The organism is Proteus sp. G2618 (assembly GCF_009915995.1).
Classification (GTDB): Bacteria; Pseudomonadota; Gammaproteobacteria; order Enterobacterales; family Enterobacteriaceae; genus Proteus; species Proteus terrae.
In genome coordinates, this window is sequence record NZ_JAABNI010000023.1 from 57,672 (window position 1) to 115,342 (window position 57,671).

The window sequence follows — 57,671 nt, forward strand, 5'->3', positions numbered from 1 at the left end:
CCATAACAGCGCCACCGCTTTTTGGCGGGGAGTAAACGTATACATAAATTGTACCTTTTTAGTGATTGGGGTGAGGGAACCCAATAAAACAGTGATTTCTCTCTTAAATGAGAGGATGCGCATAATACGCCTGTTGCGCAACAAAAGCAAAGGTTAGGGGGAATACCTTTGTGCTTAATGTGCCGTGATGTGAACACGAAAGCGAGATATAATGACAAAATCTGTCGGTGTAAGAAGAATGGTTAATAGAATGAATGCTCAATTTGATGATGCAACCAAGACATTAGATACGCTAGGACTACGTTGCCCTGAACCTGTGATGTTAGTACGTAAAACCATAAGAAATATGGCATTAGGCGAGACGTTATTAGTGATTGCTGATGATCCTGCCACTGTGCGTGATATTCCTGGCTTTTGCCGATTTATGGAACATGACTTATTAAATCAAGAGACGCAATCTACACCTTATCGCTATCTTATCCGTAAAAAAGAGAGCAATCTGTAATTTATACTGTAAATATTGCTTATAATCGCGCTAAAAAAATAACCCAAACCCCATATACTGAGGTTTGGGTTTTGTTATTTTAGCGTACTTACTCTTTGTTTGAAGCGCTAATTTTTACTCTTAACAGTCTTACGGCATTGGCTGTTACCAGCGCTGTTGCCCCAGAGTCAGCAAGAACAGCAACCCAAAGCCCAGTAATTCCTAATAAGCTTGTTACTAAAAATATCGCTTTTAAACCAAGTGCTATCGTGATGTTTTCACGTATGATTTTACGTGTCGCACGAGATAACTTAATAATTTCAGGTAAGCCAGTTAAACGGTTATGCGTTAATGCTGCATCAGCTGTTTCAAGTGCAACGTCTGTACCGCTTCCCATTGCGACACCAATGGTTGCTGCCTTCATTGCTGGCGCATCATTGATACCATCGCCCACCATCATTGTGTTATGCGTTTTACTGATCTCCATGACTGAAGTCACTTTATCTTCAGGCAGTAATCCTGCTCGGAAATCCATACCTAGTTTTTTCGCAATAGCCGCGGCTGCTCTTGGATTATCACCTGTTAACATAACGGCATTGATGTTCATCTCTTTCAATAATTTCATTGATTCGACAGCGTCACTGCGTAAGGTATCTTGCATAGCAATAACACCGATAAACTGACTTTCTTTTAATACGACAACCACGGTTTTGCCTTCATCTTCAAGGCGTGCAACTTCTTGTTGCCACTGAGAAGAAAGTGAGGTGTCTTCTGATAATTGAGAAGGTGCACTCACCAGAATATGTTGGCTATTTAAATAACCTTCAATTCCTTTACCTGCTAGCGCTTTACGATCTTCTGCTTCAACAACAAGTACGCCTTCATCTTGTGCTTTATTGATAATGGCTCTGGCTAATGGGTGATGAGAGCCAATTTCTACGGATGAAGCAAAAGTCAGTACTTCTTTTTCATTAAATCCGGTTTCAGCCACCACATCAGTAACTTGAGGTTTGCCTTCGGTTAATGTGCCTGTTTTATCTAATGCGATAGTGTTAACAGTACCTAATTGCTCTAATGCTGCGCCACCTTTGATAAGCGCTCCACGTTTAGTTGCAGCCGCTAATGCTGAAGTGATGGCTGCTGGTGTTGAGATAACTAAAGCACAAGGACAACCAATGAGTAATAGAGTTAAACCGCGATAAATCCATGTTTCCCAAGGTTGTGAGAACAACAGTGGTGGAACTATGATAACCAGTGCAGAGAACAGCATAATCGCAGGTGTATAGTAACGACTAAAGCGATCAATAAAGCGTTCAATTGGGGCTCTACGCTCTTCTGCTTCTTCAATCAATTGCAAAATACGGTCGATAGCATTTTGCCCTTGTTCAGATACTACTTTCATCTGTACAGATCTATCGACAGATAAACAACCAGCAGCGACTTTTTCGCCTTGTAAACGCTCTACGGGTACGGATTCGCCCGTTAATGCACTTTCATCAAAGCTTGCAAACGTACTGACTAATTCCGCGTCTGTTGGCAAACGTGAACCCGGTGCAATCTCAATAATGTCGCCCGGACGTAATTGCGCAACTGGAACAGTTTGTTTTTTACCGTCTTTGACTAATGTTGCTTCTTCTGGCACTAATGCCATTAATGCACTCACACCACGACGAGCACGTCCTGCGGCATAAGACTCCAGCATTTCACCAATCATAAACAGCAAAATAACCATTGCTGCTTCTTCGGTTGCATTAATAAATAGTGCACCAATTGCAGCGACACTCATCAATGTTTCAATAGCAAACGGCGTACCACTGCGAATAAGTTGTAAGGACTTTTTCACAATGGGGAATAGACCAATTAAGGTTGTTGCAATAAAGGCGGCTCGACCTGCTTGGGGATCAATAACCTCGGCACCCCAGCTAATTGCCATCAAAAGCGCCAAAATAATCACATATGAGCTCTCTTTCAAGAAACTCTGCTTCACCACTTTTTGGGATTGAGGCGATGAGAGATCAAAAAGCTCGAAACCGGCACTGTTAATAGCCGCAATGACATCGGCGCGTAGATCACTATCAGCATCAACGACTAATTTTTCGGTGGCAAAAAGGACTTTTGCTTGTTTTACACCCGCAACTTTAAGTGCTGCTGTTTCAATTTTTTGAGCGCAACTTGGGCAATCCATACCTTGCACTTTCCAGCTAAAGCGCTGTTGTGCAATCTTTTCTGGCTCAATGTTAGAGACAGGGGCATTGATATCACAGCTTCCATGAGTGTGGTTGTGCCCATCATGGTTATGGTCGTGATCATGTTCGTGGGAGTGTCCGTGGTGGTGCTCATCCTCACATTCAGGATCACTTTTATCTATTTTGGTATGAGAATGTCCACTTTCAGTATGTGAGTGCGTACTATCATCTGAGTGACCTGAACAGCATTGAGAGCTTGAGCAGCAAGCATCGGTATGTTTATGGTTATCGTGTTGATGAGCATGTTTAGTCATAACTGGCTCTCCTTGTTCAACAAAGTAAAGTCTAAATTTATCTATCTGATAAGTACTTTACAGCTTGGAGTAGAGTCCAGAGTCAAGATACCGAAGGCATATTCATTGGCAAAAAGTGCGAATTAGGTTAAAAAATTAACCCCTTGATTTAAATATTTAAAACAAGGGGCTGGATTTAAACTAAAGGAACAGTGCTCTGACAATAAAGAAATGACCAATAAAATAACAGGCGCTGACAAGTCCTTTAGACGCTGAAAATGAGAAGCGGAAGCGATTGATTAGCCATATTGAGTAAGCAATTACTAACAATAATGAGCCAATCATTACTGATAAGTTATAATCATTACTTAAATAGAAGAATTTTTCACCTGCAATCCAAAACATAGCAAATGCAGCTAGTAAAGTTAGAGAGGCTGGAATAGCTAATTTATCGAGCTTTGTCCAAACAATGGCTAGAACGATAATGAAAGCAACAATAACGAATCCAAGTAAAGGAAGATAGAACGTGAGTTGTAATGGTAGTAAAAAACTCACCATATAAAGTATGTAACTTAGAAAAACTAAGGCAAGAGAAGGTAGTAAATACTTACCATCAAATATTCTTAAGATATCAGAAAGCAGTGTCGCTAATAACGCACCGACAATAAGGTAGCTATTAATATTGTGTTCGGGAACTTGCCATGCCCAGAGTAATAAAAGCAGTAGCGTGATAGGACGGAATAACCATCGTTGCCAATTAGGGCCTCGATATGCGGCATCGATATAAAGCCATCCGGAGAATAATACGGCGAGAAAAGGCCAACTCATAATATCTTCCTTATATTCAGAACTGTTTTATTATTCATAACAGAAAGATTAATTTAAGAATAGCGGTTAATGACGAAACTGATGGACTTATTAAAATAATATAAAGCACAATGTTTTTTAATCCATATAACGATAGGAATTAATGTAATGAATAAAGCGGCTATTTTAGGAATTGCGGTACTGGTGATTATTATAGCGTCAGCAACTTATCGTTTTTTCGAGCAAAGAAAACAGCGGATAAGTGACGATAATTCACCTGTTACACTCTATATGGTTGAAGTAATTGATAAAAAAGAAGTTGCAGCAAATGAACGACGTTCAAGAGAAAATGATGTAAATGGCCCAGAAACAACATATTATTATCAAGTGACCTTTCGTTTAACCACTGATGATCGTAAAGATTTAGTGTTAAAAATGGATAAATCATCTTATCAAAATATCGAACCTGAAATGAAAGGACGTTTGTTTATGCAAGGCAGTCGTTTTGTACAGTTTGAAACAGATATACCAATCGATGAACAAAATAATAAATAAGCGAAAGTGATTATAAGATTGGCAACCTCTGGGGTAGATGGGCAACCCCAGATAATTGCGAGGATATAACAATATTTACGGCTGTGGTTTAGTTTTATTCTTTTGTTTTTCTTCGTATTCTTTACGTAATTCTTTTTGTATTTTTAAGAGTTCAAAGATCCCAAAAAAGAAAATGCGAAACTGTAATGCCGTTGAGGGTTTTTGATCTTTAGGTTGTCCTGCTTTATACATAACGATTTGTAATCCATGCATAATCACCATAAAAATCAATGCAATATCCATAAAGTACTTTAGAGGCTTAGGAAATGGGGAAATAATATTTAAAAACAGAAAGCCCCAAACACCGACCATTAAAAATCGGCCAAAAAAGATTAACATAGCAGCTCCATAAAAAATTAAGCAGATAAACTGCGAATATAAAGACGATACGCGACTTGCCCTGCGATCTTCTCTCTATGTAATGTCCAATGAGTCGGAATTGTATAAGTCTGTGCTTTAACTTCTTCCTCAATATAAATATAGCAATCTTGCGCTAACCAACCGTTATTTTCTAATAATTGGATAGTGTCTGACAACATGCCTTTATGAAAAGGAGGATCTAAAAAAACGATATTATAAGGAGAACCTTGTTTAGCAAGATATGACAATGCACTGTCTTGAATGACATGCCCATTCTTGGCATTAAGTAAGATTAAATTTGCGGTAATTTGTTGGGCAACTGCACGTTCATATTCGATAAACGTGGTTTCACGAGCATAGCGAGAAAGAGCTTCAATACCTAAACCACCGCTTCCTGCAAAACAGTCGAGGCAACGAGCATCTTGGATAACGGGCATTAGCCAATTAAAGAGCGTTTCTTTTACTCTATCCGTCGTTGGTCGTAATCCTTGGCTATCGAGAACAGGAAGTTTACGACCACGCCATTTTCCCCCAATTATTCTGATTTGTCCCATTGGGGCTTTTTGTGGTTTTTTAGCCATATTATTTTGATTTATATCGTTTAAACGTGAGTTTTGGAGTGTCTTTTGGAATAAGGAATTCGTGTCTGTTGTTATCTCGATGACTTCCCTTGATTTAATCCGGAATAATTTACCATAAAATTCGTATAAAAGATGCGTTTATCCATGATCAAATGATAGACTTCATTATTATTTTCAATATCGTCAATGTAATCGCGCCATGATTTAGTGCGAGGAGTTTAGTAGCTAATGGCAAAAGAAAAAAAAGGTTTTTTCTCGTGGCTCGGTTTTGGGCGTAACAAAGAAGAAAATATTGAGCAAGAGAAAGAACAGCAACGCTTAGAAGAAGAGCGTTTAGAACAAGAACGTTTGGCAAAAGAAGCTCAAGAAGATGCGGCTCGCCAAGCGCAATTAGAAGCAGAGCAAGAACGTTTAGAAGCAGAACGCCAAGAAGCGCAACGTGTTATACAAGATAGATTGGCACAAGAAGCTGAAAAACAACGTTTAGAACAAGAGAAAGCCCAGCGCCAAGCAGAAATAGAAGCAGAGCAAGCGCGTTTAGAGGCAGAGCATGCAGAACAAGCTCGTTTAGCTCAAGAAGCACAAGCTCAACGCCTTGCGCAAGAAGAGGCACAGCGCCAAGCTGAACTTAAGGCGGAGCAAGAACGCTTAGAAGTACAACGCCAAGAAGCGGAGCGTGCAGAACAAGCTCGTCTAGCTCAAGAAGCACAAGCTCAACGCCTTGCGCAAGAAGAGGCACAGCGCCAAGCCGAACTTAAGGCGGAGCAAGAACGCTTAGAAGTACAACGCCAAGAAGCGGAGCGTGCAGAACAAGCTCGTCTAGCTCAAGAAGCTGAAGCTCAACGTCTAGCGCAAGAAGAGGCACAGCGCCAAGCCGAACTTAAGGCGGAGCAAGAACGCTTAGAAGCACAACGCCAAGAAGCGGAGCGTGCAGAACAAGCTCGTCTAGCTCAAGAAGCTGAAGCTCAACGTCTAGCGCAAGAAGAGGCACAGCGCCAAGCCGAACTTAAGGCGGAGCAAGAACGCTTAGAAGCACAACGCCAAGAAGCGGAGCGTGCAGAACAAGCTCGTCTAGCTCAAGAAGCTGAAGCTCAACGTCTAGCGCAAGAAGAAGCGCAGCGCCTAGAGCAAGAACGTCTAGCGCAAGAAGAAAACGAACGTCTCGCTATTGCGCAAGCAGAAGCTGAAGATATTGAATCTTTACGCGAAGAAGTGCTGGCAGATAAAGTTGTTGAACAAGAGAAACCTAAAAAAGAAGGTTTCTTTAGCCGACTGAAAAAAGGCTTGCTGAAAACTCGCCAAAACTTAGGTTCAGGATTTCTTGGTCTATTTCGGGGTAAGAAAATTGATGATGAGCTATTTGAAGAGTTAGAAGAGCAACTCTTAATTGCAGATGTGGGTATGGAAACCACAACTAAAATCATCACTAGTCTGACTAAACATGCCACTCATAAAGATCTTAAAGATGCTGAAGCCCTTTACGGTAAATTACGTGAAGAGATGGGCGATATTTTAAGTAAAGTCGATAAACCATTAAATATTGAAGGTAAAAAACCTTTTGTTATTTTAATGGTTGGCGTTAACGGCGTTGGTAAAACAACCACAATCGGAAAATTAGCGCGACAATACCAAGCTGAAGGTAAATCTGTCATGTTAGCTGCAGGTGATACATTCCGTGCAGCAGCGGTTGAACAGTTACAAGTTTGGGGGGAGCGTAATAATATCCCTGTTGTGGCACAACATACTGGTGCTGATCCTGCGTCTGTTATTTTTGATGCAATTCAGTCAGCCCAAGCAAAAGGTGTCGATGTTCTTATTGCTGATACCGCAGGACGATTGCAGAATAAATCCCATTTAATGGAAGAGCTGAAAAAAATCGTTCGTGTTATGAAAAAATTAGACGAAGAAGCACCACATGAGGTGATGCTGACGTTAGATGCAAGTACCGGACAAAATGCAGTTAGTCAGGCAAAACTCTTTAATGAAACAGTTGGGCTAACTGGATTAACATTGACTAAACTCGATGGTACAGCAAAAGGGGGCGTTATCTTCTCCATTGCTGATCAGTTTAGTATTCCTATCCGTTATATTGGGGTAGGTGAAGGTATTGAAGATCTACGTCCGTTTAAGGCCGACGATTTTATTGAGGCTCTGTTTGCCCGCGAGGAGTAGTTTTAATGATCCGCTTCGAACACGTCAGCAAGGCTTATTTAGGTGGAAGACAAGCATTACAGGGGGTTGATTTTCATCTTCGCCCTGGTGAAATGGCTTTTTTAACGGGTCACTCTGGTGCCGGTAAAAGTACATTGCTTAAGTTAATTTGTGGAATAGAACGCCCAAGTGATGGCGCTATTTGGTTTGCTGGTCACGATATCAGTAGACTCAAAAATAGTGAGATCCCTTTTCTTCGCCGTCAAATTGGGATGATCTTCCAAGATCACCACTTATTGATGGACAGAACGGTTTATGACAACGTTTCTCTTCCCCTGATTATTGCTGGTGCGAGTGAAGAGGATATTCGACGAAGAGTTTCAGCCGCTTTAGATAAAGTGGGACTATTGGATAAAGCCAAAAACTATCCTATACAACTCTCTGGTGGTGAACAACAGCGTGTCGGTATTGCGCGCGCTGTTGTGAATAAACCGACTGTTTTACTCGCAGATGAACCAACAGGTAACCTCGATGGTGAGCTTTCAGAAGGGATCATGCGCCTTTTTGAAGAGTTCAACCGTGTTGGTGTAACAGTGTTAATGGCGACGCACGATATGTCGCTGATAGAACGTAGAAATTATCGCATTCTTACATTAGGGCAAGGCAGAATGGTGGGAGGGCAAAATGGCTAAAGCAAAAAGTTCCCGTAAATCAATGCCAACGCCGGGTGCAAAAACCAAGGCGCTAAAAGGGGGAAGACGCGAACAGTGGCGCTATGCATGGCGTAATACGATGGCTGATTTTTTACGCCAACCGCTCTCCTCTTTTTTAACGGTAATGGTTGTTGCGATATCTCTTACCTTGCCTAGCATCTTTTATATTGTGTGGAAGAATGTCTCAACAGCGGCAGAACAATGGTATCCAACACCACAATTAACTGTTTATCTTGATAAATCTCTTGATGATTCATTAGCTGAAGCCACAATCAAAAAAATTGAAGCCTTAGAAAAAGTCGAAGATGTTAACTACCTTTCGCGACAAGATTCTCTGGTGGAATTTCGTTCTTGGGCTGGTTTTAGCAGTGCGTTAGATATGTTAGAAGAAAACCCATTACCTGCGGTGGCGATTGTGACACCCGTTATGGAGCCTAGCGATCAACAACTCATGGTGAATTTGCGTGATACAGTAGCGAAAATCCCCGGAGTTGATGAAGTAAGAATGGATGATAGCTGGTTTTCTCGGCTTTCAACGTTGACATCATTAGTTGGGCAAATCGCCTTGGTGATTGGTACATTGATGGTTGTTGCCTTGTTACTGGTGATTGGTAACAGTGTACGTCTCAATATTTTCAGTCGCCGTGACACCATTAATGTGATGAAACTTATTGGTGCAACTGACGGCTTTATTATGCGTCCATTCCTTAATTGGGGATTAATTCTAGGCTTTATTGGTGCCGTATTTGCCCTGATCTTTTCAGCTTTATTGGTGTGGAAGCTCTCTGATGTGGTTACTCAAGCCGCGACCGTGTTTGGGACTTCATTTTCTATTTCAGGATTAGGTTTTGATGAATCTATCATTCTTATTCTTGTTGCTATGACAATTGGTTGGCTTGCTGCATGGTTGACGACAATGCAACATTTACGTCAATTCACTCCAGAATAAATCAATTAGAGCGTTTTTATACTTATTCTCTAAATACTGAGAAGATATTTTTTATCAAGCTGGGTTACGTTAATATCGTCACCCAGCCATTTTATCGACGCCCCGTCTCTGGCATAATAATGCGTGCACTCTTTTCTATGATAAGGCAACTGTCATATTGGCTTCGGTGATAGAAAAGTACAAAGATATGTAAACATAGATGCGAGATGAACCTTTAGTCTTTATGCTGGTCAAATAGTCGTTATGATAAAAACACATCGTAAAAAACCTTAACTGACTTCCTATTTAAGCTATATTTAGAAGGCTCATCTACTTTCCCTTACAGCATTAATTTTAATTATTTATTTGATTTTTATGAGGATTTGAATGACAAAAGAAATGCAATCCTTAGCATTGGTTCCGCAAGGCAGCATCGAAGCGTATATACGTGCAGCCAATTCCTATCCGATGTTAACCGCAGAGGAAGAAAAGGAACTCGCTGAACGGCTGCATTACGATGGTGACTTGGATGCGGCAAGAACGCTTATCCTTTCACATCTGCGCTTCGTTATTCATGTTGCTCGCAGCTATTCAGGTTATGGCTTACCACAAGCTGATCTTATCCAAGAAGGTAATATTGGTCTGATGAAAGCTGTTCGTCGTTTTAACCCAGAAGTGGGTGTTCGACTGGTCTCTTTTGCTGTGCATTGGATCAAAGCTGAAATTCACGAATATGTGTTACGTAACTGGCGTATCGTGAAAGTCGCGACTACAAAATCACAACGTAAACTGTTTTTTAATCTGCGAAAAAATAAAAAGCGTTTAGGTTGGTTTAATCAAGATGAAGTGGAACTTGTTGCAAGGGAGTTAGGCGTATCAGAAAGTGATGTCCGAGAAATGGAATCACGAATGTCAGCACAAGATATGGCATTTGATATGACTGCTGATGATAGTGATGATTCACATTCTATCGCCCCTGTACTCTTCTTAGAAGATAAGTCTTCTGATTTTGCCGACAGCATTGAAGAAGATAATTGGGATAACCATGCAACGGATAAACTCACGTTAGCAATTGAAACTCTTGATGAACGTAGCCAAGATATTATTCGTGCTCGTTGGTTAGATGATGATAACAAATCGACATTGCAAGACTTGGCGACAAAATATGGTGTTTCTGCTGAACGTGTTCGCCAATTAGAAAAAAATGCGATGAAGAAATTGCGTTTAGCGATTGAAGATTAATCACATTTCAGACCAAGCACACTCTCTCATAAAGTAGAGTATGTTATAAAAGCGATATGAAAATATCGCTTTTTTATTGCTTGGAGAAAAAAACGTGAAAATAGTTATCGCCCCTGATTCTTTTAAAGAAAGTTTAAGTGCGAAAGATGTTGCGCTGGCAATAAAACAGGGATTTTCACGTTATTTACCCAATGCGCAATATTGTTGTATTCCTATGGCGGATGGCGGCGAAGGAACAGTGACATCGCTGGTGGATGCAACGCAAGGCCGTTTTATATCGACACCAGTGTGTTCACCCTTAGGTAAACAAGTAACTGCAAATTGGGGGCTTTTAGGGGATAACACCACTGCTGTGATTGAAATGGCACAAGCTTCAGGTCTTCATCTTATTCCTTCATCTCAACGTGATCCTAATTTAACGACCAGTTATGGTACGGGTGAATTAATTAATGCTGCACTTGAAATGGGCGTTAAAAAAATCATATTGGGATTAGGTGGAAGTGCCACAAATGACGCGGGTGCAGGAATGATGCAAGCGCTCGGTCTAGGTCTTAAAGATAAGTTTGGTACATCTTTGCCTTTTGGTGGACTCGCATTAGCACAACTTCACTCTATTGATATCACGACTCTTAATCCTAAACTAAAAAATATTGAAATTGAGATTGCCTGCGATGTAACAAATCCGTTGTGTGGAGAGAAAGGGGCATCCGCTATTTTTGGTCCTCAAAAAGGAGCGACCAAAGACGATATTGCGCAACTTGATAATGCATTACACCATTTTGGTACTTATCTTGAGAAAATGACGCAACGTAGTCTTATCAATATTGCAGGAAGTGGTGCGGCAGGAGGATTAGCTTTACCTTTGCTTGCATTTACGCAAGCAACACTTTCGCAAGGCGTTGAATTGGTAGCTAACGCTGTTGAATTAGAAAAACAGTTAATTGATGCGGATTTGGTAATAACAGGTGAAGGTCGAATGGATAGCCAATCGGCACAAGGTAAAACGCCAACAGGCGTTGCTTTGCTTGCAAAAAAATACCACCTTCCAGTTATTGCTTTGGTTGGTGGCTATTTACCTGATTATGATGTAGTTCATCAGCAGGGTATTGATGCTGTTTTCTCTATTGTACCGGGTGTTTCTACACTAGCTGATGCACTTCATGATGCGCAAAAGAATTTGAGTGAGACGGCTTATAATGTAGCTAGACTTTATACTACTCGTCATACTTCAAGTTGTAGCGTTGTTGACTACACTCACTCGCACTAGTCACATACTTGTGTATGCTCCTAGCGACTCGTTCATTTGTCGCCTAGCTACATCTTGAATTATTTAGAGTATCCTTTGAATTATTTAGAACATAAAGATCAGATTGTGGTGGTGCACTAAATTGATGATGTGCTAAAAAAGCATGAGCAATATCATACCCGCTTTCTTCCGCTGATAAGCTTATTGCCTGCCAATGGTGAATATCAGGATAGGCAGATAAGCATTGTGTCAGTAAATAATGCCCAACACCGCGACGGCGTGTCACTTCTCTGACCATAAAGTCAGTAATAACCGCTTTTTTATCCGATAATTTAACCCAGCAAGCCGCTAATAATCGCTCATTAAATCTAGCGGCAAAGAGTACATTTTCGTTGTTGATCTCGTTTTTTAGGGCTGATTGATAACGTACATTTTGCCAAATTTTGCCTAAATCAATACGGTCTTGTTCTGAGAGTTGTGTCAGTTTTTCAATGGTCAGTTTCATTAAATATCCTGTTAGTTTGCAGTTTGTTTTTTTTCTTTTAATGAAGACATTAAGGTCTTAATGGTGAAACACAATGCCAAACTCGTTAAGATCACACAAGAATAAAAGACATACTCATAATTATTGTCAGTCACAAAATAGACCGAAATCATAGGTCCTGCCGCCATTCCACAATAACGAATAAAGTTATAAATCCCCATTGCAGTTGCTCTCATCGAGCCAAAATAACTTGCTAATAATGTCGTGTGCGTTGGCATGGTTAAGCCTAAAGAAAGCCCATATAACACGGTTAAACCAAGCATTATTGGTAGTGAGATTTGCCAAAATAGTGCAAATAACGCCAACATAATCAAATTGATACAAGAGGTGAATATCACTCCATATTCAACACTAAATAGATGGCAAACTTTACGATAGAGATAGCTACCTAAAATAAGCGCAATCGACATTGGTACATATAATCCACCAATTTCAGTACTGTTTAACTGATAGAGATGAAAGGCAATCAAAGGTAAAAATACCAAGAGGCAAAAATAGTTATAAAACACCATAAAACTCATGACAAACACGGATTTACCCGCAGGCGCGGTGAGCACTTGTTGCATTGCCGATAAGCTTTTAAAGGTTTCTTTCTGTTCAGGACGTGTTTCAGGTAAATAAAAGAGATGAGTAATAAGCAATATGATACCTACAACCGCTAAGAAAATAAAAATGCCTTGATATTGATAATGTTGCGCTAAATATCCCCCTAATAATGGGCCACAGGCAGGCGCTAATGCTAATAGCATTTGATACGATCCCATTGCTTTTGCGCGATCGTTTCCTCGATAAAGATCGCCAAGAATAGTAGCAGCAACCACGGGAATGGCTGCAATACCGATAGCTTGGATCACACGCCAAAAAATTAATAAGTTTATAGAGTCAGACCAAATACAACCCAATGCACCCACAATAGAAACGGCTAATCCACTGAGTAAAATTGGTTTTCTTCCCCATTTATCAATCAATGAACCATAAAATAGTTGCATAACAGCCATCGCAAAAGTAAATGCAGATACTGTCAGATTAACCAGTGATAACGTGGTATTAAATTGCTGTTGGATCAAGGGAAGTACAGGGGTATAAATATTTTGTGCTAAAGAGCTTAATAGTGCGCTAAAGCAAATGAGATAAAACAAACTGCGGATTGATAATTTCATTACATTGCCTCTTGTTATCTATTTTGTTTCCATGGAAACAAAATAGATAATAGCGATATTTTGATTGTTGTAAATACTTTTGATACTATTTTATAAAATATTTTTTCCAAGGAAACAAAATGGCAAAAGAGAATGTCACAACACAAGATTTACTAAAAGGATTAAGTGATTTTTTGCATCTTAAAGATGAGCGAGCTGATAGTAACCATAAAAAAGTATTAGAAGAGAATGGGTTAGATAATTATTCACTTACAGAGTTGCATGTGATCCATTGTATTGGTGAAGAGAGTATGAGAAATCTCACAACCATCAGTGAATATATGTCTATGACACGAGGGGCTGTCTCAAAAATTTGTAGTCGCCTACAAAAGAAGGGAGCTATTGAAAAAATAAAGTTGGCAGATAATCAAAAAGAAATATTTTTTATCTTAACAGCTGAGGGAGAGTGTCTTTTTCATGCTCATGAGGTGTTACATCAACAATCTCAAGAAAAATGGTCTGCGTTATTTGAGCAATATGACCAACAAGAGAGAATGGCAATTAAACGCTTTCTTAGCGATGTTGTGGGGCGTTTTCGTCATTCGTAACAGATAAACTTGAAAAGAGAAACCCCCCATACCATGAGATATAGGGGCAAGATAATTATTTCTTATCTTCAGCGATACGATTACGGATATTATCCGCACGCTCTTTTGACGGTGGGTGAGAATCAAACATACTTGAATCACCACCACCTAATTTAGCGAGTTTCTCAAAGCCTGTAACTAAGCCAGCAGTATTTACACCACGTTTTTTTAGTAGATCATAAGAGAAGTTGTCAGCTTCTGATTCTTGGTGCTGAGAGAACTGGGCGTTAATTAATTTTTGACCCATTTCAGCTAATTGTGAGCTACTTAATTGTGCTGCAACGCCACCTGCTGATGCTGCTGCTGTACGTGCAGCAACTGTTGCGTGAGCAACTTGAATTGCTTTACGGGTATGACCTAAAGCAACGTGACCCATTTCATGACCTAAAACGCCTTCAACTTCGTTATCAGTCATCATGTCCATTAAACCACTGTAAACACGCACGCAGCCGTTAGCCATAGCCCATGCATTTACATCTTTAGTCATGTAAACTTTGTAATTTACTGGTGTGCCATTAACTTCATTACCTAATGCTTTAGCGATGTTATTTAAGCGTTTGGTGTAAGTGCTATTGGCTGGAGCAACTTTATTTTGTGCATCCATCTCTTTACAAGCATCATTCGTTAACGCTTTGATATCGTCATCGCTTAATGTCGCTGCTTGGAAAAGTTGAGTCCCTGATTTGGTCAGCATATCTGTATTCATGTTTTGGCAACCAGAAAGTAGCGCTGCTGATACCATCACCGTAGCAAGTAATTTAATTTTCATTTTTAATTAAGTCCTTTTCTGCTTTGCAGTTTATATAATTGCAGATTAAATTCGAGCAGAAGAATAACAGCGCTTATCTATCGGTGCAATATAAGCATTTTATGTGAGAAATATTATCTCAATATATATTCTTCTCTTTTTCAGCATAATTGTATTATTTCTTATCTTCTTAATAGAAAGAAAAAAACGGATTAATAATTTTAACTTCTTTAAATTTAAGAGAATTAATTGATAAATTAAACTTGAGAAGGTAAGTTTTCTTGATGTAAATATTATATAAATCATTTAATTGTACTCACTTTAAGAGTGAGTAAATTTGTTTTTCACTTATTTGGAATAATATGAAACTAACAGTGTGCTTAGAGATGATTTTTATTTGTTTAATTCTGACAAATTTTATATTTTTAATATTTATTGCTTGGTGGTAAATAAATAGCGACGTTTAAAACATCGCTATTCAGATTAAACCGAAAATGAATAAAGTGATATCAGCGCTTTATGACACCATTAATTCATTAATAAGCATAAAAGGGCGATCAATGCGCTTCCCTGATTGTTGATTAAAGAAATGAAGATTTTCCGGGTGAATGGTAAGACCAATTTTATTGCCAATTTTCACACCATGATCGTTTGGCGCACGAATAACGAGAGGTTGTTTCTGTTTATCGCAAGTGGTTGCATAAATTAAAACATCTGCACCAAGTGCTTCAATAAACTCCACATCAACATGAAAAAGAGGATGTTGATGGCTAATAATCAAATGTTCAGGACGTAAACCCAATTTAATGGCTTGATAAGGAAAGTGCTGAGATGAAACGGAAATATGCCCATCAGCGACTTCAATCACACCATGATTAATCGGAGTATCTAAGATATTCATTGCTGGTGAGCCCATAAACGTAGCCACAAATACGGAGGCCGGGCTTTCATAAATATCTAACGGTGTGCCTACTTGCTCTATATTTCCTTGATTTAAAACCACCAGTTTATCAGCTAATGTCATCGCTTCTACTTGATCGTGTGTCACATAAATAGAGGTTGTGGAGAGTTTTCGCTGTAATTTTTTGATCTCCAAACGCATCTGCACCCGTAATTTGGCATCAAGGTTAGAAAGAGGTTCATCAAATAAAAAGACTTTAGGATCACGAACGATGGCTCTTCCCATAGCGACACGTTGTCGCTGCCCACCTGATAGTTCTTTGGGTTTTCTATCAAGTAAATGGTTGATCTCCAGCATTTGGGCGGCATTGGTAACGAGTTCTTCAATCTTTGCTTTGGGTGTTTTTCGATTACGTAAGCCATATGCCATATTGTTATAGACCGACATATGAGGATAAAGAGCATAGTTTTGAAACACCATAGCAATATCACGTTCACTAGGTTCATGCTCATTAACTCGTAAATTATCAATAAATAAATCACCTTGTGTAATGGTTTCTAACCCTGCAATCATTCGCAGTAAAGTCGATTTACCACAACCGCTTGGGCCGACTAATACCACCATTTCACCTTGCTCAATAGAAAGATTTAATTTTGAAATAGCTTGATGACCATTTGGATAACACTTTTCTAAATTTGTGAGAGTGACGGTTGTCATGTTATTTCTCCGTATCAATAAAGCCTTTTACAAAGGCTCTTTGCATCAAAATGACAATAAGGACGGGAGGCAACATTGCAATTAATGTGGTTGCCATGATCTTATTCCACTCAACAACACCATCAGAAACCGCAACCATCTGTTTAATGCCCATGACAATGGTGTAGTAGTGAGTATCTGTTGTGATCAACATTGGCCAAAGATATTGGTTCCAGCCATAAATAAAGGTGATGACAAATAGGGCGGCGATATTGGTGCGAGAAAGAGGAAGTAAGATGGTGAAAAAGAATTTAATAGGGCCTGCACCATCAATTTTAGCGGCTTCAATTAATTCAGGAGTAATGGTAAGAAAGAATTGGCGAAATAAAAAGGTGGCTGTGGCACTGGCAATTAATGGAATGGTTAAACCTGCATAAGAGTTCAACATATTGAGATTAGTGACAACCTCAAATGTGGGCATAATGCGAACTTCAACAGGTAGCATTAACGTAAAAAAGATAGTCCAAAAGGCCAACATTCTTCCCGGAAAACGAAAGAAAACGACGGCGTATGCCGATAAAATTGAGATCGTTAATTTCCCGATGGTGATCACTAACGCCATAATTAATGAATTCAATAACATGCTATTAATTGAGATAGCGCTATTTTGCGTAGTGCCTGCTTGTGAAAATATTGATTTAATAATATTGAAGCCTTCAGTACCAAACCAAAGAGGAGAACCAGTAGCAAATTCGGTGTTTTGATGTGTTGTTGCCACAAGTGCAATCCAGACAGGGAATGCAACAGAAAGAATGCCAACAATAAGAATAAAGTGGCAAAAAGCATGAAATAAAGGTCTACGTTCAACCATCAGTAAGCCACCTTTTTCTCAACATAGCGAAATTGAATAATGGTTAAGATCGCGACAATAAACATCAAAATAACAGATTGTGCGGCGGAAGAGCCTAAATCTAATCCCACAAATCCATCGTTATAGACCTTATAAACCAGTGTTGATGTGCTACTTCCGGGACCACCTTGTGTCATCGCGTGAATAATGGCGAAAGTATCAAAGAAGGCATAAGCAAAATTAACCACAAGTAAGAAAAAGGTGGTAGGAGAAATTAAAGGAAAACTGATCGTTATAAAACGCTTAATCGGGCCACTACCATCGATAGCGGCTGCTTCTAAAAGTGATTTAGGTACAGATTGTAATGCGGCGAGAAAAAACAGAAAGTTATAACTCACTTGTTTCCATGTCGCTGTTAAAATCACCATCCACATAGCATGATGTGTATTCAGTACAGGGTCCCAATTAATGCCTATTTTCTTTAATTGTTGGCTTAATACGCCAATCGTGGGATCAAGCATAAATAACCAAAGAAAGCCTGCAATAACAGGGGCAATGGCATAGGGTGAAATTAAAATGGTGCGATAAAACAGCTTACCTCGCAAAATTTGTTCGGCAATACCCGCTAAAACCAGCGCTGATAGCATAGATAAAAATACAACACTAGTACTGAAAATAAGCGTCGTGATCAAACTATCAAAATAATAACGATTGCTAAAAAGTCGATGAAAATTTTCAAAACCGACAAATTCTCGACTCAGTCCAAATGCATCTTCTAATTGGAATGACTGAAAGAAAGCTTGCCCAGCAGGCCAAATAAAAAAGATAAGCGTGATAGCTAATTGAGGAAAAATCAGCGCTAGAGGTAACCATTTTTGTTTGAAATAAATGGATTGAGAAGCCATACAATATCCAGTAAATCGATAAAAATAGAAGGCGAGCTATTTTGCCCGCCTAATACAAGTGACTATTGTTGAGTACGTTCAAAACGGCGTAACTGCTCATTTCCTCGTGTAACTGCATTATCTAATGCAACTTGAGCACTCTGTTTTCCTGACCACACTTTCTCTAACTCTTCATCAACGATTTCTCGAGTTTGTAGGAAATTACCAAAGCGTAATCCTTTTGAGTTTGAGGTAGGCTCTGAGGTTGTCATTTGTAATATTGCGGTGTCAGCTCCTGGATTTTGCTGATAAAAACCCTGTTGCTGTGTTAATGCATAAGCCGCTTTAGTGACGGGTAAATAACCTGTTGCTTGGTGCCAATCAGCTTGAACTTCAGGACTTGAAAGATAGGTGAAAAATTTGGCAACACCGTTATATTCGGCATCTGGACGCCCAGACATAACCCATAATGATGCTCCGCCAATAATGGTATTTGCTGGTTTTTGTACAAGAGTATCGTCGTAAGGCAATTGGCTAACACCAATATCAAGACCTTTCATGTTCTCTTTAATGCCAGCAAAGCCCGCGGATGATTCCATTACCATTGCACACTCTTGGGTATAAAATAGAGGCATTGCATCAGATTGGCGTCCGCCATATTTGAAAATACCAGATTTCGACCAATCTGCCATTTGTTGAATATGCGCAACGAAAGGTGCTTTATTAAATAGGAAAGTAGTATCAAAGCCATCAAAACCATTATTTTTGGTAGCAATAGGTAAATTATTGCGAGCACCAAAGTTTTCGATTTGTGTCCACGATTGCCAAGTGGTGGTAAATCCGCATTTAACACCAGAATCGAGCAGTTTTTGAGACACAGCTTCCATCTCTTTCCATGTCTTAGGTGGCTGTTCTATGCCTGCTTTTTTAAAGAGTGTCTTGTTGTAATAAAGCACCGGCGTTGAACTATTAAATGGCAACGACATCATTTTGCCGTCGCTGGTGGTGTAGTAACCCGTGACAGTTGATAAATAAGTATTAGGATCAAAAGGCTCGTTGGTTTTTTCCATTAATTGATAAACAGGAAAAACGGCTTTTTTAGCCCCCATCATACTGGCTGTACCCACTTCAAATACTTGTACAATAGCAGGTTGGTTTTTTGCACGAAATGAAGCCACTGCGCTGGTCATTGTTTCAGCGTAAGTACCTTTATAAACAGGCTTTATCTCATATTCAGATTGGCTGGCATTAAAATCAGAGGCGATTTGGTTAACTTTCTGACCAAGCGCGCCTCCCATAGCATGCCACCATTCAATTTGTGTTTTTGCGTGTGCAGGAGAGGTAAATAACGTCATCGCAACAGCAAGACCTGTTATTGATTTTATCGACATGCAGAATTTCCTTTTTAATCGAAAGTTAAAGGTTCAATCTAATCTGCGAATTACCCTAAATGTTATTTATGACAAAGGGGTGACAATTAAATGAAGATATATTGATGGTATGACTGTCAAATTGCTGTCATAAATGGTTGTCATGATGTCGGCACAAATGAAAAGGAGAGAGAAATGAAGATAGCTGCTCACCGAGGTTTTTCTGGAAAAGCCCCTGAAAATACACTGGCTGCATTTAAAATGGCGATTGATTTCGGGTGCGAATGGATTGAAACGGATGTGCAATTAACCGCGGATCATGTTCCTGTGCTTATTCATGATAAAACAGTTAATCGTTGCACGAATGGGCAAGGTGCTGTGCGTTTTCATACCTTAGATGATTTACATCGCCTTGATGCAGGAAGTTGGTTTAGTTCACTCTATCAAGGTGAGAAAATTCCTTCTTTAAGACAAGGATTACAGCTCATTAAGCGTTCAGGAACAAAGCTTAATATTGAGCTGAAAACGTGGCCCGATGATGATGTTGATCGTTTATGTTTAGCGGTTTCTGACATGATAAAAAGTGCAGATATTCCGAATGAGCAAATTCTATTTTCTTCTTTTGATACACATGCACTTATTATTATGAAACGATATCTGCCTTTTATTCGTAGAGGGCAATTATGGGATGAGATCCCTGATAATGCGCTAGAAACGTTAAAAACGATTGATGGTTTTAGTGTGCATTGTAATTACAAATACCTTACGCAAGAACAAGCGCAATTGTTAAAACAAGCAGGCTATGAAATTTATTGTTATACCCCGAATGATCCTGAAGAAGTGAAAGATTTTGAGCAATGGGGTGTTGATATGCTAATTACTGATATGCCTGATGTTTATCAACCGGATGTTTATCAAATAGCAAAATAAAAAAGTACTAACTATCCCGCCCACTTGTATTGAATAAGGCGTTATTGATGTGTTTGATAACGCCTTTCATTCCCTTCTTTGTGCATTGCATTTATAGAAATTAAATAAGAGAAACGTTGAGTAATAGATGTTTTCTTTACATTCTCTGCTATTATCCTGCGCAATTAATGAATAGATATTGTTCAATACAATAATGTTTATCTCATTAAAAATAAAAATGGGGAAAATGGTTAGCGAATATGGCGACCTTATCAACCCAACCTCTAAGAGTAGAGGTGTGTTATTTCTACTTTAATTGCCAATAATATAATTGAGAGTGAAATATGAAAGAACTCGTTGTTGTTGCCATTGGAGGCAACAGTATTATTAAAGACAATGCTAGCCAGTCTATCGCTCATCAAGAACAAGCAGTACAAGAGGTTGCAGCCCATATTAGTGATATGGTGGCTGAAGGGTATAATATTGTTTTAACACATGGTAATGGGCCACAAGTCGGGCTTGATTTACGTCGCGCAGAAGTGGCACATGTGCAAGAAGGTTTACCGTTAACGCCATTAGCCAACTGTGTTGCAGATACACAAGGTGGTATTGGTTATTTAATACAACAAGCGTTAACGAATAAGCTTCGTGTTCAACAAAATAAACAAGCGATCACTCTTATCACACAAGTTGAAGTTGATAAAAACGATCCGAATTTTGTTTCTCCAACAAAACCTATTGGTGCATTTTTCTCAGAACAAGAGATGATGCAATTAAAGCAAGAAAATCCTCAATGGCATTTCGTTGAAGATTCTGGTCGTGGTTATCGCCGTGTTGTTGCCTCTCCAATTCCACAACATGTTATTGAATCTAAAGCAATTAAATCACTGTCAGAATGTGGCTATGTCGTGATTGCAGTAGGCGGTGGCGGTATTCCAGTTATCAAAAATGAGCGTGGCAATTACCAAAGTGTTGATGCAGTTATTGATAAAGATCTGTCATCAACATTGCTCGCAAAAGAATTACAAGCAGATATTCTTATCATCACAACGGGTGTTGAAAAAGTCTGTATTCATTTCGGCAAACCAGAACAGAAAGCATTAGGCGAAACGTCGGTTGAAGAAATGACACAATATATGCATGAAGGGCATTTCCCTCCGGGCAGTATGCTTCCTAAAATTGAAGCCAGTCTCTCATTTTTGGCTGCTGGTGGAAAAAGAGTGATTATCACAACACCTGAAAAATTGGTTTCAGCCTTAAAAGGTGAAACCGGAACACATATCGTTGCTTAATTATCTCCATAAGTAGTATTAAATTATTATCTTTGATAAGCGCCTTATTTGTAGTAGGGCGCTTATTTTATATGAGTCTTAAATATAAGGCGTTATTGAGTAGGATGATTAGCGGGATAAGCTTTCGCATAATGACGAGGATTTAATCGTGCAAATAATCCTATAGTCACAATCACTAAAATGGCATGAAATGCCCATGCATAAGTAAAGCTTCCATCAGGCTGGCGTAATAGCACTGCAACTAATGGGCCGAAAGCAGCAATAATAAAGCCACCACCTTGCATTAATGCTGATAGAGCACCTGCTTGTGCCGGATCAGGAATATGATCGAGAGCGACAATCATCATCATGGAAAAACATCCCCCCAAACCACAGCCTAAGAATATACTCCAAAGATAAGGGGCACTCATTGGAATAGTCATGATTGCGCCGAAACCGATAAATTGGCTTATTAATGTTATCGTGAGCCAAAAACGTCTGTCGTGATTTTTAGCCGCCAAGAAAGGAATAATTAAAGCAGCCGAGGCTTGGAACAGAGAAAGAATAGCAACAAGTGAGCCACTTTGGGCGCTTGGCATTCCTAATGATTGGTAGAATGGTGCCAACCATGTCACAACAGAGGCATAACCTGCATTAACGCAACCAAATCCTAAGATAAGCAACCCTGTTCTAGGGCGCCAAATTAAGGTGTTTAGTGATATTTTCTTGGCAGAAGAGGTACTATTTTTAATAGAAAAAAGGATCGCGATAAATGCAAATCCTGCGGGAAGCGCAAACCATGCTAAAGCACTTTGCCAATGCCCATAATTCTCAGTAAGAAGGGGAGATAATTGCGCCCCAAGTGCGCCTCCCCCCATTAGCATTGCGGAATATAATCCCATCATGATAGGCGTTCGATTTCCAAACCACCCTTTAATAATGCCGGGAAATACCGCTTGAATATAGGCGACGCTTAAACCACAAAAGAGTGCTGTCAGTAATAGTTGATTGCCATCAGAAACATAGGCTCTAGAAAATGAGCCCATCAGAAGCATTAGCATTGCGACTAAAAGCCCTTTACGTACCTGAATATAAGGTTGTAAGAAGGGAACGATTAATGCGCCTATTCCCATTAAAAGCATGGGTAATAGTGTGAGTAATGAGACTTGACTATAACTCATTCCTGTTGAGGCAATAATATTGTCAATAACAGGGCCGGGGCCGGTTAAGAATGGGCGTAAGTTTATCCCAACTAAAATAATAGTGAGGACTATCTGCCATGTTTTTTTTCTTGGTAAGGCAGTCATTGTAATTCCCTGATAAACATAAATATTGCCTATTGTATAGACAATATTTGTATAAACAAATGGTAACAGTAAAGATTTTATTGCCTGATAATTAAAAGAACATTAATACTATTGATAAAATGAGATTGCTTTAAGTTGAAACGGGCATTATCGATAGGATATTGAGTTAGGTTCTGAGTAATATATTTTCGAACATCAACTTTATCAGTTATTTCTTAAGTCATTTTATCTAGAGGATATTTAGTTTCGCTTATATTAATGTTAGCAGGAATCTGTAAATTGGTTTATTATTCTATACAAAAGAATATAAATAACCAAGGTAAGTTAATGTTGAGTACGGACGAAATTAAACAACCCTATTGGCCTACATTAAAATTGATATTAAGTTCTCTTATTGTTTTTAGTTTTTATTTGAAACAAAGTCAGATACATGACTTTTCATTATTGATTAATGTATTCGATTTAACATTAATTCCTATGTTTGTTTTTATTGTTGCTTTTATCAGTAAAAAAGGAACATGGGAAAGTTGGCGTAATAATTTATTAGCTGCTTTAGTAATTTATGGTACTTTTCAAACTATTGATATGATACCCCTCTATTACTCAGGGCAATTCGATCTTAACACTTACCTTATTTTTCCTCAAAATGGTGTCTGGTTCTTTCTAGCGACACCAATTTGGCAAGCTTTTTTCCTACTGTTACCTTCCTATATCAAAAATAATAAACTAATATTATTATCTCTTTTATTTGTGAGTGTACTGTTATCTTATATAACTAAAGGTTATGAAACCAAATTATCTACTTTTTTTGCTATAGTACAATATTTCCCATTTTTTATTATTGCTTATTTAGTAGACCAACGAGCCATAGCTAAATTTAAAGGTAAATCTCCACTTGTTATTATTTTATTAAGCTTATTATCACTATATATACTTTATTATTATTCTTATGTTAATTCTTTTTTTATAAAAAAATTAGAGTTAAATATATTAATCGTAAATTTAATAACATATATTATCTCTTTATTGGTTGGTGTTATTTTAAGTGCCGGGATTATCTCCGTTGCACCGACAACTCCAAAATATGCCTCTATTGCCAATAATGCGTTAGGCATTTATTTAATTCATCCCATCATTTGCTTTATCCTCTTACAAGGAATAGTTTTTTTCCATTTATCACTTACATTTCCAATGGTATTAGCTCTCACTGTTATCACTATTAGCCTGTCATTATTATTGGCATCAATTAAGATGATTCATTGGTTTATTAGTCCTACTTTTAATGCTCGATAGCTAAATCAACAAAAGAGAAGAAAATTGAAGTGGAATAATCATTTTGATACAAAATTGTCTTTTATTTTCTAAAAGAAACAAGACTAATTTTAGCTAAGTTCTAATTATAAAACAAAAAGAGCTTCCTATTTAATAGGAAGCTCCAATATAAAATGATGTTTTATTCAGAATGAGCTATTTACCAGTTATAGTTATAACCAATTTGCCCACCTATTTGTTGGTAATCATGTGAACCTTTTTGAACATTAAAATGAATAAATAAGCTTGATGAGTCATTCACATTTCCTTGTAAGCCTATTTTTAATTCACCAACATTTTTACCGATGTCACTACTTTCTTTGTCACCATTTAAAACTACTTCATTATCCATTCCGTTGTATAACCAGTTAGCTTCAACAAATGGTAACAACCCATTTGGTTGCTGTTTATTACCATAAAAACGAGCACCTAATCGAGTTTGAACACCTTCACTCTTATTATGACTAAAACGAGTGTTGTTATGATCAGTAAAGTCATCCGCATCAATATAATTATACGTTAACTGTACATGTGGCTTGAATACCCATTTATTGACATCATTTTCTTCAACAATAAAGGAATACCCTCCTTCTGTAGACACCGCAAAACCATAGCTATCATATTTTTTATCTTGGTTTTTCTGAGCCTGTCCTTTTAGTTTATTGTTGTAATGGGCAAAATGTCCCCAAACATCAACATAAGGGCCATTATTTTTTTCTGGCATCCAACTATAATACGCCCCAAGTTGCACACCTTTTACATCACCCTCAGCCTTTGTTCCTGTTAAGCGGGAACGGTTTTCTACATCGCTGTATCCATAACCAACATAAGCACCAGCGACTCGACCTTTTTCTTCATTGCGGTAGAAATCGGCTCCTATTTGTAACAAGGTACTATCAATCTGGAGTTCTTGAGTATCACGAATATGATCGGTTTTAACCTGATTGTAATTAATTCTAGCCCATACTGTTTGATCTGGAGCTTGAACATTATCACGTCTATCTAGAATATTTTGATTAAACATATTCGCCGCTGCGTATTGGTTACCTAGATAAGCCCCTACGTTTGGGTTAGGTGTTTTTTCATCAGTTTTTTTCAATTGATTACGTAAGTAATAACCATCATTGACCCCAGATGCATCCCCATCATATAACAAGTATTCATATCGACCATAAGTGACGGGCCCTGCTAATTCAAATGCATCCGCATCTTGCGTTCCTAATGTTTTAACAAGTTGAATTCCATTTTCTTTAGTGGCGATCTCTTTACTTCCAGAAGCAATGACGATGTCAATTTTAGTAGAGTCATTACCTTTTTTCAGGTTATCAACCACTAAAACATCACTACGGCTTTCTTGGCCACCTTCATTCAAGGTTGTAGCCATTTTTAGGGTTCCGCCATTGGTTGTGAAAGTTCCATTTCCATTTTGCCCTGCGACTTGGCCACCACTGATCACAAAACTATTACCTGATAACCCTGCACCTGTTAAATCAAGTACACCACTATGATTGAATTCCTTAACGCCTAATAATTGTCCATGCACAATTCCAGAATCTGCACTACTTAATGTGCCATGAGGAACATATTCCCCTGTAGTATCGCTGTTAATACCATCAACGGCTAAAAGTTTAATCGTGCCAGTATTATTGATAGTGCCATTATTAAAGTGAGAAATAGCAACATTTTTAGTTTCATTATTTTGATTACGAACTAAAAAGGTTCCTGTGTTTTCTAAATTAAGTGCAGTTTTATTATTGGCGTTCACAACACCTTGGAGAGTGCCACTATTAGTTAGAGATAATTGACTATTTGCATCAGAGCCAATCACATTAATCGCTTTATCACTTTTTGCACTAATAAAACCGGCATTATTGATAACATAATTACCAGTGCCACCATTCTCTACCTCAAAATGAACACCAGCATCGTTACCACCTTTAACTGTGGCTCCTTGGTTTATATTGACCGAACCTTCTTTAACTGTTTTTAAGAAAACAGCAGAGTTCCCTTGTGTTGCATCGATATTTGCTTTACTTCCAATAAGAATATCAGCACTACGAGCAACCTCTGTATTTGTACCGCCCCCAGCTACAATTCCATGAGATTGCTGATTTTTTGCATTATTTTCAACAGTGATATCTCCAGCTAAATGCTGAATAGTAATATTACCTGTTCTTGAAATACCTTCGATACCATGACCTGAAACTTCTTGCTTACTATCTGCCTTGTTTTTTGCAGAAATATTTCCGCTATTTGTGATTAACACATCACCTTGACTGTAAATACCTACTGCCGAGCTATTTTCAGATGTTAATGAACCGCTGTTATTTACTTCAACAGCTGAATTTCCAAGTGCATTAATATAGATATTTCTTGCTTCAATACCTTTTGTTGAAATATTTCCTGAGTTAGTGAGGTTGATTTTTCCATCACCTTCCTGTGTTACACGGATAGCTGCCGCAGAATTATTACTGCCCGTTCTTGCTCCCGTTGTTGAAATATTCGAACTATTATTAATAACTAACGTATTATCAGCAGCGGATTTATTATTTACAAAAATTCCATGGGAAGTATCACCACTTGTTGTAATGTCCCCTTTAGATGACTGAACTTGGATATCTCCACCTTGGGTATCCAAATAGATGCCATGGGAGAAGCTTCCTTTGATTACAGCATCCCCTTCATTATTAACGAGTACTTTTCCTGCATTTTTTTTGATTAAAGTAATCCCACTAGAATAATTTCCCAGTGTCTCTAATTTCCCGGAGTTACTAATTTGGTTCACACTATCTTTTTTAGCTTGAACATTATCTTGCTGTGAATGAATAGCACTTGATGCTGTTCCATTCGTTGTGATATTTCCTGTATTACTTATAAGGATATTACCTATCCCAGCGTTATTTGTATAAATACCATTATTCATATCACCTTTTGCTAGCGTATTAATATTCCCTTTGTTATCAATAACAATATCACCGCTTGCAGTTTGGCTATCGAACAGAGCATGTATACCTATCGCACCTCGGCCATTATCATTATCTTTACTTCCTGTTGTGATATTTGTTGCATTATTTGTTATACGAATATCACCTGTGGCATTTTTACCTTTTTGGTTACCAAAAAGGGCATAATTATATTCAACGTTACCCTCTGAATTTTTGCTAACAATATTTCCAGAATTAGTTTCTATGGTGATATCCCCTGCAGATGTATCACTTAAATTCACTAAGTGAACGCCATCCGCATTGAAGCCATCCAATGAAATATCTGTATTATTTAATGTAGCAAGCAGGTTACCTTTATCTGATTTGGATTTAATATAAACTGCAGTAGAGCCATAATCGCCACTAATACCTGATAATTTACTATCGCTAACATTAATATTAACATCGCCAGACTGGATATTATCTTGCTCAGCATAGACATGATATGCAATTTCATTATCATTAGTGGCTAAAGAGTCATTAATCATAATGTTTGATTTTTTCACATCAATATTTATTTTTTGTGAGGCACCGTCTGCATCACTTTTGGCATATATACCATGACTTGCTAGTCCATTTGTGGATATATTCCCCGAGTGTTCAATCTTTATATCACCCACATCTTTATTTTCAGCAAAAATACCAAAAGCATGGTTACCATTTGTTTTCAGGTTTCCAGTGTTTTTTATTGAAATATTTCCTGTCGATGTCGCATTATCAATAATTGCTTCAATCGCATGCTTACCATTACCTATTTTATCTATTGTAATGTTATTGGTAATATTAACATTACTAATTTTAGATGTGTTAACTACCTGTTGGTTTTTCCCTGAAATATTTAATGGAACTTCGTTTTCAACTGCAAAAGAGGTTGAAACTGGTAATATACTAATTAGTGCTACAGTCAAAAGAGATTTTTTTTTGGTACAAGATATGCTTTTTTTGTTACCTTTAGCTAATTCAGAAACAACAATAAAGCAATTACTTGCCATGCACCAAATTAATTTATAAATATGGTTCATTAACACATCCTAATTAAATGATATTTTTGATTTGATTTTATAATGGAGTTTGATTGAAATCTTAACTACTCGTATTTAGTGTAAAATATTGGAAAATAAAAAACAAACCCCATAAAAAAATACGTTTTGTGATATTACTCACACATACTCTTACTTTTTTGATGATATTGTGATTTTTAAGTTAAATTAATCTAAATTTTCGTTAAATTAATATTGCTAGCTTTAAGCTAATTTGTTTTTTTTGATAAAATTAAAAACAAAAAAATAAAATAAAATCCTTATAAAATATAAAAAAAGACTAAATATAATTAATTAAAAAAACACAAATAAAAATAAAAAATAACAACAAAATCAATAGGTAGTGTCTTTTGTTATAAGTACTGCCACCTTTGTTAATTAATAAATAAATAAAATAAAATGGGAGGTTTAGTCTGAAAAATAAAAGCAAAAAATAGAGTGGGATTACAGAGTGTAAATGTTTTAAATATCATAATTAAGCATTTGAGAACAATCTCAAAAAAAATAATTTATTTAAGATTATTCTTGCTTGTTTTCGGGTTATGAATTTAATTCAGTGGAGAGTTTATAAGATTAATTATCGGAAAATGATAATTGAAGAATGCAAATAAGAATATCGGAATATTTATTTAGTGTAAGTGTTTCTTATTTAGATGGTCTTTATATGAGTGTTTTATATTAAATATACGACTAGGTGTTTTTTGTTCAAACGTAAGGACGAAGTATAAAGTGCTATTTATAATTATTTGATAGAGATAAACATTGCCTTTTATTAAAGAAATGTTTATCTAAATAGAATGTTGATGCTAGAATTAAAAATAATTCAATTTAAGATTGAGTCTTACCTATATAACTCAATTTCCATTGTTTTATTTGGCTTTTGGGGTTAATTAATGTGAATTTATAGTGTTCAAAATGAGAAAGTACTTTTTTAAATTCAACCGTCGCTTTATCTAAACCCCATGATTTAGGGAAGTAAAAACCATCAAAAGAAATATTTTCTAATCTTGCAATAAATTGATGGATAAACTCATCAAATCCCCCATAAGTTAGCGCGATTTTTCCACTCCAATTAATGTGATAAGTGTTATTTTGTTGACGCTGGAAGTGAATTTGATGATTTTTACACTCATCATGTCCTAATAAATAAATACTGAATGCGGAGATTTCTGTTGGCTCATCCTCATCCTCAGAATGATTTATTTGTGGTGCAGTATCAAGATTAAATTGGTGCGTGATAAAATTGTCGAAATCAAAAGGAACTTCGCCTGAATTCAGTAAAATGCCTTTTTCATCTGACCAAAATGTTGAAGAGAGAGTGCAACGATGATAATTATCCCAGACAATTCTAGATTGCCAATCAACGAGGCTGGTATATTCTTCCTCGTCATCTAACTCATCTTCGTCTATATCATCAAGATAATCCTCACCTTCACTTAAATAGTAACTGGCACTTCTAAGATGCAGATCAAACCAAAGTTGGCCATGTTTATCTAATCGCCCAGACCAGACAAATTCTTCAATGTTATGAGGTTTAGGGTAAGCGCTATCAATAAATGTAATGGTACGTGAAGGTGTTGTCATGATTATCGTCTTGTTGGTATCGGATTTTTATCACGTATCTAGAGTGATAGAAATTAGCGAAGTTATGATAAAAATAAGGTAAAGATAAAATACCATAAATGGAGCGATAAAATAGAAATCAAATTAAAGAGGATAGAATGTTAACAGCATTAAATCAGTGGCTACCAATACCTTTATGTCTGATAGAGCGAGGAGAAGACAAGGAATGGCCACTTATTGATAATCGATACACCTTTCCTCAAGACTATATTGAATTTGTCACGCAATATGGTTCAGGACACATAGCCAATTTTATTACGTTATTTAATCCATTTAGTGAGAATGAACATCTTAATTTTTTTCAACAAAAAGAGGCAATCCTTAAGGATTTTGATTCGTTAATACAGGCTGATCCTGATTATTATACTTTTCATCTGTACCCTAAAAATAATGGGCTTTTGCCTATTGGAGAGACAGATAATGGAGATACTCTGTTTTGGGTTGTTTCATCCAATGATAGCAGTTTATGGACAATAGCAATTATTCCATCCAGAGCCTCTGAAGTAGAATTTATTGCAGAAAATCTGACAGGATTTTTAGAAGGTGTGCTATCAAAACGAATTCGTTGTCAGTCATTTCCAGCAGGGTTCCCATCAGAGAATATAACGTTCATTTCAAACAACTGAAGGGTTATTTGCCTATGGGTAATTGAGTTACTAGGTATGTCGTGGCAAGCCCGAAAAGGATGGAGATGCTAAAGCTAATAAGCGTACCTAACATAACATATTCTGTTAGTTTTTTATCTTGGTCATTCTGTAACTCACCAAATCTAAATATAGATTTGGCTGCTAATAAAAAACCAATTGCTGCAAATTGGTTTAAAAGAATGAATGTTAAAATAAGTATTCTTTCCAAATAACCAATAGATTGACCAGCAGAAACGAGTGTTGAGCCTTCTTCTGCGACAGGTGTCCATTTCTTGAGTAACATATAAATAAGGATGGAAATTGGCTTTAAAATAATGATGTAGGCAAGAATAACAATCAAATATTTATAGTTAATATTTTTAAAACTAAGATCATGGAATATTTGAGTATTTTGATCAATTAATATTATCCATAAAAAGGTAATTACGAATAAATGAAGAACTTGATCAGTAATAAACCATTTTAAAGAGTTATCAGTATAGGATTTTCCAAGATCGAAAAGATAATGTGTTATTAATACAATTACACTGTAAATGAAAATAGAACCAAAACTTATCTCTGTCATTAAAACTAGAATAATAAAGGTTATCCCACCTTGTAGTAGTGAGTGCAAGTAAAGCTCTTTAGATTTGTAATGTAGAGTATTTCGCGCCTCTATCCATGCTTTAGGTTGTAAATAAAAATCAAAAGCAATATGAGCAATATAGAGAGAAATAAGAAGTGCGAAATTATACATATCAATAAGCCTTGTTAATTAAATAATTAAAGTATTGAATATATTCATCTATTAACTGGTAGTGGCTAGCATTTAATAATCTAGTAATATTACTTCTCGATTTTTTTAATTCATCAGCGATAGCATAGTGAGATTTATCTTTATTGACCATGTATTTAAGTAAAACTTGCGCTTGTGCTCGAGTAATTTCTTTGAGTTGTACATTTAAATACTTAGTGACTAAGGTAATGTTTTGTTGAAAATCTGAGCTAGATGCCGATATTGTCAAAATTTCACCTTTCATTTTATCGAGCCCTTCGCCAGATAAAATAAAGGCTTCACCAATTGAAGTTCTTACATCATTACGCAATGAGTCAATTTTGCCGATGCCAATACTTTGACGAGCACTGATTTCTAGATTTGACGTTTTTAGTGCCAATTGGATGACGATGGCGGCTTTGATAGCATCTTCTGCTTGTAAGCAAACAATCTGGAAAGAATCGCCGCGGTATCGATCATATTTAATTGGTAACTGTTCTGAGAGTAGCTGAACTGTTTGCTCCAAAGTGTAGAGCATAAGATCATAGCTTTGGATGGGGATATTTTTAGAATCAATGATATCGCCTGTAATGACACTTACGATGTCTTTATTCATCTTTTGGCTCTTATTATTTGATGGGATAAATATCATGTTACCATATTTGGTAACGCAGCAGTATGTTACCATATTTGGTAACATGTTTATTAGCTTTATAGAGAAAGTGTGAAAAATAAGCAACAAAAAAGCCTTTCCTGGAAAACCAGAAAAGGCTTTTTATAAAAATAGACCTAACTGACTAGGATCAGTTCATGCCGTATTTTTTCAGTTTCTTACGCAGTGTGCCGCGGTTAATGCCCATCATTTGCGCCGCACGCGTTTGGTTGCCACGGGTGTACTGCATTACCATGTCCAACAATGGCTGTTCAACTTCAGCCAATACTAGCTCATATAAGTCATTAACGTCTTGACCGTTTAATTGAGCAAAATAGTTCTTCAGTGCTTGTTTAACTGAGTCACGTAAAGGTTTTTGGGTCACCTGATCTTGTGAATTTACGGTGGCAACTGTTAGTACGTCTGAATTTACGCGTTGTTCGAACATAGTTCTGTCAGCTCTTTTATTTATTTACGCAAAAAATTTTCGAAATATGCTTCCAACGCCTCCAGCTGTTCGCTGGCATCCTCTATGGCGTTGAAGGAGCGCCGAAACTGGTCATCAGGGGCATGTTCCTTGAGATACCAAGAGACATGCTTGCGTGCAATGCGAGTTCCTTTGCCTTGACCGTAAAAGTCGTGCAACTCACGCACATGCTTTTGCATTATTTGTTGTACCTCTGCAATCGGCAGAGGGGGCAACAGTTCACCTGTGTCCAGATAGTGCTGGATTTCCCGAAAGATCCAGGGTCTTCCCTGAGCAGCGCGACCGATCATTAAAGCATCGGCTCCAGTGTAGTCTAATACTGCTCTGGCTTTTAGCGGGTCTGTTATGTCTCCATTCGCAATAATGGGAATAGAAACACTCTGCTTAACTGTCCGAATACTGTCGTATTCGGCTTCCCCTTTGAACAAACACTCGCGTGTACGTCCATGAATAGTGAGAGCCTGAATACCACAACGTTCAGCCAATTTGGCAATCTCTACACAGTTACGTTCATCAGGTGACCAGCCAGTACGGATCTTGAGAGTAACAGGAACATCTACCGCGTTAACCACAGCAGAGAGGATCTCTGCGACAAGGTCGGGATGACGAAGTAGTGCTGAACCGGCTAGCTTTTTATTCACCTTTTTTGCAGGGCAACCCATGTTAATGTCGATAATTTGAGCGCCACTATCTGCGTTTATTTTCGCAGCTGCCGCCATATCAACGGGATCACTTCCTGCAATTTGTACGGAGCGGATCCCCAATTCATCACTATGTACCATTCGTAATCGAGACTTGTCTGTCTGCCAAACCTGAGGATTGGAAGAAAGCATTTCAGAAACTGTCATACCCGCACCCATATCATAGCAAAGCGACCGAAAAGGTCGGTCTGTAACGCCAGCCATGGGAGCCGCGATAAGGCAATTTTTTAACTGATACTGTCCGATTCGCATAGATGAAAAGAGGGCCAAACTGTGACTGCAAGGGCGCGTATATTACGCATTTTTTGCCAGATATGAAAGGACAAAGTTTAACCAAATTGCGAAAAAAAGTTACTTTTTTACACTTGATTTTTTATGAATTGATTATTTAATCAATAAAAACATGATGTTATATGTTTTTAGAAAATTAAAAATTGATGATATAGAATTGATAAACAAGTGAAACTAAGTAGAGTTTATCAGGCAAAAATGTGATTAATGCCTGATAAACAATAATTAAGTGAAATTTTAACGCAATAAGATTATCTCATTTTGGTTGATATTTGTTCGGCGTTATTTTTTCATACCGGTAATACGACACCACTCTTCTTTTTCAGCAACAGGATCTAAGTTAAATAATCCTTCATAGGCAGCAGCTACACCTTCTGCTTGTGTCGCTAACACACCTGAAAGACCTAGATGTCCACCTTGGCGAGGCAGTGTGCTGATAATAGGTGCTAGTTCACGCAATGGGCCTGCTAAAATATTGGCGACTACAACATCAGCGCTGAGGTTATCAGGCTGGTCTTTTGCAAGATACAGTGTGAGTGCATCAGAAACACCATTACGCTGTGCATTATCACGACTTGCTTGGATAGCTTGAGGATCGATATCAATACCAATCGCTTTTGCTGCACCCAGTTTTAATGCCGCAATAGCTAAAATGCCAGAGCCACAACCGAAGTCGATAACCGTTTTACCCGCTAAATCCAAACTATCAAGCCACTGAAGGCATAATGAGGTGGTAGGGTGGGTACCTGTACCAAATGCAAGACCAGGGTCTAGCATGACGTTAACGGCGTTAGGGTCAGGCACTTCCCGCCAGCTTGGGCAAATCCATAAACGCTCTCCAAAACGCATCGGGTGGAAATTATCCATCCATTCACGTTCCCAATCTTTATCTTCGAGTTGTTCAATTTTGTGCAGGAAACCTTGACCGAGTAATGGCGTATTTTCTAACATCGCCACAACGATTTTCATGTCAGTTTCTGCATCATATAAACCGATAACGTCAGTATCACCCCAAAGACGAGTTTCACCCGGTAAAGGTTCAAAAATAGGGGTATCGTGACTATCTTGGAAAGTCACTGAAACGGCACCGCTTTCAACCAATTCATCACCAATAGCTTCTGCATTAGCGGCGGTTGCATTAAGTCTTAATTGTATCCAAGGCATAATTAGTCTCTTTAAAAACGAATTCACTGTAATGATGCTGATTGAGGCAGAGTATGCTCTCCAAATCGATTAGCCACAAGAAATGCGACTAAGCTCAATAACAGTGATGGAACAATGGGGTGGAATCCAGCTATCTGGATATTAAATGTTGCAAGGGTAGCGTAGAGTGTGGCGCCTGTGATCATGCCCGCAATCGCACCATAACGGTTGGCTTTTTCCCAATAAAGCCCAAGAACTAAAGGCCATAAGAAAACCGCTTGTAGGCCACCAAAAGCAAGTAAGTTAAGCCAAATAATCATCGATGGTGGGTTCCATGCTGCAAACAGCAGTAATACACCTAAAATCAAGGTCGAAAGGCTTGATAAACGAGAAATACGTTTCTCATTAGTGATCGCATGCGGGGCGATATTGAGATAGAGATCTTTGACTAACGTTGCTGATGATTGTAACAGTTGCGCATTAATCGTCGACATAATGGCGGCCATTGGCGCCGCAAGAAAAATACCAGCTGCCATAGGTGGTAATACTTCAACCATCAGTGTTGGAATAACTTGATCAGGAACTGTCAGATCAGGAATGATCGCCCGGCCTAATGCGCCAGCAAAGTGCATACCAAACATCAGTAATGACATCACAATGGTACCAATGATAATCCCTTTATGCATGGCTTTACTGTCTTTGTAAGAGATGCAACGTACCGCAGTATGTGGCAAGCCGATAACACCAAAACAGACCAGTACCCAAAATGAAGCCATAAATGGGCCACTTAAAATACCATCCGCCCCTTGGGGAGATGTTAACGCAGGATCGATGGCATTGAGTTTTTGTATCGCAATATCTAATCCTCCTGCTTTATAGATGATGGCAAACAGGAGAATAAAAGTACCAAGCAACATCACAAGACCTTGTAAGGCATCGTTTAATACACTGGCTCTAAATCCACCAATTGCAGTGTACAACGCAATGGAGATCCCAAAGATCAGTAAGCCGAATTCATAAGGAATGCCTGCCGCAGTTTCTAATAAGCGCGCTCCACCAATAAATTGCACTGTCATAGCGCCGACAAAAGCGACTAATAGACTTAAACTGGCAAACCAGACTAGAAAACGGCTTTTGTAACGCGCATAGAGCATATCGTTTAAGGTTACGGCATTATAACGGCGCGCTAAAATGGCAAATTTTTTCCCTAAAACACCCAGAGAGAGCCAAATAGCGGGAAGTTGGATCATCGAAAGTAATACCCAACCGATACCGTATTTATAGGCAGCACCTGGCCCACCAATAAAGGAGCTGGCACTGACATAAGTTGCAGTGATAGTCATGGCTAGCACGAAGCCACCCATTGAGCGGTTACCAAGAAAATATTCGTTAAGAAACTCACCTTTTTCGCGCTTACGATAAGCATAAGCCGATAACAGAAAGACCAGCAGAAGGTAGCCAATCAGTGGCACTATGACCTCAGTTTGCATCGTCATGCTCATCTCCTAACGGCATATCTTTGAAAAAGTAGCGCACCATCAGATAGCACAACAGAAAAAACAAAACAGGTAGGAATAAGCATGAAAGCTCAAACCAAAGAGGTAAACCAGTAATGCCTAGTGTGTTATCAGGTAAATAGCCGGTAATTAACCAACCCAACAAATACATAAAAGTTAAAATTAGGGCCCAAAGGGCTTCTTTGTGGGCCTGAACAAAACGTTTGTCCATCTGTTCTCCCAATCTTAATAGGGTTAAAAATGATGGGAGGATTGTACGGGAAAGTGAGTATTGATTCAGTGAAAATTAATCACAAAGTCGTGAGAGGATATTAAAAATAGATTATCTTATTGTTTTAAAAGGATTAGTGACCATTTTCTATTAAGAGAATAATAGAATAGAGATAGATTTATATATTAATCAACAAATAAATTGTTGAAATAATCGCCATAAGCAGGGTGTTTAATATAATAGAAATAGGATAAAAGAAGAGCAGACACTAAAATAAATTAATCAAAAGTGGTGCTCTTCTTTGTTTTACTCATCTCATAAATTAAAAATTAAAGGGCATTTTTTATTCTTTCTAAACCTTCTTTAATAATGGTGCGAGGGCAAGCAAGATTAATACGAATATAGTTATCACCATTACTTACAAACATATTTCCACCTTCTAATAGAATGCCTGTTTTATTAGCAAAATAGAGTGAAAGCTGTTGGTTATCGACATCTTCAGGTAAATAATTTGCCAAATTAACCCATGCTAAATAGGTTGAATCAGGTATTTTAAAGTTTGCTTTTGGAAAATGAATCTGAGTAAATTCTTGTACTAATTTAAAATTATCATCAAGATAGTTTCTTAGTTCTTTTAACCATTCATCACATTGAGAATAAGCGGCTTTTGTGGCAACTAAACTTAATGGTGAAATAAAGTCATCATAAAGACGAAGCCACTCTTTTTTTACTTCTTCATCTTTAATAAAGATATGAGAGATTAGATTACCTGCAAGGTTAAATGTCTTGCTTGGAGCCATGCAGGTGACAATTTTCTCATAATGAGGAAAGAGTTTAGCAATAGGAGTATGCGTCACACCGTTACGTAATAAATCACAATGTATTTCATCTGATATCATCCAAATATCATTTTCAATACAGAGTTTCCCCATCTTAATTAGCTCTTCTTCTGTCCATACTTTACCTGTTGGATTTTGAGGGTTACATAAAATAAAGAGCTTAATATTAAGAGACTTATCTTTAATTTTGCGTTCCATATCAGCAAAATCGACAGCATACTCACCGTCTTCTTCTAATAAATCAGAGTAGAGCACTTGGCGAGAGTTATAATCTCCCGCTTGTTTAAAGGGTGTATAAGAAGGCGTTTGAATCAGGATGCTTTCATCTTCTTTTATTAATAAAGGCACTAGGCGATTTAACGCAGGAATAATACCCGGTGATAATACGATTTCACGCGGATCAATTTCCCAATCATAATGTCTGTGGCACCAGTCTTTAAATATTTGGTAATACTCATCATCATACACTTTGGTATAACCTAATATTTTTCTATCAAGGCGTGCTTTAATGGCATCAAGAACTTCAGGTGGAGTAGAGAAGTCCATATCTGCAACCCACATTCTAATAAACTCATTATCAGTAAAGGCAAATTGCGCGTCTTTATCTGTTTCAAAAATATACTGGCGCCAACCATCATAATTTAAAGCATCGGTATCTTTTCTATCTATAATTTCATCAAAGTTATATTTCATGGTAAGCCTTTAATACGTCTAATTTAATTAAATAAATTTTAAGAAAGGGGAAATACAAAGCAGGATGCCTGTAAAGATAATTAAATACAGTGATCCACCTTTATAGCGGTGCAATGAAGGTACTTTGTAAACTAAATAAGCAGGAATAAGACAACCTACAATCCCGAAGATAGGGCTACATATTGAAGTGAACATCAATACTGGGAGATTAAGAACAATAGCTCCCCACGCAATAACGATAGTGAAAATAACAATACAGAGCGAGAGGACTTTCTGATTGATTTTTTCTGCGGGAATAATACGAGTAAGAGCATTCATGACTAAGCCTTGTACTGCTTCTTTAAAGCCAAGATAAACACCAAAGAATGCTGTCATTAATGCAAAGATGTTGAGTGCCACACCGACGGGAGTCACGTATTTAGCTGCATCACCTTCAATAAATTGCGCTGCGATCGCTAGTGCAGAAATATTCTGCTCATAGGCTTTAACCGCTTCATCATGTCCAATGGCAAAGGTGAAAGAAACGGCATAGAAGAAGACAACACAAAATAGTGTACCAAAAGAGATATTCATAGCTCTTAGAGCTTTGTAGCGAGCGACTTCAATCGACTTATTTTTAGCACGATAAGAAATTACCATTGGGCTAAGGGATTGAATGAAGAGTATAGAAGTGAGCGTAAAAGGTAGGGTAATAATAGCATTTTTGATTAATAGGCTAAAAGGCGGGAAGGTATCGATATTTTTCGACAGATCCCACATGCTGATCATCATGACACCTAGCGCAAACACAACCAATAATTTAGATAACACCATAAAGCTTGAGATTTTAAATAATAACTCTTCACTTCGTGATGCAATTAAAACGAGAAATGAGATAAGAATTAGGCCATAGAATGGATTTTCTGACAGTAATCCTTCTGTTATGCCAAAGGTGTGTAGGTAAGATGCTGTATCATTAGTCAGCGCTGTTGGATAAGCAAAAATCCAAATCACTAACATCAAGAAGTAAAGTAACCCTAAAAACATTCCCCAGTTTTTACCAAGATAACCTTCGATAACACTCGGGTAGTCTTTACATTCTTTAGAATCGGCAAGGGTATTAATAAACAAGCGTTGAAAGAGGTACATGGCAGGGTAACCAATAATAGAAGAGAGTAAAAATACCCATAACCCAATTAAGCCAACTTGTACGGGTAAAAAAACAATACCTGCACCAATTGCCATACCGATACTGATAATAATCCACCCCATATCGGTATTATCAAATCGAGTTAATTTTTTCCATTCTTCTTTTGAGAGAGAGGCCCTATCAACTTTTTGTTCTAATAAGGTCATACATGTAATCCCATGTGAAAGTAAAATTTATAGTATTTGTTTTGTTAAGTTTATTTTTGGAACATGATTTCTAATCATTTTGTATTAGCTGAATAACGATACTTCGAAAATTATTTTAGCAATTAGTGTGATTAATTATTTCTCCATATTGGAAGTTAGATGGACTTATTTATTAATAAAATTCGCTAAAATTGAGTTATGAATTAATTATCTTTGATAAAAACGTTATTTTGATTAATGTCACAGAGGTGCGAATAGAATGGATCTTGACAAAACGGATATGGGGATCCTTAAGCTGTTACAGGAAGAAGGGCGATTAAATAATGCGGAAATTGCTAAGCGTGTTTTTTTATCTCCTCCGGCTTGTTGGAAGCGACTTAAGGCATTAGAAAAGGGAGTGATAAAGAGTTATCGAGCGATAATTGAACCTAAGCATTTAGGGTTTAATTTTTATGCATTTATGAACATCACGTTAGATCTGCATTCTGAAGATAATATGGCGCATTTTGAACAAGAAATAATGAAAATTGATAATGTGATTTCTTGTCATAATATCTCAGGCCGATACGACTATATGTTGCAACTGGTTGTTAAAGATATGGAAGATTTTCACAACGTTTCAATGATGAAAGTGCGTGCTATTGGTAATATTAAAGAGATGAACACCAGTTTTAGTATTCGAGAAATAAAACCTTTTAAAGGGTTTCCTATTAAATAAATACCTATCAGAAAACCTGCAATAAAAAAGGCATAGTTAATTAACTATGCCTTTTCTTGTTAAGTGAGAAAGATTATTTCTCAGCTAAACCTAAACGTTTTTCAAGGTAGTGAATGTTGGTACCACCTTTTTGGAATTGCTCATCATTCATAATGAACTGGTGTAGTTCAATATTGGTTTTAATACCATCAATGATAAGTTCCGCCAACGCATTCTTCATGCGAGAGATCGCGATTTCGCGTGTTTCACCGTAAGTGATCAATTTACCAATCATTGAATCATAGTGAGGTGGAACAGTATAACCTGCGTAAATATGCGATTCCCAACGCACGCCAAATCCACCAGGTGAGTGGAAGCGAGTGATCGTACCAGGGCTTGGCATGAAGGTTTTTGGATCTTCTGCGTTGATACGACATTCAATTGCATGACCATGAACGTTAATTTGATCTTGCGTTACTGATAAAGGTAAACCAGATGCAATGCGTAACTGTTCTTTGATTAAGTCGATGCCAGTGATCATTTCTGTTACTGGATGTTCAACCTGAATTCGGGTGTTCATCTCAATAAAGTAGAATTCACCATTTTCATACAGGAATTCGAATGTACCTGCACCACGATAGCCGATTTCAATACATGCGTTCGCACAGCGTTCGCCGATATTTTTACGGATTTCAGGGGTAATACCCGGTGCTGGAGCTTCTTCAACCACTTTTTGGTGACGACGTTGCATTGAGCAATCACGTTCAGCCAAATAGATTGCATTACCTTGACCATCAGCCATAACTTGAATTTCAACATGACGTGGGTTTTCAAGGTATTTTTCCATGTATACCATGTCGTTGCTAAATGCTGCTTTTGCTTCCGCACGCGTCATTGTAATGGATTGTTCTAGATCTTTTTCAGAACGAACAACACGCATACCGCGTCCACCACCGCCACCAGAGGCTTTGATGATAACTGGGTAGCCAATACGTTTAGCAATTTCAATATTTTTTGCAGTGTCGTTACCTAAAGGACCATCTGATCCTGGTACACAAGGAACACCCGCTTTTTTCATCGCTTCGATAGCAGAAACTTTGTCACCCATTAGGCGGATGGTTTCAGCTTTTGGACCGATAAAAATAAAGCCTGAGCGTTCAACTTGCTCTGCGAAATCAGCATTTTCAGACAGGAAACCGTATCCTGGATGAATGGCTTGTGCGCCACTGATCTCAGCCGCTGCAATAATTGCAGGGATATTTAGGTAACTTTTTGCTGAAGCAGCGGGACCAATACAGATAGTCTCGTCTGCCAGCAGAACGTGTTTTAAATCACGGTCTGCCGTGGAGTGAACAGCAACTGCTTTGATCCCAAGCTCTTTACATGCTCTTAGGATACGCAGTGCTATCTCACCACGGTTGGCAATGAGGATTTTTTCTAGCATGGACCTGCCTCGTTATTCGATAACAAAGAGTGGAGCGTCAAACTCAACGTTGTCGCCGTCTTGGCAAAGGATAGATTTAACAACACCCGCTTTGTCAGATTCAATCTGGTTCATCATTTTCATTGCTTCAACGATGCACAGAGTATCGCCTACATTGACTTGCTGACCGACTTCAACAAATTTCTTAGCTTCAGGGCTTGGTGAGCGGTAGAACGTTCCGACCATTGGTGAACGTACAACGTGACCGCTGATTTCTTGCGCTGGTGTAGCCGCTGGTGTTTCTGGGGCTACAGGCGCAACCGCATTTGCTAATGCAGGTTGTGGTGCCACTGGTGCCGCAAAATATTGCTGAGGAGCCATTTGACCCTGAAGACCAGAGTTACGACTAATACGTACTGACTCTTCACCTTCAGAGATTTCCAGTTCAGAAATGCCAGACTCTTCGACTAGCTCGATCAGTTTTTTAATTTTACGAATATCCATGAGTTGATTCCGTACTCTTTTTGATGTTTTTTATTAAGACAAGCGGCTGACCGCTGCCTGTAAAGCAAACCGATAACCTTCTGCACCTAATCCACAGATTACGCCTGTTGCGATATCAGAGAGATATGAATGGTGACGGAAAGGCTCCCGACTGTAGACATTGGATAGGTGAATTTCAATAAATGGAATATCTACCCCTAATAATGCATCACGCAGTGCAACACTGGTATGCGTGAAAGCTGCAGGGTTGATTAATATATAATCGACATTACCCCGAGCTGCATGAATTTTATTTATCAGCTCAAATTCAGCGTTAGACTGAAAATGACTGAGTTTCACATTTAATGCCTGAGCATCTGCTGACAAACTTTGAACGATATCATCCAGAGTTAAGTGTCCGTAGGTTTCCGGCTCTCTTGTTCCAAGCAGGTTTAGATTCGGACCATTCAGGAGCAAAATATGAAAATTTTCCGACATTATGCTTCTATCTCCGTCAATTCGTCAACGAAATGACAAAATAACCTGTGCTTTTCGTTTTGTCATCTTTTATTGTATCCAATGCTACGATACATATCACAAAGTCCGACATTATAGACATTTCACAGAAGATAACAGCAAAATACTGGTCTAATCAGGGAATGAAGGGTTTATTTTGATGAAAAGTTAAAAGTTTTTACAAGATTGTAAATGCGAGAAAGCAAAATAAACAGGTGATTAAAAAATAATCATAACACCACGTTATTTATTGATGTCACTGGAAATCTAAGCTTCTTTGAGATTAATCATCAATATATATCATAAATGTGATCTGCATCACAACTTGATGTCTCTACTACACACAAAGAAGCTTATTCTGGCACTAAATAAGGTGAATTAATGCCAGAAATAAGCAGATAAAAACCAAAAATTTATAGTTTTACTAAGGTTCGACCTGTTACCTGATTATCCATAATCATTTGGGCATAACGAGGAACCTCATCAAGCGTAATTTCAGTCGTCGCTTGTCGATAGAACGTTTCTGGCAGTAATTTTAACAGGCGTTGCCAAACTTGAGCGCGTTTTTCTGCTGGGAAATAAACCGAATCGACGCCTTGTAAGCGAACATTGCGTAAAATAAAAGGCATGACTGTCGTTGGTAAAGAGAAACCACCCGCTAATCCACAAGCCGCTACTGTTCCGTTATAGTTTGTTTGTGACAGAATATTGGCAAGAATTTGCCCACCTACGGTATCAATTGCACCCGCCCAGCGCTGTTTATCTAAAGCTCTACCCGCAGGTTCAAATTCTTCACGAGTGATAATATTTTTGGCACCAAGTTTGCGTAAATAGTCATGATTACTTGCTCTGCCACTTAGTGCGGTAACTTGATAACCTAATGCTGTTAGTAAACTAATGGCGGTACTTCCGACACCACCGCTGGCTCCAGTGACTAAAATATCACCATTTTCAGGAGTGACACCGCCTTGTTCTAATGCCATTACACAAAGCATGGCAGTAAAACCCGCAGTCCCAATTGTCATGGCATTTTTTAAAGAGAGTCCTTCTGGTACTACAGTTAGCCAATCACCTTTTACACCAGCTTTTTGTGCAAGACCACCCCAGTGACTTTCACCTACACCCCAGCCAGTTAATAAAACATGTTGACCAATATGAAAGCGAGGATCTTCGGTGTGATGAACAACACCTGAAAAATCGATACCCGGTACCATTGGGAATTGGCGCAGTATTTTTCCTTTTCCTGTGATCGCGAGTCCATCTTTATAGTTAAGCGTTGAGTAATGGATATCGACAATAACCTCATGAATAGGCAGTTTTTTTTCATCAACACTCTGTACGCTGGCACTGAGCTTGTTGTCATATTGTTCTACTAATAATGCTTTCATCTTGACCCCTCATCGATTTCTATTTGTGTCATGATAGGTTATTTTTTAGACCTCGTCGTGATTGTGCACAATATCTATTGTAATAATGAGACAAATAATCCTTTTTTAGTGTATAAACGGGGGTTCTACGTTTATTGGTGCAGAGATTATTCTGAGTTTTATATCTTGGTTATTAGATAACACCGTTAATGGTTTACGATTGGATAAAAATTAGCATTTCTTTTTATTGCTCGAAATAAAGATAATGTGTTGCCTTAGAAGTATTCGAGGTGGGTACTCTGGTTGTTATCTCAGTCAAATTTTGCCGGTGAAACACCATTTAATATCAATAGAGTGATTGTGCTTATTCAAATGAATAAATTTTATTTGAACTTGCAACGAGACTTTTGAGTCACAGTTTGGCAACGAAGTGAGATTTTTCTTTATTGATGTGAGCGTTGTTTGTATTGTTACATAACTTAAATATGAACAGCGCAGGATCGAAATTATGCGTTAATCGTTCTAATTAGCCCATTTTTATGCAGTTTTTTTCTGCTCCAATTGGGAAAAGTAACGTAGAATATTGTGCCTTTAAGATTATTTACGTGTCCACTTTAATTTAAGTAGTGAATCGCGCCTTGTCGCTGCTTATTGTGGTTGATAGAGTAGACGGATTTTTCCGTCCCGGCTTGCAGGATTATCCTTTCGTATGTTTAAAAAATTTCGTGGCATGTTTTCCAACGATTTGTCTATTGACTTGGGTACCGCCAATACCCTTATTTATGTCAAAGGACAGGGTATTGTTCTCGATGAACCCTCCGTTGTCGCTATTCGTCAAGATCGCGCTGGCACATCAAAAAGTGTTGCAGCTGTAGGGCATGAAGCCAAACAGATGTTAGGGCGTACACCTGGGAATATCGCTGCCATCCGTCCAATGAAAGACGGTGTGATTGCTGATTTTTATGTAACCGAAAAAATGCTTCAGCACTTCATAAAACAGGTTCATAACAATAGCTTTATGCGTCCAAGTCCTCGTGTATTAGTTTGTGTACCCGTTGGGGCAACTCAAGTAGAACGCAGAGCTATTCGTGAATCAGCATTAAGTGCAGGTGCTCGCGAAGTGTTCTTAATTGAAGAACCTATGTCTGCGGCAATCGGTGCAGGTTTGCCTGTTTCTGAAGCAACTGGCTCAATGGTGGTTGATATTGGTGGTGGTACAACAGAAGTTGCTGTGATTTCATTAAACGGTGTCGTTTACTCTTCTTCTGTTCGTATCGGTGGTGACCGTTTTGATGAAGCTATCATTAACTATGTGCGTCGTAACTATGGCTCACTGATTGGTGAAGCAACAGCAGAACGTATCAAACACGATATCGGTTCAGCTTACCCTTCTGATGAAGTCAATGAGATTGAAGTTCGTGGTCGTAACCTTGCAGAAGGTGTACCTCGTAGCTTTACATTAAATTCTAATGAAATTCTTGAAGCCTTACAGGAACCATTAACAGGTATCGTAAGTGCAGTCATGGTTGCATTAGAACAATGCCCGCCAGAATTGGCTTCTGATATTTCAGAGCGCGGCATGGTATTAACTGGTGGTGGTGCGTTATTACGTAACCTAGACCGTTTATTAATGGAAGAAACAGGTATTCCTGTGATTGTTGCTGAAGATCCACTGACTTGTGTTGCTCGTGGTGGTGGTAAAGCATTAGAAATGATCGATATGCACGGTGGCGATCTGTTTAGCGAAGATTGAGATTAATTCTAACAAGGGAGAATGGATTCCCCCTTGGTGAGAATATTAACGCCTGTTCTTTTACTTCTCCGTGTGAGTGATCTTAGAGTTTATGAAGCCAATTTTTAGTCGGGGCCCTTCCCTGCAACTAAGATTAATAATCGCCGTGGTTGTCGCTATTTCTTTATTGATTGCTGATAATCGTATTGGTGCATTTTCTAAAGTCCGCCAGTATCTTGATACTGCTGTTAGTCCCTTCTATTTTCTTGCAAATGGCCCTCGCCGTTTCCTTGATCAAATTTCAGAAACATTTGCCACTCGTGAGCGTTTACAATTTGAGAATCAGGCGTTAAGAAAAGAGTTGTTAGTTCGCAGCGGAGAAAGTCAATTACTTGAACAATTTAAACAAGAGAATGCCCGTTTACGAGAATTACTTGGTTCACCATTACGCCAAAATGAACAAATGACAGTGACGCAAGTGCTGTCTGGTAATAGTACGCCTTATCGAGATCAAGTGGTTATTGATAAAGGCACCAATGATGGTGTCTATGAAGGACAACCTGTTATTAGTGATAAGGGTGTTGTAGGACAAGTTATTGCCGTAAGTGAGCTTACGAGTCGTGTCCTATTAATATGTGACACTTCTCATGCATTACCGGTACAAGTTTTGCGTAACGATATTCGAGTTATAGCTTCTGGTGCAGGTTGTGCTGATGATTTATTGTTAGAAGCATTACCCGCCAATATTGATATTCGTGTAGGCGATGTTTTAGTGACATCAGGATTGGGCGGTCGTTTCCCAGAAGGGTATCCTGTTGGTGTAGTATCTTCCGTTAAAGTAGATAATCAACGAGCTTATTCCGTGATTAATGTTCGTCCATCAGCAGAGCTACAGCGTTTACGCTATTTACTTTTATTATGGAATGCTTCAGATAAAACAGGGGAGCCCCCTCTTCCTTCAGAGGTTTATCACGCAGCCAATGAGCGTTTAATGCAATTGATGCCTCAAGTATTACCTAATTATGAACAAGCAGGGCCACCGCTTCCTCGTTCTATGTCTCAAGAGCCGTTAGACAATACGGCTGAAGGAACTAACGGAATCACGGCACCAGCAACAACGCCTGCTGCAACAAATACACCAGCTAATACCAATAGAAGTAGGTAGACACGATGAATCCATATCAAAGTCGTGGACGTTGGGTTGTTTGGCTCTCTTTTCTTGTCGCATTGGTTTTACAAATTATGCCGTGGCCAGAACAGTTAGCAGTATATAGACCTATTTGGCCCATGTTATTTCTTATTTATTGGATAACAGCAATTCCTCATCGTATCAGTGTCGGAACCGCATTTGTCTTGGGGATGGTTATGGACTTAGTCCAAGGAACGACCTTAGGTGTCAATGCACTGGCCTATACTTTAGTGAGTTATGTCATCGCCTTTAAATATCAGCTTTTTTGTAATTTAGCGTTATGGCAACAAGCCTTAGTGGTGATGTTCAGTGTTGTCGTTGTTGATCTTGCTGTATTTTGGGCGGAATTTTTACTTTCACCAGTGACTTTTCACCCTCAAGTATTCTGGAATAGCCCAGTCAGTGGTATTCTTTGGCCATGGCTTTATTTTTTGCTTCGCAAAATCCGTCACCAGTTTTTAGTTCACTAAGTTATTGGATCATGGCGGTCACTTTTGCGTTACCGTCATGAGGACATTATTTGTGACCACGCTTTACCTTGCTTCCAGCTCGCCAAGAAGACGTGAACTTCTCGCGTTATTAGATATTGAATTTAGTATTATCACGCCAGCAATTGATGAAATTTGGCAACAAGGTGAAAAGCCAGAAGAGTATGTTCTTCGTTTGGCAAAAGAAAAATCACAAGAAGGTGTAAGGCAAGCACCTCATGATTATCCCGTATTGGGCTCTGATACTATTGTGGTTCATGATGGTCATATTCTTGAAAAACCTCGTGATAAAACCCATGCCACGCAAATTCTACGTTCACTTTCAGGCGCAACTCATCAAGTGATGACAGCAATTGCTATCTCTAATAGAACACGGACATTGAGCCAATTAGTCGTCACACACGTCACTTTTAGAGAGATGACAGAGAGTGAGATTAGCGCGTATATTGAGTCAGGAGAGCCAATGGATAAAGCTGGCGCTTACGGTATTCAAGGAAAAGGAGGCCGTTTTGTTCAACGGATTGAGGGAAGTTATCATGCTGTTGTCGGATTGCCTCTTGTTGAAACCGAAGCGTTGATAACTCAATTTTCGTCTCTAGCTAATGAGAAGGAGATTTCATGACAGCTGAGTTATTAGTGAATGTGACGCCATCTGAAACTCGTGTTGCTTATATTCGTGGAGGCATACTTCAAGAAATACATGTCGAAAGAGAAGCTAAACGAGGTATCGTCGGAAACATCTACAAAGGTCGGGTAAGTCGCGTATTACCCGGGATGCAAGCTGCATTTATTGACATCGGGCTGGATAAAGCCGCTTTTCTACATGCTTCTGATATTATGCCTCACACTGAATGTATTGCGGGTGAAGAGCAGAAAAAATTTAATGTTCGTGATATTGCACAACTGGTGCATCAAGGACAAGACTTAATTGTACAAGTGGTTAAAGATCCTTTAGGAACTAAAGGTGCTCGCCTTACCACTGATATTACATTGCCTTCTCGTTATTTAGTCTTTATGCCTGGTGCATCTCATGTGGGTGTTTCTCAGCGAATTGATAGTGAAGAAGAGCGTGAGCGCTTAAAACAACTCGTTGAAGAGTATTGTGATGAAAATGGCGGTTTTATCATTCGCACAGCCGCTGAAGGTGTTGGCGAGAATGAAATTAAGCAAGATGCCGCTTTTCTTAAACGCTTATGGAATAAAATTATTGAGCGTAAGAAAAGAAATAAAACCCGCATTCAAATTTATGGCGAACTGGCTTTAGCACAGCGTATTTTACGCGATTTTGCAGGTTCTGAATTAGATAGCATACGAGTTGATTCTAAATTAACTTACAATCAACTACAGGAATTTATTGGTGAATATATTCCTGAATTAACCGCTAAACTTGAATTACACCAAGGCAATCAGCCTATTTTTGATCTCTATGGTGTAGAAAGTGAAATTCAACGGGCTTTAGAGCGCAAAGTTGAATTGAAATCAGGTGGTTATCTAATTATCGATCAAACTGAAGCAATGACCACTATTGATATCAATACAGGGGCATTTGTTGGTCATAGAAATTTAGAAGAAACGATTTTTAATACTAATATTGAAGCAAGCCAAGCCATTGCTCGTCAATTACGGTTACGTAATTTAGGCGGTATCATCATTATTGACTTTATTGATATGAATAATGATGAGCATAAACGCAGAGTATTGGCATCACTTGAACAAGCACTAAGTAAAGATAGAGTGAAAACAACGATTAATGGCTTCTCTCAACTTGGCTTAGTCGAAATGACACGTAAAAGAACTCGAGAAAGTCTCGAACATGTTCTTTGTGATGACTGCCCAACTTGCCAAGGGCGAGGTACGGTAAAATCAGTTGAAACGGTTTGTTATGAGATTTTACGTGAAATAGTGCGCGTACATAAAACTATTGATGCAGATCGCTTCTTGGTTTACGCCTCTTCAGCAGTGGCAGATACCTTAAAAGGTGATGAGTCACATGCATTAGCAGAGGTTGAAATTTTTGTCGGTAAACAAGTGAAAGTGCAAACTGAGCTACTCTATAGTCAGGAGCAATTTGATGTGGTGATGATGTAATGGATTCGCCTTCCTAATGAATATGATGGCAGAAAGGAGACAAAAATGAAGCGGCTGCCTAAATACCTGTTAGTGATAACAGTTTTTTGCCTCATCGTTTTTGCCTTGGTATTAAGCGGATTTCGCTACTTTCTGCCTCGCTTAGATAGCTATCGCCCTGAAATAGAATCGTATCTTACGAAGCAACTCAATAGCCCTGTCTCCATGACAAAAATCATGGGAGAGTGGCAAAATTTTGGCCCAGAGATCCAAGTAGAAGGGCTGAACGTAACCAATAAAGATGTGAACGTTACGGTAGAAAAAGTCACTTTTTCTTTTGATGTTTGGCGTTCATTATTTGCTTTTCGCCCTCATTTTCGTGAGCTAACTTTTGAACAGTTATATGTTAATTACCACAGTCCTATTTTTACTGGGCAAAGTGGAGATATAACGTTAACTGAACCTGATGATATTTCTTCTATTTTCCTTGAACAGTTTGATCGTTTTAAACTGATTGAAAGCCGTTTTGTTTTTTTAACCCCTTCAGGAGACACCAGTACATTGCATGTGCCTGAATTGATGTGGTTAAATCAAAAAAATCGTCATCGTGCTCAAGGTGAAGTCACTCTTGATACACCGATTAATCATTATGGCGGATTAAAGGTACGTCTTGATCTCTATACCACAGAGAACGGTTTAATCGATAACGGTAAAGTATTTCTTACTGCTGATGATATTGATATCTCACCTTGGCTTAGTCAGTGGGTAAAAAATAATAGCGGAGTAGGTGAAGCCAAAGCGAGTTTATCTAACTGGATTGAAATTACTCAAGGGCGTATTACCGGAAGTCAGTTGCAAATTCATCAAGGTGAAATGGATTGGAGTAGTGATGGAACCTCACATGCATTAAAAGTTGAAGACTTAATACTGCGGATGAGAAGGCAAGAAAATGGTTGGCTTGCTGATATTCCTTATACTCGAAAAATTACCATGGATGGTGAAGAGTGGCCTGATGGCTATTTAGCCGTTCTTTATCAACCAAAAGAAAAACAACATGATGAAGCATGGCGTATTCGTGCCAAAAATATTGAGTTAGATAGGCTATATGCTGTATTGCCATTATTCTCTTTTTTAACCCCTGATTTTGTTCGTCAATGGCAGTATCGCCAATTTTCTGGGATGGTTAATGATTTTGCATTAGATCTCACGCCTGAGCATTTCGAGCAAAGCGCGATTAATCTCTCATGGGAAAATGTGGGTTGGAAGCGTTGGCAAGAGATCCCTTCAGTACAACATTTCAGTGGGCAATTAAAAGGTAATATGCAACGCGGTGAACTTAATTTCGCGTTAGCAAACAGTGAAATAGATACTGGTGAATTGTTTAAAGCACCGCTGAATATTGAGAAAGGGAAAGGAACAGTTTATTGGACTCATTCTGGAGATGACTTATCTCTTTGGAGTGAAGGGTTAGATGTTCAAGCTACATCAGCATGGGTTACGGGTGATTTTCGTTACGAGAAACAAGGAGAAGATCAGCGTCTTTCTATACTCTCAGGTGTAAGAGTTACAAATGCAGGAGATGCATGGCGTTATCTGCCAGAGGAATATGTTGGTAAAGAGCTTACACAATACCTCTCAGAGGCGATTATTGCGGGTAATATCGATAATGGAACCTTTATTTTCCATGGCGATCCCGCCGATTTTCCTTTTGATAATCACAAAGGGTGGTTCCAAGTTTATGCCCCTGTTAAACACGCCACCTTTAAATTTGATAGCGAATGGCCTGTATTATTCGATCTAGATATTAATTTAGATTTTAAAAATGATGGGCTATGGATGTCTTCTGCACAGGCGAAAGTGGGCAAAGCCACTGCCACAAATTTAAGTGCAGTGATTGAGAGCTATCGACAAGAGAAGATCTTAATTAATGCAGATATTCAAGCCACAGGCGACGAGCTGAAAGAGTATTTCTTAGATTCTCAAATGGCGAGTATAGGTCATACACTTGAAGAGCTTAAAGTCGCAGGGAAAATCAATGGTACATTGAAATTAGATATTCCCTTTGATGGTGAAGATGTGATTGCTTCTGGTGATATTAATTTAAAAAACAATGATGTCACATTGAATTTTATGGATACCACCTTACAGGGCGTAAGTGGACAATTTCGTTATCACAATGACAAACTTGAGAGTGATACATTAACGGCTAATTGGTTTGGGCAGCCTCTCGCTTTCTCATTTACAAGTCACAATGATACGGATAATTATCAGGTCGATGTGGGCTTAAAAGGCCAATGGGATATTCAAAAAATTCAAGGATTGCCTAGCGATATTCAACAGAAATTTAGTGGCGTATTTCCTTGGAGTGGCAACGTTGATGTGAAGATCCCCGAAAAAGGCGATGTCGATTATCAAGTCGATTTAACCGGAAATATCAATGCATTAAGTAGCAAATTAACTGCACCTGAAACGCAAGATTTAAAAACTTCACCACCTATTGTTATTTCTGCAAAAGGTAACAGTGAAACCTTAAGTGTGAATGCAGGTGCTGAGAAACAGTGGAAACTTAATAGCCAGTGGACATTAGGAAAACAGTTACGGTTATTACAAGGTAACCTTGTTTCTTCTTCTATTAAATTACCAGAATTGAGTTCACAACAACGCTTAACTATTGCTCTTAAAGGATTAGAGGGTGATAAATGGTTGCCAACATTAATGGCTTTTTCATCTTTAACGCCATCTGAAAATGAAATCACTTTTCCTGATAATGTGCACATCAGTTTGCCTGACTTAAATTTTGCAGGGCAAAAATGGCGTGATCCTCAAACTGAAATTATGCGCGTTAGTGACGGTGTAAAATTTGCATTTTCAGGAAATGAATTACGAGGCGATGTGTTTATTCCTGAAGCATCGGCACCTTGGCAAGTGAATATTAATTATCTCTATTTTAATGCTGTTTCTTCTACCCAAGAAGAGAAAACGTTAAAAATGGCGAACGTTGCTGATCCTAATGAATTGAAATTTTCAGTAAAAAATATTCCTTCTATTGATTTTGAATGTCGAGAATGTTGGGTGAATGGTCTGCTTTTAGGGCAAATTCAAGGCTCATTAAAGCAAAGTAATGGCACATTGCTTTTAACTGACGGTAAATTAGAAAATAGCAGTGGTGAGCTACATGTTAATGGCGAATGGTCTGATGATATCGCAGGAAACAACACTACAAAGCTACAAGGTCAGCTAAAAGCAGATGAAATTGATGAAATGGCAGCTTACTTTGGCTATATCGTTCCTATTTTGCAATCTCCTCTTTCTGCTGATTTTTCATTACAATGGCATAATACGCCGTGGAATTTTGAGCTTGCGACCTTAAATGGCGATATTAAATCAACTTTAGGTAAAGGGCGGATAGAAAAAGTGAATGTCGGACAAGCCGGTAAGTTACTTCGCCTTGTGAGTTTCGATGCACTTTTACGTAAATTACAGTTTGATTTTAGAGATACTTTCAGCGAGCATTTTGAATATGACTCGATTAAGAGTGAAATTACGATTAATCAAGGTATTATGAATGCTGATAGTGTCCGAATTGATGGTGTTATTGCTGATATTGCAATCAGTGGGAAAGTTGATTTACTTGAACGTAAAATGGACCTACAAGTTGTGGTAACGCCAGAGATTTCAGCAACAGTCGGTGTTGCTACTGCATTCGCTATAAACCCAATTGCAGGCGCCGCAGTGTTTGCGGCATCAAAGGTTCTGGGGCCACTTTGGAGTAAGATTTCAGTTATCCGTTATCATGTGACCGGAACTATGGAACAACCCAAAATTGACGAAGTACTGCGTCAGCTTAAGGAGAATCAGGCGTTATGAAAAAAGTTAATGTCGCACTTTTGCAACTTTGTAGCGGTAAAAACACAAAAAATAATCTGGCGCAAATTGAGCAACAGATTAAGCAATTACCCGATTCAGTGAAGCTTGTATTAACACCTGAAAATGCGTTACTTTTTTCAAACTCTAAAGATTACCATAAACACGCTGAAATTCAGGGCGATGGGCCTTTACAAAATGCTATCGCTAAAATGGCTCAGCGTTACAAAGTATGGATCTTAGTCGGTTCTATGCCATTGATTAGTCGAGACTCTCCAGACCAAATTACCAGCAGTAGCTTGGTGTTTGATGATGAAGGGGTTATTCGCGCTCGTTATGACAAAATCCATATGTTTGATGTCAGTATTGATGATGAGCAAGGTGAATATAATGAGTCTTCTATTTATCAACGTGGTGAACGCTTAACCGTTGTTGATACTCCCGTTGGGAAATTAGGTTTAACGATCTGTTATGACTTACGCTTCCCAGGTATTTTCCAAGCATTAAGAGAAAAAGGTGCCGAGATAATCTCTGTGCCAGCTGCTTTTACCCGTTTAACAGGAAAAGCACACTGGGAACCTTTATTACGTGCTCGTGCCATTGAGAATCAGTGTATTATCTTAGCGCCAGCACAAGTGGGTACACATGATACGCGCCGGACTTGGGGTCATACTATGGCGGTTGATGGCTGGGGTAAAGTCTTGAAAAAGAACCCTGATGCTGTCAGTGCGCTAACGCTGAATGTTGGTGTCGAAAGTTTACACGGTATGCGTGAACAGATCCGAGTTGTAAAACATAACCGTTTTCGCCCGAAACTGACCCACTTAATCAAAAAAGTTAAGGATAAAGAAGAATTATGAGTTTAGCTGTTGTCAGCGAAAGTCTGTTGGAAGCAAACAAACTTAGTTTAGATGATTTAGCATCAACACTAGAGCAGCTTGCACAGCGTCAAATTGATTATGGTGATCTTTATTTTCAGTCCAGTTATCACGAGGCTTGGGTCCTCGACGATCAGATTATTAAAGATGGCTCTTACAATATTGATCAAGGTGTTGGCGTTAGAGCAATTTACGGTGAAAAAACCGGTTTTGCTTATGCTGACCAACTAACGCTTAACGCACTTAACCAAAGTGCTCATGCTGCACGAAGTATTGTTCAAGCTAAAGGTAATGGTCGTATCCATACTTTAGGTGCTATTCAACATTCTCCGCTATACAGCTTAAATGATCCTCTGCAAAGCCTCTCTCGCGAAGAGAAAATTGCATTATTGCATGAGGTAGATAAAGCCGCTCGTGCTGAAGATAAACGCGTTAAACAAGTTAATGCGTCATTAACTGGTGTTTATGAGCATGTGCTGGTTGTTGCAACTGATGGTACGTTAGCCGCTGATGTACGTCCTTTAGTTCGCCTTTCTGTCAGCGTGCTGGTGGAAGAAGATGGCAAACGTGAGCGTGGTGCAAGTGGCGGTGGTGGTCGCTTTGGTTATGACTATTTCTTAACTAAATTGGATGGTGAAAGCCATGCAGTCACTTATGCTCGTGAAGCAGTACGTATGGCATTAGTGAATTTATCTGCGATTGCAGCACCAGCGGGAACAATGCCTGTGGTATTAGGTGCAGGATGGCCGGGTGTATTATTGCATGAAGCTGTGGGTCATGGTTTAGAAGGTGATTTTAACCGCCGTGAAACATCTGTATTTTCTGGTCGCCTTGGTGAGAAAGTCACTTCCGAGCTTTGTACGATTGTTGATGATGGTACTCTTGAAGGCCGTCGAGGCTCTGTTGCTATCGACGATGAAGGTGTTCCGGGTCAATACAATGTTTTAATCGAAAACGGCATCTTAAAAGGCTATATGCAAGATAAGATGAATGCACGTTTAATGGGTGTTGCACCAACAGGAAATGGTCGTCGTGAGTCTTATGCGCATCTTCCTATGCCTCGTATGACGAACACCTATATGTTAGCAGGCAAATCTTCGCCTGAAGAAATTATTGCCAGCGTTGATCGCGGTATTTATGCACCAAACTTTGGTGGTGGCCAGGTTGATATCACATCGGGTAAATTTGTTTTCTCAACTTCAGAAGCTTATTTAATTGAGAATGGGAAAATAACAAAACCCATTAAAGGGGCAACTCTGATTGGTTCAGGTATTGAAGCCATGCAACAGGTCTCTATGGTGGGTAATGATCTCGCTTTAGATAAAGGAGTCGGCGTTTGTGGTAAAGAAGGACAAAGCCTCCCTGTTGGTGTGGGTCAACCAACGTTGAAGCTTGATAAGATCACCGTAGGTGGTACTGCTTAATCTTTGTTATAGTTATTTATACGTATTAATTAAACTCCATCTTTTGATGGAGTTTTTTATCCCAGAGACAGTGAAGGTGCTAATTTATGGGTAAACGTTTATTACCAGTTATTATTGTTATTGCTGTTTTATTTGGTGTTCTCTATAAAGGTTTACTTCCTGAAGCGAAAGTATCATCCTCTTCATCGCCAGTTTCTGTTCCAACATCATCAAGCAACAGCAGCAATAAACCAGCACAAATCCCTCTTTCTATTGATGAAAAAACACAAGCCAATGTAGTGGCTAACTATTTACAACGTCATCAACAGCTACCGAGTTTTTATCTCACTAAAAGACAGGCAAGAGAGCAAGGCTGGAATGCGAAAGAAGGTAACTTATGTGAAGTTCTGCCGGGAAGAGCAATTGGTGGTGATCGTTTTATGAACCGTGAAAAACAGCTACCAGAAGAAGCAGGACGCCAGTGGTATGAAGCTGATGTGAATTATCACTGTGGTCATCGTGGTAGCGACAGATTGCTCTATTCGAATGATGGGTTGATTTATGTCACCACCGACCATTATCGCACAATGACAAAGGTTGCTCCTTAATGAAACAGGTTATCTTCGATTTTAAGATGCTAGTAGATAGAGATGCTTTTTATCAGGATTTTGCACTGCAATTTCAGTTAGATGATAATTTTGGCGATAACCTAGATGCATTATGGGATGCGTTAGTGGGAGGAATAGAATTGCCTGTCAGTATTGTGTTTAAGCATCTACCTCATCATTCCCGTGATTTTCAGCCTTTAGTGGAAGTGATGCAAGAAGCACAAAATGAGCTTGGTAAAGACGTATTGAGCTTTCATTGTGAGCATAAAGCGCAAAAGTAATTAAGCGTAGAAGGCTCGTCCTGAAAATCGCAGTGATACTGAATTTACACTGCGTTTTCAGGATGATCAGGTTTTATGCTGATTCTGATAAATCTTTTAGATATTGGAATAGTAAGCGGAATGATTTTGGTGGTTTATTCGCTTCTTTTTCTTTTTTTGCATTACGGATAAGTGTGCGTAATTGTTGGCGATCGGCCATTGGATAAAGCGCCACGACTTCTTCAATCACTTCATTACCACCTTCAACAAGGCGAATTCGCAGATCTTCTAGTTTATGTAACACTAAGATCTGTTGGTTATGGCGGTTTTTCAGTTTATCAAGCGCTTGGCGGATCGGATCTTCGTCCACATTGCGCAGTAGTTTTCCAATATATTGAATTTGGCGGCGGCGTGCTTCACGCTGTACTTTTTGTGCTAATTGAATAGAGGCTAATAATTTTTCATCTAATGGCACACGTTCTAACTCTTGCGCACTTAATTCAACTAATTCAGTACCCAGTTTTTTGAGTGCTTCAGCATCACGTTTAATTTCACTTTTGCTGACCCAGATGATTTCGTCCTCTTCTTCCTCTTCTGACGACGTATCGTCAAATTCAGGATTGAGGTAATGCCACTCTTCAGGCTGCTTTGCCATAATAAAAATTCCTGTTGCAGAGTAAGCCGGGAGTGTGATTTGGTGAATGACCAAAAGCCCGACGGGTGATAACATTCATATATCTTCTATTGTAACTGGGAAAATCGCTTGTTGACCACCTGTCAATTGATTTACTTTGCTAAAAATAAGTAAAAAGTGGTGTTCTCCTTAGGAAAAATGGTTCTCAATGAATAATTCAGATCAGGTAAAACAGCTTGAAGACGCCGTCTCACTCGCATTAGAGCTGGCTGCGAAACAGTGTGATAGTGCCGAAGTCGCTATTAATAAATCGACGGGCATAAGTGTGAGTACGCGTTATGGTGAAGTTGAAAATGTTGAATTTAACAGTGATGGTGCTTTAGGCATTACGGTTTACCAACAACAACGTAAAGGTAGTGCATCTTCAACAGATTTAAGCCCTGATGCAATTAAGCGTGCTGTACAGGCCGCTGTGGATATTGCGCGCTACACTTCCATTGATCCGTATGCAGGACCTGCTGATCAAGAACTATTAGCCTTTGATGCGCCTTTCCTTGATCTTTACCATCCTACTGAGGTAACGGCAGATAAAGCGATTGAATTAGCATCAAGAGCAGAAAAAGCCGCTTTAGATAGTGATAGCCGAATTATTAATACAGAAGGAGGCAGCTTTAATAGCCACAGTGGAACCCGTGTATTTGGTAATAGCCTTGGCTTATTAAAAAGCTATTCATCTTCACGCTATTCTATGTCGAGTTGTGTTATTGCTCGTGATGGTGAAGATATGGAGCGCGATTATGCCTACACCATTAGTCGTCGTTTTGATGATCTAGAATCACCTGAATGGGTAGGTCAAGAGTGTGCTCGCCGTACTTTATCTCGCCTTGCACCTCGTAAGCTGCCAACCATGAAAGCCCCCGTTATTTTTGCAGCCGATGTTGCGACAGGTATTTTTGGTCATTTAGTTGCGGCAATCAGTGGTA

General features: G+C 38.6%; 53 protein-coding genes (2 of these 53 cut by a window edge). 24 read left to right on the plus strand and 29 right to left on the minus strand.

Features of this window, described 5'->3' with window-relative positions:
- Positions 1 to 45: the 5' portion of a 7-cyano-7-deazaguanine/7-aminomethyl-7-deazaguanine transporter gene (locus tag GWJ01_RS12415; protein WP_109402845.1), read on the minus strand. The gene continues 630 nt to the left of window position 1, outside the view; 45 of the gene's 675 nt are visible here — the first part of the coding sequence; it begins with the start codon at positions 43 to 45; its stop codon lies beyond the left edge, outside the window.
- A gap of 205 nt (positions 46 to 250) precedes the next feature.
- Between GWJ01_RS12415 and tusA the strand changes: the two genes are divergently transcribed.
- Positions 251 to 505: a sulfurtransferase TusA gene (tusA, locus tag GWJ01_RS12420; protein WP_109402869.1), complete on the plus strand. Its 255-nt coding sequence runs from the start codon at positions 251 to 253 to the stop codon at positions 503 to 505.
- 88 nt (positions 506 to 593) lie between these two features.
- Here the strand turns inward: tusA and GWJ01_RS12425 are convergent, their stop codons facing one another.
- Complete coding sequence (locus tag GWJ01_RS12425) at positions 594 to 2,984, minus strand: zinc/cadmium/mercury/lead-transporting ATPase (protein WP_109402844.1); 2,391 nt, start codon at positions 2,982 to 2,984, stop codon at positions 594 to 596.
- Positions 2,985 to 3,164: 180 nt separating this feature from the next.
- Positions 3,165 to 3,791, minus strand: a complete 627-nt coding sequence (locus tag GWJ01_RS12430; protein WP_109402843.1) for a lysoplasmalogenase — start codon at positions 3,789 to 3,791, stop codon at positions 3,165 to 3,167.
- Between the two features lie 147 nt (positions 3,792 to 3,938).
- On the opposite strand from GWJ01_RS12430, the gene GWJ01_RS12435 reads away from it, so the two are divergent.
- Positions 3,939 to 4,325, plus strand: a complete 387-nt coding sequence (locus GWJ01_RS12435; protein ID WP_193528611.1) for a DUF2500 domain-containing protein — start codon at positions 3,939 to 3,941, stop codon at positions 4,323 to 4,325.
- A 75-nt stretch (positions 4,326 to 4,400) separates the two neighbouring features.
- Here the strand turns inward: GWJ01_RS12435 and GWJ01_RS12440 are convergent, their stop codons facing one another.
- Both GWJ01_RS12440 and rsmD read right to left on the minus strand, forming a co-directional pair.
- Positions 4,401 to 4,703, minus strand: coding sequence for a DUF1145 family protein (locus GWJ01_RS12440; protein WP_075672964.1), 303 nt, complete (start codon positions 4,701 to 4,703; stop codon positions 4,401 to 4,403).
- Between the two features lie 17 nt (positions 4,704 to 4,720).
- Positions 4,721 to 5,305 (minus strand): 16S rRNA (guanine(966)-N(2))-methyltransferase, encoded by a 585-nt coding sequence (rsmD, locus tag GWJ01_RS12445; protein WP_109402841.1) that lies wholly within the window; start codon positions 5,303 to 5,305, stop codon positions 4,721 to 4,723.
- Positions 5,306 to 5,533: 228 nt separating this feature from the next.
- On the opposite strand from rsmD, the gene ftsY reads away from it, so the two are divergent.
- The 5 genes from ftsY (at position 5,534) to GWJ01_RS12470 (ending at position 11,606) form a co-directional block, all read left to right on the plus strand.
- On the plus strand, positions 5,534 to 7,477 hold the full coding sequence (gene ftsY / locus GWJ01_RS12450) for a signal recognition particle-docking protein FtsY (protein ID WP_161711154.1): 1,944 nt from the start codon (positions 5,534 to 5,536) through the stop codon (positions 7,475 to 7,477).
- Positions 7,478 to 7,482: 5 nt separating this feature from the next.
- Positions 7,483 to 8,148 (plus strand): cell division ATP-binding protein FtsE, encoded by a 666-nt coding sequence (gene ftsE, locus GWJ01_RS12455; protein ID WP_023583735.1) that lies wholly within the window; start codon positions 7,483 to 7,485, stop codon positions 8,146 to 8,148.
- On the plus strand, positions 8,141 to 9,118 hold the full coding sequence (ftsX, locus tag GWJ01_RS12460) for a permease-like cell division protein FtsX (RefSeq protein WP_098941243.1): 978 nt from the start codon (positions 8,141 to 8,143) through the stop codon (positions 9,116 to 9,118). The genes ftsE and ftsX overlap by 8 nt, the downstream gene beginning before the upstream one ends.
- A gap of 366 nt (positions 9,119 to 9,484) precedes the next feature.
- Positions 9,485 to 10,339, plus strand: a complete 855-nt coding sequence (gene rpoH, locus GWJ01_RS12465; RefSeq protein WP_109393090.1) for an RNA polymerase sigma factor RpoH — start codon at positions 9,485 to 9,487, stop codon at positions 10,337 to 10,339.
- Positions 10,340 to 10,433: 94 nt separating this feature from the next.
- A complete protein-coding gene (locus GWJ01_RS12470) occupies positions 10,434 to 11,606 on the plus strand; it encodes a glycerate kinase (protein ID WP_161711155.1) in 1,173 nt (390 codons plus the stop codon).
- A 43-nt stretch (positions 11,607 to 11,649) separates the two neighbouring features.
- Here GWJ01_RS12470 and panM read toward each other — a convergent pair whose 3' ends face one another.
- Both panM and GWJ01_RS12480 read right to left on the minus strand, forming a co-directional pair.
- On the minus strand, positions 11,650 to 12,090 hold the full coding sequence (gene panM / locus GWJ01_RS12475; RefSeq protein ID WP_161711156.1) for an aspartate 1-decarboxylase autocleavage activator PanM: 441 nt from the start codon (positions 12,088 to 12,090) through the stop codon (positions 11,650 to 11,652).
- A gap of 11 nt (positions 12,091 to 12,101) precedes the next feature.
- Positions 12,102 to 13,289 carry an MFS transporter gene (locus GWJ01_RS12480; protein ID WP_161711157.1) on the minus strand — a complete coding sequence of 396 codons (1,188 nt, stop codon included), beginning with the start codon at positions 13,287 to 13,289 and terminating at the stop codon, positions 12,102 to 12,104.
- Between the two features lie 119 nt (positions 13,290 to 13,408).
- Between GWJ01_RS12480 and GWJ01_RS12485 the strand changes: the two genes are divergently transcribed.
- Positions 13,409 to 13,876: a MarR family transcriptional regulator gene (locus tag GWJ01_RS12485; protein ID WP_109401376.1), complete on the plus strand. Its 468-nt coding sequence runs from the start codon at positions 13,409 to 13,411 to the stop codon at positions 13,874 to 13,876.
- A 55-nt stretch (positions 13,877 to 13,931) separates the two neighbouring features.
- On the opposite strand, the gene GWJ01_RS12490 is transcribed toward GWJ01_RS12485, so the two are convergent.
- The 5 genes from GWJ01_RS12490 to ugpB form a co-directional block, all read right to left on the minus strand.
- A complete protein-coding gene (locus tag GWJ01_RS12490; protein WP_109393095.1) occupies positions 13,932 to 14,684 on the minus strand; it encodes a M48 family metallopeptidase in 753 nt (250 codons plus the stop codon).
- A gap of 496 nt (positions 14,685 to 15,180) precedes the next feature.
- Positions 15,181 to 16,281 carry a sn-glycerol-3-phosphate import ATP-binding protein UgpC gene (locus GWJ01_RS12495; RefSeq protein ID WP_161711158.1) on the minus strand — a complete coding sequence of 367 codons (1,101 nt, stop codon included), beginning with the start codon at positions 16,279 to 16,281 and terminating at the stop codon, positions 15,181 to 15,183.
- Position 16,282: 1 nt separating this feature from the next.
- Positions 16,283 to 17,131, minus strand: coding sequence for a sn-glycerol-3-phosphate ABC transporter permease UgpE (gene ugpE / locus GWJ01_RS12500; RefSeq protein WP_109393097.1), 849 nt, complete (start codon positions 17,129 to 17,131; stop codon positions 16,283 to 16,285).
- Complete coding sequence (gene ugpA / locus GWJ01_RS12505; RefSeq protein ID WP_109393098.1) at positions 17,131 to 18,015, minus strand: sn-glycerol-3-phosphate ABC transporter permease UgpA; 885 nt, start codon at positions 18,013 to 18,015, stop codon at positions 17,131 to 17,133. The genes ugpE and ugpA overlap by 1 nt, the downstream gene beginning before the upstream one ends.
- Positions 18,016 to 18,077: 62 nt before the next feature.
- Positions 18,078 to 19,385 carry a sn-glycerol-3-phosphate ABC transporter substrate-binding protein UgpB gene (gene ugpB, locus GWJ01_RS12510; RefSeq protein WP_161711159.1) on the minus strand — a complete coding sequence of 436 codons (1,308 nt, stop codon included), beginning with the start codon at positions 19,383 to 19,385 and terminating at the stop codon, positions 18,078 to 18,080.
- Positions 19,386 to 19,559: 174 nt separating this feature from the next.
- Between ugpB and GWJ01_RS12515 the strand changes: the two genes are divergently transcribed.
- Entirely contained in the window at positions 19,560 to 20,294 is a 735-nt protein-coding gene (locus GWJ01_RS12515) for a glycerophosphodiester phosphodiesterase family protein (protein WP_161711160.1), read from the plus strand.
- Between the two features lie 323 nt (positions 20,295 to 20,617).
- The gene (locus GWJ01_RS12520; protein ID WP_109401372.1) at positions 20,618 to 21,565 is read left to right on the plus strand and encodes a carbamate kinase family protein; all 948 of its coding nucleotides are present in this window, start codon (positions 20,618 to 20,620) and stop codon (positions 21,563 to 21,565) included.
- A gap of 92 nt (positions 21,566 to 21,657) precedes the next feature.
- Here the strand turns inward: GWJ01_RS12520 and GWJ01_RS12525 are convergent, their stop codons facing one another.
- The gene (locus tag GWJ01_RS12525; RefSeq protein ID WP_109393102.1) at positions 21,658 to 22,851 is read right to left on the minus strand and encodes a cyanate transporter; all 1,194 of its coding nucleotides are present in this window, start codon (positions 22,849 to 22,851) and stop codon (positions 21,658 to 21,660) included.
- A 327-nt stretch (positions 22,852 to 23,178) separates the two neighbouring features.
- Here GWJ01_RS12525 and GWJ01_RS12530 point away from each other — a divergent pair, with 327 nt between their 5' ends.
- On the plus strand, positions 23,179 to 24,144 hold the full coding sequence (locus GWJ01_RS12530) for an acetyltransferase (protein ID WP_161711161.1): 966 nt from the start codon (positions 23,179 to 23,181) through the stop codon (positions 24,142 to 24,144).
- A gap of 178 nt (positions 24,145 to 24,322) precedes the next feature.
- On the opposite strand, the gene GWJ01_RS12535 is transcribed toward GWJ01_RS12530, so the two are convergent.
- Together GWJ01_RS12535 and GWJ01_RS12540 are read right to left on the minus strand one after the other, a co-directional pair.
- On the minus strand, positions 24,323 to 28,168 hold the full coding sequence (locus GWJ01_RS12535) for an autotransporter outer membrane beta-barrel domain-containing protein (protein WP_161711226.1): 3,846 nt from the start codon (positions 28,166 to 28,168) through the stop codon (positions 24,323 to 24,325).
- An 846-nt stretch (positions 28,169 to 29,014) separates the two neighbouring features.
- On the minus strand, positions 29,015 to 29,770 hold the full coding sequence (locus tag GWJ01_RS12540; protein WP_109401370.1) for a hypothetical protein: 756 nt from the start codon (positions 29,768 to 29,770) through the stop codon (positions 29,015 to 29,017).
- A 137-nt stretch (positions 29,771 to 29,907) separates the two neighbouring features.
- Here GWJ01_RS12540 and GWJ01_RS12545 point away from each other — a divergent pair, with 137 nt between their 5' ends.
- Entirely contained in the window at positions 29,908 to 30,435 is a 528-nt protein-coding gene (locus tag GWJ01_RS12545) for an SMI1/KNR4 family protein (protein WP_161711162.1), read from the plus strand.
- A gap of 4 nt (positions 30,436 to 30,439) precedes the next feature.
- On the opposite strand, the gene GWJ01_RS12550 is transcribed toward GWJ01_RS12545, so the two are convergent.
- From GWJ01_RS12550 to GWJ01_RS12590, 9 genes are all read right to left on the minus strand, one after another.
- Complete coding sequence (locus tag GWJ01_RS12550; RefSeq protein ID WP_161711163.1) at positions 30,440 to 31,192, minus strand: DUF3307 domain-containing protein; 753 nt, start codon at positions 31,190 to 31,192, stop codon at positions 30,440 to 30,442.
- A 1-nt stretch (position 31,193) separates the two neighbouring features.
- The gene (locus GWJ01_RS12555; protein WP_109393108.1) at positions 31,194 to 31,826 is read right to left on the minus strand and encodes a hypothetical protein; all 633 of its coding nucleotides are present in this window, start codon (positions 31,824 to 31,826) and stop codon (positions 31,194 to 31,196) included.
- Between the two features lie 187 nt (positions 31,827 to 32,013).
- The gene (gene fis / locus GWJ01_RS12560; protein WP_004245342.1) at positions 32,014 to 32,310 is read right to left on the minus strand and encodes a DNA-binding transcriptional regulator Fis; all 297 of its coding nucleotides are present in this window, start codon (positions 32,308 to 32,310) and stop codon (positions 32,014 to 32,016) included.
- Between the two features lie 20 nt (positions 32,311 to 32,330).
- Positions 32,331 to 33,302 (minus strand): tRNA dihydrouridine synthase DusB, encoded by a 972-nt coding sequence (gene dusB / locus GWJ01_RS12565; protein ID WP_069368388.1) that lies wholly within the window; start codon positions 33,300 to 33,302, stop codon positions 32,331 to 32,333.
- Between the two features lie 321 nt (positions 33,303 to 33,623).
- The gene (gene prmA, locus GWJ01_RS12570) at positions 33,624 to 34,505 is read right to left on the minus strand and encodes a 50S ribosomal protein L11 methyltransferase (protein ID WP_109393125.1); all 882 of its coding nucleotides are present in this window, start codon (positions 34,503 to 34,505) and stop codon (positions 33,624 to 33,626) included.
- A 23-nt stretch (positions 34,506 to 34,528) separates the two neighbouring features.
- Complete coding sequence (panF, locus tag GWJ01_RS12575) at positions 34,529 to 35,974, minus strand: sodium/pantothenate symporter (RefSeq protein WP_109393379.1); 1,446 nt, start codon at positions 35,972 to 35,974, stop codon at positions 34,529 to 34,531.
- Positions 35,964 to 36,212, minus strand: a complete 249-nt coding sequence (locus tag GWJ01_RS12580; RefSeq protein ID WP_075671499.1) for a YhdT family protein — start codon at positions 36,210 to 36,212, stop codon at positions 35,964 to 35,966. The genes panF and GWJ01_RS12580 overlap by 11 nt, the downstream gene beginning before the upstream one ends.
- Before the next feature lie 329 nt (positions 36,213 to 36,541).
- Positions 36,542 to 37,744, minus strand: coding sequence for a MalY/PatB family protein (locus GWJ01_RS12585; protein ID WP_161711164.1), 1,203 nt, complete (start codon positions 37,742 to 37,744; stop codon positions 36,542 to 36,544).
- Positions 37,745 to 37,771: 27 nt separating this feature from the next.
- Positions 37,772 to 38,995, minus strand: a complete 1,224-nt coding sequence (locus GWJ01_RS12590; RefSeq protein ID WP_375804074.1) for an aromatic amino acid transport family protein — start codon at positions 38,993 to 38,995, stop codon at positions 37,772 to 37,774.
- A 343-nt stretch (positions 38,996 to 39,338) separates the two neighbouring features.
- Here GWJ01_RS12590 and GWJ01_RS12595 point away from each other — a divergent pair, with 343 nt between their 5' ends.
- Positions 39,339 to 39,797: an Lrp/AsnC family transcriptional regulator gene (locus tag GWJ01_RS12595; protein ID WP_098941222.1), complete on the plus strand. Its 459-nt coding sequence runs from the start codon at positions 39,339 to 39,341 to the stop codon at positions 39,795 to 39,797.
- 73 nt (positions 39,798 to 39,870) lie between these two features.
- Here the strand turns inward: GWJ01_RS12595 and accC are convergent, their stop codons facing one another.
- The 4 genes from accC to acuI all read right to left on the minus strand — a co-directional run bounded on the left by accC (position 39,871) and on the right by acuI (position 43,586).
- Positions 39,871 to 41,220 carry an acetyl-CoA carboxylase biotin carboxylase subunit gene (accC, locus tag GWJ01_RS12600; RefSeq protein WP_075671491.1) on the minus strand — a complete coding sequence of 450 codons (1,350 nt, stop codon included), beginning with the start codon at positions 41,218 to 41,220 and terminating at the stop codon, positions 39,871 to 39,873.
- Between the two features lie 12 nt (positions 41,221 to 41,232).
- Positions 41,233 to 41,703 carry an acetyl-CoA carboxylase biotin carboxyl carrier protein gene (gene accB, locus GWJ01_RS12605; protein WP_075671489.1) on the minus strand — a complete coding sequence of 157 codons (471 nt, stop codon included), beginning with the start codon at positions 41,701 to 41,703 and terminating at the stop codon, positions 41,233 to 41,235.
- 33 nt (positions 41,704 to 41,736) lie between these two features.
- Positions 41,737 to 42,180, minus strand: coding sequence for a type II 3-dehydroquinate dehydratase (gene aroQ, locus GWJ01_RS12610; protein ID WP_075671487.1), 444 nt, complete (start codon positions 42,178 to 42,180; stop codon positions 41,737 to 41,739).
- Positions 42,181 to 42,611: 431 nt separating this feature from the next.
- The gene (gene acuI, locus GWJ01_RS12615) at positions 42,612 to 43,586 is read right to left on the minus strand and encodes an acrylyl-CoA reductase (NADPH) (protein WP_161711165.1); all 975 of its coding nucleotides are present in this window, start codon (positions 43,584 to 43,586) and stop codon (positions 42,612 to 42,614) included.
- 688 nt (positions 43,587 to 44,274) lie between these two features.
- Between acuI and mreB the strand changes: the two genes are divergently transcribed.
- The 10 genes from mreB to GWJ01_RS12665 all read left to right on the plus strand — a co-directional run bounded on the left by mreB (position 44,275) and on the right by GWJ01_RS12665 (position 56,075).
- Positions 44,275 to 45,318, plus strand: coding sequence for a rod shape-determining protein MreB (gene mreB, locus GWJ01_RS12620; protein ID WP_023582893.1), 1,044 nt, complete (start codon positions 44,275 to 44,277; stop codon positions 45,316 to 45,318).
- Positions 45,319 to 45,409: 91 nt separating this feature from the next.
- Positions 45,410 to 46,462 carry a rod shape-determining protein MreC gene (gene mreC, locus GWJ01_RS12625; RefSeq protein WP_109393129.1) on the plus strand — a complete coding sequence of 351 codons (1,053 nt, stop codon included), beginning with the start codon at positions 45,410 to 45,412 and terminating at the stop codon, positions 46,460 to 46,462.
- 5 nt (positions 46,463 to 46,467) lie between these two features.
- On the plus strand, positions 46,468 to 46,956 hold the full coding sequence (gene mreD / locus GWJ01_RS12630) for a rod shape-determining protein MreD (protein WP_109393130.1): 489 nt from the start codon (positions 46,468 to 46,470) through the stop codon (positions 46,954 to 46,956).
- A 52-nt stretch (positions 46,957 to 47,008) separates the two neighbouring features.
- Entirely contained in the window at positions 47,009 to 47,596 is a 588-nt protein-coding gene (locus GWJ01_RS12635) for a Maf family protein (RefSeq protein ID WP_161711166.1), read from the plus strand.
- The gene (gene rng / locus GWJ01_RS12640; RefSeq protein WP_088493817.1) at positions 47,593 to 49,062 is read left to right on the plus strand and encodes a ribonuclease G; all 1,470 of its coding nucleotides are present in this window, start codon (positions 47,593 to 47,595) and stop codon (positions 49,060 to 49,062) included. The genes GWJ01_RS12635 and rng overlap by 4 nt, the downstream gene beginning before the upstream one ends.
- Positions 49,063 to 49,107: 45 nt before the next feature.
- Positions 49,108 to 52,908: an AsmA2 domain-containing protein YhdP gene (gene yhdP / locus GWJ01_RS12645; RefSeq protein ID WP_109401365.1), complete on the plus strand. Its 3,801-nt coding sequence runs from the start codon at positions 49,108 to 49,110 to the stop codon at positions 52,906 to 52,908.
- Positions 52,905 to 53,765 (plus strand): deaminated glutathione amidase, encoded by an 861-nt coding sequence (nit1, locus tag GWJ01_RS12650; protein ID WP_109393133.1) that lies wholly within the window; start codon positions 52,905 to 52,907, stop codon positions 53,763 to 53,765. The genes yhdP and nit1 overlap by 4 nt, the downstream gene beginning before the upstream one ends.
- A complete protein-coding gene (tldD, locus tag GWJ01_RS12655; protein WP_161711167.1) occupies positions 53,762 to 55,207 on the plus strand; it encodes a metalloprotease TldD in 1,446 nt (481 codons plus the stop codon). Before nit1 ends, tldD begins: the two co-directional genes overlap by 4 nt.
- Before the next feature lie 86 nt (positions 55,208 to 55,293).
- A complete protein-coding gene (locus GWJ01_RS12660; protein WP_109401363.1) occupies positions 55,294 to 55,794 on the plus strand; it encodes a ribonuclease domain-containing protein in 501 nt (166 codons plus the stop codon).
- Positions 55,794 to 56,075, plus strand: coding sequence for a barstar family protein (locus GWJ01_RS12665; protein WP_075671469.1), 282 nt, complete (start codon positions 55,794 to 55,796; stop codon positions 56,073 to 56,075). The genes GWJ01_RS12660 and GWJ01_RS12665 overlap by 1 nt, the downstream gene beginning before the upstream one ends.
- A gap of 73 nt (positions 56,076 to 56,148) precedes the next feature.
- Here the strand turns inward: GWJ01_RS12665 and yjgA are convergent, their stop codons facing one another.
- Complete coding sequence (yjgA, locus tag GWJ01_RS12670) at positions 56,149 to 56,709, minus strand: ribosome biogenesis factor YjgA (protein WP_088495963.1); 561 nt, start codon at positions 56,707 to 56,709, stop codon at positions 56,149 to 56,151.
- Positions 56,710 to 56,896: 187 nt separating this feature from the next.
- Between yjgA and pmbA the strand changes: the two genes are divergently transcribed.
- Positions 56,897 to 57,671 carry the 5' portion of a metalloprotease PmbA gene (gene pmbA / locus GWJ01_RS12675; RefSeq protein WP_109393136.1) on the plus strand. Its footprint extends 554 nt past the window's final position, so the window shows 775 of its 1,329 coding nt (coding positions 1-775); it begins with the start codon at positions 56,897 to 56,899; its stop codon lies beyond the right edge, outside the window.

Bases quoted from the DNA above. Each gene is read 5' to 3' on its own strand.
- tusA (WP_109402869.1), top strand. From the start codon at position 251: ATGAATGCTCAATTTGATGATGCAACCAAGACATTAGATACGCTAGGA.
- GWJ01_RS12425 (WP_109402844.1), bottom strand. From the start codon at position 2,984: ATGACTAAACATGCTCATCAACACGATAACCATAAACATACCGATGCT.
- GWJ01_RS12430 (WP_109402843.1), bottom strand. From the start codon at position 3,791: ATGAGTTGGCCTTTTCTCGCCGTATTATTCTCCGGATGGCTTTATATC.
- GWJ01_RS12435 (WP_193528611.1), top strand. From the start codon at position 3,939: ATGAATAAAGCGGCTATTTTAGGAATTGCGGTACTGGTGATTATTATA.
- GWJ01_RS12440 (WP_075672964.1), bottom strand. From the start codon at position 4,703: ATGTTAATCTTTTTTGGCCGATTTTTAATGGTCGGTGTTTGGGGCTTT.
- rsmD (WP_109402841.1), bottom strand. From the start codon at position 5,305: ATGGCTAAAAAACCACAAAAAGCCCCAATGGGACAAATCAGAATAATT.
- ftsY (WP_161711154.1), top strand. From the start codon at position 5,534: ATGGCAAAAGAAAAAAAAGGTTTTTTCTCGTGGCTCGGTTTTGGGCGT.
- ftsE (WP_023583735.1), top strand. From the start codon at position 7,483: ATGATCCGCTTCGAACACGTCAGCAAGGCTTATTTAGGTGGAAGACAA.
- ftsX (WP_098941243.1), top strand. From the start codon at position 8,141: ATGGCTAAAGCAAAAAGTTCCCGTAAATCAATGCCAACGCCGGGTGCA.
- rpoH (WP_109393090.1), top strand. From the start codon at position 9,485: ATGACAAAAGAAATGCAATCCTTAGCATTGGTTCCGCAAGGCAGCATC.
- panM (WP_161711156.1), bottom strand. From the start codon at position 12,090: ATGAAACTGACCATTGAAAAACTGACACAACTCTCAGAACAAGACCGT.
- GWJ01_RS12480 (WP_161711157.1), bottom strand. From the start codon at position 13,289: ATGAAATTATCAATCCGCAGTTTGTTTTATCTCATTTGCTTTAGCGCA.
- GWJ01_RS12485 (WP_109401376.1), top strand. From the start codon at position 13,409: ATGGCAAAAGAGAATGTCACAACACAAGATTTACTAAAAGGATTAAGT.
- GWJ01_RS12490 (WP_109393095.1), bottom strand. From the start codon at position 14,684: ATGAAAATTAAATTACTTGCTACGGTGATGGTATCAGCAGCGCTACTT.
- GWJ01_RS12495 (WP_161711158.1), bottom strand. From the start codon at position 16,281: ATGACAACCGTCACTCTCACAAATTTAGAAAAGTGTTATCCAAATGGT.
- ugpE (WP_109393097.1), bottom strand. From the start codon at position 17,131: ATGGTTGAACGTAGACCTTTATTTCATGCTTTTTGCCACTTTATTCTT.
- ugpA (WP_109393098.1), bottom strand. From the start codon at position 18,015: ATGGCTTCTCAATCCATTTATTTCAAACAAAAATGGTTACCTCTAGCG.
- ugpB (WP_161711159.1), bottom strand. From the start codon at position 19,385: ATGTCGATAAAATCAATAACAGGTCTTGCTGTTGCGATGACGTTATTT.
- GWJ01_RS12515 (WP_161711160.1), top strand. From the start codon at position 19,560: ATGAAGATAGCTGCTCACCGAGGTTTTTCTGGAAAAGCCCCTGAAAAT.
- GWJ01_RS12520 (WP_109401372.1), top strand. From the start codon at position 20,618: ATGAAAGAACTCGTTGTTGTTGCCATTGGAGGCAACAGTATTATTAAA.
- GWJ01_RS12525 (WP_109393102.1), bottom strand. From the start codon at position 22,851: ATGACTGCCTTACCAAGAAAAAAAACATGGCAGATAGTCCTCACTATT.
- GWJ01_RS12530 (WP_161711161.1), top strand. From the start codon at position 23,179: ATGTTGAGTACGGACGAAATTAAACAACCCTATTGGCCTACATTAAAA.
- GWJ01_RS12535 (WP_161711226.1), bottom strand. From the start codon at position 28,168: ATGAACCATATTTATAAATTAATTTGGTGCATGGCAAGTAATTGCTTT.
- GWJ01_RS12540 (WP_109401370.1), bottom strand. From the start codon at position 29,770: ATGACAACACCTTCACGTACCATTACATTTATTGATAGCGCTTACCCT.
- GWJ01_RS12545 (WP_161711162.1), top strand. From the start codon at position 29,908: ATGTTAACAGCATTAAATCAGTGGCTACCAATACCTTTATGTCTGATA.
- GWJ01_RS12550 (WP_161711163.1), bottom strand. From the start codon at position 31,192: ATGTATAATTTCGCACTTCTTATTTCTCTCTATATTGCTCATATTGCT.
- GWJ01_RS12555 (WP_109393108.1), bottom strand. From the start codon at position 31,826: ATGAATAAAGACATCGTAAGTGTCATTACAGGCGATATCATTGATTCT.
- fis (WP_004245342.1), bottom strand. From the start codon at position 32,310: ATGTTCGAACAACGCGTAAATTCAGACGTACTAACAGTTGCCACCGTA.
- dusB (WP_069368388.1), bottom strand. From the start codon at position 33,302: ATGCGAATCGGACAGTATCAGTTAAAAAATTGCCTTATCGCGGCTCCC.
- prmA (WP_109393125.1), bottom strand. From the start codon at position 34,505: ATGCCTTGGATACAATTAAGACTTAATGCAACCGCCGCTAATGCAGAA.
- panF (WP_109393379.1), bottom strand. From the start codon at position 35,974: ATGCAAACTGAGGTCATAGTGCCACTGATTGGCTACCTTCTGCTGGTC.
- GWJ01_RS12580 (WP_075671499.1), bottom strand. From the start codon at position 36,212: ATGGACAAACGTTTTGTTCAGGCCCACAAAGAAGCCCTTTGGGCCCTA.
- GWJ01_RS12585 (WP_161711164.1), bottom strand. From the start codon at position 37,744: ATGAAATATAACTTTGATGAAATTATAGATAGAAAAGATACCGATGCT.
- GWJ01_RS12590 (WP_375804074.1), bottom strand. From the start codon at position 38,995: ATGGGGTGGATTATTATCAGTATCGGTATGGCAATTGGTGCAGGTATT.
- GWJ01_RS12595 (WP_098941222.1), top strand. From the start codon at position 39,339: ATGGATCTTGACAAAACGGATATGGGGATCCTTAAGCTGTTACAGGAA.
- accC (WP_075671491.1), bottom strand. From the start codon at position 41,220: ATGCTAGAAAAAATCCTCATTGCCAACCGTGGTGAGATAGCACTGCGT.
- accB (WP_075671489.1), bottom strand. From the start codon at position 41,703: ATGGATATTCGTAAAATTAAAAAACTGATCGAGCTAGTCGAAGAGTCT.
- aroQ (WP_075671487.1), bottom strand. From the start codon at position 42,180: ATGTCGGAAAATTTTCATATTTTGCTCCTGAATGGTCCGAATCTAAAC.
- acuI (WP_161711165.1), bottom strand. From the start codon at position 43,586: ATGAAAGCATTATTAGTAGAACAATATGACAACAAGCTCAGTGCCAGC.
- mreB (WP_023582893.1), top strand. From the start codon at position 44,275: ATGTTTAAAAAATTTCGTGGCATGTTTTCCAACGATTTGTCTATTGAC.
- mreC (WP_109393129.1), top strand. From the start codon at position 45,410: ATGAAGCCAATTTTTAGTCGGGGCCCTTCCCTGCAACTAAGATTAATA.
- mreD (WP_109393130.1), top strand. From the start codon at position 46,468: ATGAATCCATATCAAAGTCGTGGACGTTGGGTTGTTTGGCTCTCTTTT.
- rng (WP_088493817.1), top strand. From the start codon at position 47,593: ATGACAGCTGAGTTATTAGTGAATGTGACGCCATCTGAAACTCGTGTT.
- yhdP (WP_109401365.1), top strand. From the start codon at position 49,108: ATGAAGCGGCTGCCTAAATACCTGTTAGTGATAACAGTTTTTTGCCTC.
- nit1 (WP_109393133.1), top strand. From the start codon at position 52,905: ATGAAAAAAGTTAATGTCGCACTTTTGCAACTTTGTAGCGGTAAAAAC.
- tldD (WP_161711167.1), top strand. From the start codon at position 53,762: ATGAGTTTAGCTGTTGTCAGCGAAAGTCTGTTGGAAGCAAACAAACTT.
- GWJ01_RS12660 (WP_109401363.1), top strand. From the start codon at position 55,294: ATGGGTAAACGTTTATTACCAGTTATTATTGTTATTGCTGTTTTATTT.
- GWJ01_RS12665 (WP_075671469.1), top strand. From the start codon at position 55,794: ATGAAACAGGTTATCTTCGATTTTAAGATGCTAGTAGATAGAGATGCT.
- yjgA (WP_088495963.1), bottom strand. From the start codon at position 56,709: ATGGCAAAGCAGCCTGAAGAGTGGCATTACCTCAATCCTGAATTTGAC.